Origin of the sequence: Rhodococcus sp. NJ-530, assembly GCF_003860625.1 — a bacterium.
Taxonomy (GTDB): Bacteria; Actinomycetota; Actinomycetes; order Mycobacteriales; family Mycobacteriaceae; genus Rhodococcus_F; species Rhodococcus_F qingshengii.
On the sequence record NZ_CP034152.1, the window covers coordinates 5,404,602 to 5,462,272 of the forward strand.

General features: G+C 62.1%; 53 protein-coding genes (2 of these 53 cut by a window edge). 21 read left to right on the plus strand and 32 right to left on the minus strand.

The window, feature by feature from the left end; all coding sequences use genetic code 11:
• From EHW12_RS25160 to EHW12_RS25185, 6 genes are all read right to left on the minus strand, one after another.
• Positions 1-313: the 5' portion of a PaaI family thioesterase gene (locus EHW12_RS25160; RefSeq protein WP_003940283.1), read on the minus strand. Its footprint begins 338 nt before the window's first position; 313 of the gene's 651 nt are visible here — the first part of the coding sequence; its start codon is at positions 311-313; its stop codon lies off the left edge, out of view.
• The gene (locus EHW12_RS25165; RefSeq protein ID WP_125052000.1) at positions 313-1,182 is read right to left on the minus strand and encodes a MaoC/PaaZ C-terminal domain-containing protein; all 870 of its coding nucleotides are present in this window, start codon (positions 1,180-1,182) and stop codon (positions 313-315) included. Before EHW12_RS25165 ends, EHW12_RS25160 begins: the two co-directional genes overlap by 1 nt.
• Entirely contained in the window at positions 1,182-2,384 is a 1,203-nt protein-coding gene (locus EHW12_RS25170; RefSeq protein WP_125052002.1) for a lipid-transfer protein, read from the minus strand. Before EHW12_RS25170 ends, EHW12_RS25165 begins: the two co-directional genes overlap by 1 nt.
• Positions 2,385-2,391: 7 nt before the next feature.
• Complete coding sequence (locus EHW12_RS25175) at positions 2,392-4,572, minus strand: acyl-CoA dehydrogenase (RefSeq protein ID WP_125052004.1); 2,181 nt, start codon at positions 4,570-4,572, stop codon at positions 2,392-2,394.
• A gap of 34 nt (positions 4,573-4,606) precedes the next feature.
• Positions 4,607-5,770, minus strand: a complete 1,164-nt coding sequence (locus EHW12_RS25180) for a steroid 3-ketoacyl-CoA thiolase (protein WP_007732681.1) — start codon at positions 5,768-5,770, stop codon at positions 4,607-4,609.
• A 192-nt stretch (positions 5,771-5,962) separates the two neighbouring features.
• Positions 5,963-6,589, minus strand: a complete 627-nt coding sequence (locus EHW12_RS25185) for a TetR family transcriptional regulator (protein WP_030536987.1) — start codon at positions 6,587-6,589, stop codon at positions 5,963-5,965.
• A gap of 153 nt (positions 6,590-6,742) precedes the next feature.
• Between EHW12_RS25185 and EHW12_RS25190 the strand changes: the two genes are divergently transcribed.
• Positions 6,743-8,275 (plus strand): FAD-dependent oxidoreductase, encoded by a 1,533-nt coding sequence (locus EHW12_RS25190; RefSeq protein WP_037128865.1) that lies wholly within the window; start codon positions 6,743-6,745, stop codon positions 8,273-8,275.
• A gap of 79 nt (positions 8,276-8,354) precedes the next feature.
• On the opposite strand, the gene EHW12_RS25195 is transcribed toward EHW12_RS25190, so the two are convergent.
• From EHW12_RS25195 to hsaA, 7 genes are all read right to left on the minus strand, one after another.
• Positions 8,355-8,906: a pyridoxamine 5'-phosphate oxidase family protein gene (locus tag EHW12_RS25195; protein ID WP_125052006.1), complete on the minus strand. Its 552-nt coding sequence runs from the start codon at positions 8,904-8,906 to the stop codon at positions 8,355-8,357.
• 30 nt (positions 8,907-8,936) lie between these two features.
• Positions 8,937-9,953, minus strand: a complete 1,017-nt coding sequence (locus EHW12_RS25200) for a TIGR03617 family F420-dependent LLM class oxidoreductase (protein ID WP_050656598.1) — start codon at positions 9,951-9,953, stop codon at positions 8,937-8,939.
• 1 nt (position 9,954) lies between these two features.
• Positions 9,955-10,836, minus strand: a complete 882-nt coding sequence (locus EHW12_RS25205; RefSeq protein ID WP_030536983.1) for an SMP-30/gluconolactonase/LRE family protein — start codon at positions 10,834-10,836, stop codon at positions 9,955-9,957.
• An 81-nt stretch (positions 10,837-10,917) separates the two neighbouring features.
• Complete coding sequence (locus EHW12_RS25210) at positions 10,918-11,379, minus strand: SRPBCC domain-containing protein (protein WP_125052008.1); 462 nt, start codon at positions 11,377-11,379, stop codon at positions 10,918-10,920.
• Positions 11,372-11,731, minus strand: coding sequence for a metalloregulator ArsR/SmtB family transcription factor (locus EHW12_RS25215; RefSeq protein ID WP_003940373.1), 360 nt, complete (start codon positions 11,729-11,731; stop codon positions 11,372-11,374). Before EHW12_RS25215 ends, EHW12_RS25210 begins: the two co-directional genes overlap by 8 nt.
• A 140-nt stretch (positions 11,732-11,871) precedes the next feature.
• Complete coding sequence (locus EHW12_RS25220; protein WP_241199041.1) at positions 11,872-13,089, minus strand: glutamine synthetase family protein; 1,218 nt, start codon at positions 13,087-13,089, stop codon at positions 11,872-11,874.
• A 38-nt stretch (positions 13,090-13,127) separates the two neighbouring features.
• Positions 13,128-14,294: a 3-hydroxy-9,10-secoandrosta-1,3,5(10)-triene-9,17-dione monooxygenase oxygenase subunit gene (hsaA, locus tag EHW12_RS25225; RefSeq protein WP_042448427.1), complete on the minus strand. Its 1,167-nt coding sequence runs from the start codon at positions 14,292-14,294 to the stop codon at positions 13,128-13,130.
• Between the two features lie 237 nt (positions 14,295-14,531).
• On the opposite strand from hsaA, the gene EHW12_RS25230 reads away from it, so the two are divergent.
• Genes EHW12_RS25230 through EHW12_RS25245 form a run of 4 tightly spaced genes read left to right on the plus strand, consistent with a single transcriptional unit; the run spans position 14,532 to position 17,298 of the window.
• Positions 14,532-15,695: a Rieske 2Fe-2S domain-containing protein gene (locus tag EHW12_RS25230; protein ID WP_003940257.1), complete on the plus strand. Its 1,164-nt coding sequence runs from the start codon at positions 14,532-14,534 to the stop codon at positions 15,693-15,695.
• The gene (locus EHW12_RS25235; protein WP_047270703.1) at positions 15,673-15,969 is read left to right on the plus strand and encodes a hypothetical protein; all 297 of its coding nucleotides are present in this window, start codon (positions 15,673-15,675) and stop codon (positions 15,967-15,969) included. Before EHW12_RS25230 ends, EHW12_RS25235 begins: the two co-directional genes overlap by 23 nt.
• Before the next feature lie 30 nt (positions 15,970-15,999).
• Entirely contained in the window at positions 16,000-16,788 is a 789-nt protein-coding gene (locus EHW12_RS25240) for an SDR family NAD(P)-dependent oxidoreductase (RefSeq protein WP_047270702.1), read from the plus strand.
• A 51-nt stretch (positions 16,789-16,839) separates the two neighbouring features.
• Complete coding sequence (locus EHW12_RS25245; protein ID WP_125052010.1) at positions 16,840-17,298, plus strand: nuclear transport factor 2 family protein; 459 nt, start codon at positions 16,840-16,842, stop codon at positions 17,296-17,298.
• Between the two features lies 1 nt (position 17,299).
• Here EHW12_RS25245 and EHW12_RS25250 read toward each other — a convergent pair whose 3' ends face one another.
• Positions 17,300-18,094 (minus strand): SDR family NAD(P)-dependent oxidoreductase, encoded by a 795-nt coding sequence (locus tag EHW12_RS25250; RefSeq protein ID WP_125052012.1) that lies wholly within the window; start codon positions 18,092-18,094, stop codon positions 17,300-17,302.
• A 214-nt stretch (positions 18,095-18,308) separates the two neighbouring features.
• Between EHW12_RS25250 and EHW12_RS25255 the strand changes: the two genes are divergently transcribed.
• Positions 18,309-18,887 (plus strand): GNAT family N-acetyltransferase, encoded by a 579-nt coding sequence (locus EHW12_RS25255; RefSeq protein WP_125052014.1) that lies wholly within the window; start codon positions 18,309-18,311, stop codon positions 18,885-18,887.
• Here EHW12_RS25255 and EHW12_RS25260 read toward each other — a convergent pair.
• The 6 genes from EHW12_RS25260 to EHW12_RS25285 form a co-directional block, all read right to left on the minus strand.
• Positions 18,878-19,384: a ClbS/DfsB family four-helix bundle protein gene (locus EHW12_RS25260; RefSeq protein WP_064443723.1), complete on the minus strand. Its 507-nt coding sequence runs from the start codon at positions 19,382-19,384 to the stop codon at positions 18,878-18,880. The two genes, EHW12_RS25255 and EHW12_RS25260, sit on opposite strands and share 10 nt — an antisense overlap.
• Before the next feature lie 175 nt (positions 19,385-19,559).
• On the minus strand, positions 19,560-20,405 hold the full coding sequence (locus EHW12_RS25265; RefSeq protein ID WP_241199042.1) for an alpha/beta hydrolase: 846 nt from the start codon (positions 20,403-20,405) through the stop codon (positions 19,560-19,562).
• Between the two features lie 32 nt (positions 20,406-20,437).
• Positions 20,438-21,517, minus strand: coding sequence for a dipeptidase (locus EHW12_RS25270; RefSeq protein WP_080961193.1), 1,080 nt, complete (start codon positions 21,515-21,517; stop codon positions 20,438-20,440).
• A 92-nt stretch (positions 21,518-21,609) separates the two neighbouring features.
• Positions 21,610-23,004, minus strand: coding sequence for a serine hydrolase domain-containing protein (locus EHW12_RS25275; RefSeq protein WP_007732720.1), 1,395 nt, complete (start codon positions 23,002-23,004; stop codon positions 21,610-21,612).
• A 217-nt stretch (positions 23,005-23,221) separates the two neighbouring features.
• Positions 23,222-23,977 carry a histidine utilization repressor gene (gene hutC / locus EHW12_RS25280; RefSeq protein ID WP_024487384.1) on the minus strand — a complete coding sequence of 252 codons (756 nt, stop codon included), beginning with the start codon at positions 23,975-23,977 and terminating at the stop codon, positions 23,222-23,224.
• 109 nt (positions 23,978-24,086) lie between these two features.
• A complete protein-coding gene (locus EHW12_RS25285) occupies positions 24,087-28,733 on the minus strand; it encodes an NAD-glutamate dehydrogenase domain-containing protein (RefSeq protein WP_241199043.1) in 4,647 nt (1,548 codons plus the stop codon).
• Positions 28,734-28,967: 234 nt separating this feature from the next.
• On the opposite strand from EHW12_RS25285, the gene EHW12_RS25290 reads away from it, so the two are divergent.
• The 12 genes from EHW12_RS25290 (at position 28,968) to EHW12_RS34740 (ending at position 42,886) form a co-directional block, all read left to right on the plus strand.
• Entirely contained in the window at positions 28,968-30,137 is a 1,170-nt protein-coding gene (locus EHW12_RS25290) for an acyl-CoA dehydrogenase family protein (RefSeq protein WP_007732726.1), read from the plus strand.
• An 11-nt stretch (positions 30,138-30,148) separates the two neighbouring features.
• The gene (locus tag EHW12_RS25295; protein WP_003940060.1) at positions 30,149-31,291 is read left to right on the plus strand and encodes a CoA transferase; all 1,143 of its coding nucleotides are present in this window, start codon (positions 30,149-30,151) and stop codon (positions 31,289-31,291) included.
• 51 nt (positions 31,292-31,342) lie between these two features.
• Positions 31,343-31,990: an IclR family transcriptional regulator gene (locus tag EHW12_RS25300; protein ID WP_241199044.1), complete on the plus strand. Its 648-nt coding sequence runs from the start codon at positions 31,343-31,345 to the stop codon at positions 31,988-31,990.
• A 119-nt stretch (positions 31,991-32,109) separates the two neighbouring features.
• On the plus strand, positions 32,110-32,901 hold the full coding sequence (locus EHW12_RS25305) for an IclR family transcriptional regulator (protein ID WP_042448445.1): 792 nt from the start codon (positions 32,110-32,112) through the stop codon (positions 32,899-32,901).
• A 109-nt stretch (positions 32,902-33,010) separates the two neighbouring features.
• Positions 33,011-34,579 carry a histidine ammonia-lyase gene (gene hutH / locus EHW12_RS25310; RefSeq protein WP_042448448.1) on the plus strand — a complete coding sequence of 523 codons (1,569 nt, stop codon included), beginning with the start codon at positions 33,011-33,013 and terminating at the stop codon, positions 34,577-34,579.
• A complete protein-coding gene (locus tag EHW12_RS25315; protein WP_042448451.1) occupies positions 34,576-35,649 on the plus strand; it encodes a histidinol-phosphate transaminase in 1,074 nt (357 codons plus the stop codon). The genes hutH and EHW12_RS25315 overlap by 4 nt, the downstream gene beginning before the upstream one ends.
• A gap of 16 nt (positions 35,650-35,665) precedes the next feature.
• Positions 35,666-37,030 (plus strand): FAD-linked oxidase C-terminal domain-containing protein, encoded by a 1,365-nt coding sequence (locus EHW12_RS25320; protein ID WP_042448454.1) that lies wholly within the window; start codon positions 35,666-35,668, stop codon positions 37,028-37,030.
• Between the two features lie 203 nt (positions 37,031-37,233).
• Positions 37,234-38,670 (plus strand): cytosine permease, encoded by a 1,437-nt coding sequence (locus EHW12_RS25325; protein WP_003940251.1) that lies wholly within the window; start codon positions 37,234-37,236, stop codon positions 38,668-38,670.
• 42 nt (positions 38,671-38,712) lie between these two features.
• On the plus strand, positions 38,713-40,386 hold the full coding sequence (gene hutU, locus EHW12_RS25330; RefSeq protein WP_007732742.1) for a urocanate hydratase: 1,674 nt from the start codon (positions 38,713-38,715) through the stop codon (positions 40,384-40,386).
• A 37-nt stretch (positions 40,387-40,423) separates the two neighbouring features.
• Positions 40,424-41,614, plus strand: coding sequence for an imidazolonepropionase (hutI, locus tag EHW12_RS25335; protein ID WP_029256288.1), 1,191 nt, complete (start codon positions 40,424-40,426; stop codon positions 41,612-41,614).
• 23 nt (positions 41,615-41,637) lie between these two features.
• A complete protein-coding gene (gene hutG / locus EHW12_RS25340; protein ID WP_042448457.1) occupies positions 41,638-42,606 on the plus strand; it encodes a formimidoylglutamase in 969 nt (322 codons plus the stop codon).
• Positions 42,607-42,727: 121 nt separating this feature from the next.
• Positions 42,728-42,886, plus strand: a complete 159-nt coding sequence (locus EHW12_RS34740; protein WP_164490598.1) for a hypothetical protein — start codon at positions 42,728-42,730, stop codon at positions 42,884-42,886.
• A 521-nt stretch (positions 42,887-43,407) separates the two neighbouring features.
• Here the strand turns inward: EHW12_RS34740 and EHW12_RS25345 are convergent.
• The 6 genes from EHW12_RS25345 to EHW12_RS25370 form a co-directional block, all read right to left on the minus strand.
• Positions 43,408-44,316: an ABC transporter substrate-binding protein gene (locus EHW12_RS25345; protein WP_030536963.1), complete on the minus strand. Its 909-nt coding sequence runs from the start codon at positions 44,314-44,316 to the stop codon at positions 43,408-43,410.
• An 11-nt stretch (positions 44,317-44,327) separates the two neighbouring features.
• A complete protein-coding gene (locus EHW12_RS25350; RefSeq protein WP_030536962.1) occupies positions 44,328-45,068 on the minus strand; it encodes an ABC transporter permease subunit in 741 nt (246 codons plus the stop codon).
• Positions 45,065-45,715: an ABC transporter permease subunit gene (locus tag EHW12_RS25355; RefSeq protein ID WP_125052020.1), complete on the minus strand. Its 651-nt coding sequence runs from the start codon at positions 45,713-45,715 to the stop codon at positions 45,065-45,067. The genes EHW12_RS25350 and EHW12_RS25355 overlap by 4 nt, the downstream gene beginning before the upstream one ends.
• Positions 45,712-46,827 (minus strand): ATP-binding cassette domain-containing protein, encoded by a 1,116-nt coding sequence (locus EHW12_RS25360; RefSeq protein ID WP_003940114.1) that lies wholly within the window; start codon positions 46,825-46,827, stop codon positions 45,712-45,714. The genes EHW12_RS25355 and EHW12_RS25360 overlap by 4 nt, the downstream gene beginning before the upstream one ends.
• Positions 46,828-46,926: 99 nt before the next feature.
• Positions 46,927-48,399: an aromatic amino acid ammonia-lyase gene (locus tag EHW12_RS25365; protein WP_003940419.1), complete on the minus strand. Its 1,473-nt coding sequence runs from the start codon at positions 48,397-48,399 to the stop codon at positions 46,927-46,929.
• A 196-nt stretch (positions 48,400-48,595) separates the two neighbouring features.
• A complete protein-coding gene (locus EHW12_RS25370) occupies positions 48,596-49,270 on the minus strand; it encodes a TetR/AcrR family transcriptional regulator (protein WP_058037649.1) in 675 nt (224 codons plus the stop codon).
• 110 nt (positions 49,271-49,380) lie between these two features.
• Here EHW12_RS25370 and EHW12_RS25375 point away from each other — a divergent pair, with 110 nt between their 5' ends.
• Entirely contained in the window at positions 49,381-49,755 is a 375-nt protein-coding gene (locus EHW12_RS25375; protein WP_058037648.1) for a nitroreductase family deazaflavin-dependent oxidoreductase, read from the plus strand.
• Positions 49,756-49,764: 9 nt separating this feature from the next.
• Here EHW12_RS25375 and EHW12_RS25380 read toward each other — a convergent pair whose 3' ends face one another.
• The 4 genes from EHW12_RS25380 to EHW12_RS25395 all read right to left on the minus strand — a co-directional run bounded on the left by EHW12_RS25380 (position 49,765) and on the right by EHW12_RS25395 (position 53,250).
• A complete protein-coding gene (locus EHW12_RS25380) occupies positions 49,765-50,316 on the minus strand; it encodes a TetR/AcrR family transcriptional regulator (protein WP_125052022.1) in 552 nt (183 codons plus the stop codon).
• A gap of 27 nt (positions 50,317-50,343) precedes the next feature.
• On the minus strand, positions 50,344-51,030 hold the full coding sequence (locus EHW12_RS25385) for an ABC transporter ATP-binding protein (protein ID WP_003939803.1): 687 nt from the start codon (positions 51,028-51,030) through the stop codon (positions 50,344-50,346).
• Positions 51,027-52,157, minus strand: a complete 1,131-nt coding sequence (locus EHW12_RS25390; RefSeq protein WP_050656859.1) for an ABC transporter permease — start codon at positions 52,155-52,157, stop codon at positions 51,027-51,029. The genes EHW12_RS25385 and EHW12_RS25390 overlap by 4 nt, the downstream gene beginning before the upstream one ends.
• A 142-nt stretch (positions 52,158-52,299) precedes the next feature.
• A complete protein-coding gene (locus tag EHW12_RS25395) occupies positions 52,300-53,250 on the minus strand; it encodes a TauD/TfdA family dioxygenase (protein WP_125052024.1) in 951 nt (316 codons plus the stop codon).
• A 175-nt stretch (positions 53,251-53,425) separates the two neighbouring features.
• On the opposite strand from EHW12_RS25395, the gene EHW12_RS25400 reads away from it, so the two are divergent.
• Positions 53,426-54,193: a MerR family transcriptional regulator gene (locus EHW12_RS25400; protein ID WP_125052026.1), complete on the plus strand. Its 768-nt coding sequence runs from the start codon at positions 53,426-53,428 to the stop codon at positions 54,191-54,193.
• A 78-nt stretch (positions 54,194-54,271) separates the two neighbouring features.
• Positions 54,272-55,828, plus strand: a complete 1,557-nt coding sequence (locus EHW12_RS25405) for an alpha/beta fold hydrolase (RefSeq protein WP_065455879.1) — start codon at positions 54,272-54,274, stop codon at positions 55,826-55,828.
• Between the two features lie 2 nt (positions 55,829-55,830).
• Here EHW12_RS25405 and EHW12_RS25410 read toward each other — a convergent pair whose 3' ends face one another.
• Both EHW12_RS25410 and EHW12_RS25415 read right to left on the minus strand, forming a co-directional pair.
• Positions 55,831-57,351, minus strand: coding sequence for an AMP-binding protein (locus tag EHW12_RS25410; protein ID WP_125052028.1), 1,521 nt, complete (start codon positions 57,349-57,351; stop codon positions 55,831-55,833).
• A 73-nt stretch (positions 57,352-57,424) separates the two neighbouring features.
• Positions 57,425-57,671, minus strand: partial view of a DUF5938 domain-containing protein gene (locus EHW12_RS25415; RefSeq protein WP_003940189.1) — the final stretch only. It continues 875 nt past the right edge of the window; only the last 247 of its 1,122 coding nucleotides appear in the window; the start codon falls outside the window, past its right edge; the stop codon is at positions 57,425-57,427.

The window sequence follows — 57,671 nt, forward strand, 5'->3', positions numbered from 1 at the left end:
CCAGAACGAGCGGCGGCGCAATGGCGTTCTCGGGGCCGGTCACGGGGTCGTGACGAGTCACGCCCTCACCGTTCCACATGTCGATCAACCGCTCGGCCACCTCGGGTGAGTGCTGTTCGAGATGCTCTGCAATGCTGTTGAGCTCCTCCGCAACCCGGTCCAAATTGGCGTTTCCGCGGTCGGTGCGCAGCATCGCGTCGACAACGCGACGCGCTGCTGCCGTGGCCCGGTCGACCGGGGCGTCCTGCGGCGGCGACGTCAGAATCGTGCCGCCCGGATGTGTCGCTGCTGTGGGGTGCGAACCGAGGTCCATCAGTTGATCTCCATTGTTGCGTGCGTGAGAACCGGGGAGTTCTCGCGTTCGGGGCACGTCGCCGCCAACGTCAGTGTGTTGCCGTCCTGCCATACCGAGGTGGTGATGGATTCGCCGGGGAAGAGCGAACCTGCAAACCGCACCGAGTAGTTCTTCACCCGCGTCGGATCTCCGTCGAGAATCCCGTCTACCACGGCCTTGCAGACGATGCCGTACGACGCGAGGCCGTGCAGAATCGGTGCATCGAAGCCCGCCATCTTCGCGAAGGAGGGATCAGCGTGCAGCGGGTTCATGTCTCCACTGAGTCGGTACACCAGCGCCTGTGAGGGACTCGTGCTCGACGTCAGTACCTTGTCGGGCGCTCGATCAGGCACCCCGGCAACAACTTCGGGTCCGGCGTTGCCGCCGAATGCACCTTCGCCGCGCGCCCAGATCTGCATTCCGGTGGTCCATAACGGATTCCCGTCCAGGTCCTCGGCCGCCGTCTCGAGAACGATCACAGCTGCCTTACCCTTGTCCCAGACATCGGCGACCCGAGAGGAAATACGGGCAGCACCCGTCGACGGGATGGGCGCGTGAAGTGCCAGCGACTGCCCACCGTGCAGGATCTTTCGCAGATCGATGTCGATTCCCGGCATACTCATCGACGGTGCGGGCAGTACACCCGCCGAAACTCCCTGGCCTGCAACCATTGCAAACGTCGGGAGTACCTTCAGCCCCTTTTCGTACACCCAGGTCAGTTCGGCGGGATCGAGAGCATTCACCCCTGCCCCGAGTCCCAATTGGTAGAGCATGACGTCGCGATCGGTCCACGACGCCTCGCGCACAGTCGGTTCGGCGGCCAACGCCACCTCGAGATCGATAGCCATCAGTTCTCCAAAGTTCCGGCTCGGTAGACCGTCACGACGCACGCGCCGCCCAGTCCGAGGTTGTGTTGCAAGCCAATACGAGCGCCGTCGACCTGCCGCGCATCCGCGGTCCCGCGGAGCTGCCACGTGAGTTCGGCGCACTGCGCCAAGCCCGTCGCGCCCAGCGGGTGTCCCTTCGAGATCAAACCACCCGACGGGTTGACGACCCACTGGCCGCCGTACGTGGTCGCGCCGGATTCGACGAGCTTTCCGCCTTCTCCGACCGCGCACATCCCCAGGCCCTCGTAGGTGATGATCTCGTTAATCGCGAAGCAGTCGTGCAGTTCGATGACGTCGACGTCATCGATGGTGATCCCGGCCTGCGCAAAGACCTGCTCTGCCGCAGCTGCCGTCATCGGCGCGCCGACCACGTCGATCATCGACTTCTCGGCGAACGCTGCCTCGGTGTCAGTGGTCAACGCCTGTGCGACGATTTCGATCGCCCGGTCTTCGAGGCCGTGCTCACGCACGAACTTCTCGCTCACGACGATCGCGGCTCCGGCGCCGTCCGAGGTCGGCGAGCACTGCGAGCGTGTCAGCGGCTCGTGAATCATCTTGTCGCCGAGTACCTGTTCGAGGGTGTACTCGTCACGGAACTGTGCGTACGGATTGTTCACCGAATGCTTGTGATTCTTGACCGCCACCGCTGCGATCTGCTCGACCGTGGTGCCGTACTTCTTCATGTGCTCGACGGCAGCGTTACCGAACAGCTGAGCTGTCATCGGCGATCGCGCGAACCCGTAATCCTCGACCATGATCTTCAGCTGAGAGTCCAAGGTCGTGACCTTGGGCATCTCACCGTTACCGGTCAACGCCGTTTTGGTCATCTTCTCGAAGCCGACGGCCAAGGCGCACTCGGCTTGTCCGGCCTGGACCCACTCGCGCGCCATCATCAGCGCCGTCGAGCCGGTCGCGCAGTTGTTGTTGACGTTGAAGATCGGAATGCCGGTCAGACCGGTCTCGTAGAGAGCTCGCTGTCCTGCTGTCGACGCGTTGAACACGTAACCGACCGCAGCACGCTGAATCTGGCCGTAGCCGATCCCGGCATCGGTAAGGGCATTCGAGACGGCTTCGGTCACCATGTCCGGGTATTCCCAGTCGCGGGTCTCGATCTTCTCGAACTTGGTCATGCCGACGCCGATGACGAAGGTGCGATTGCTCATGTGCAGGTCACTTTCCCGGTTCAGGGTCGCGAGGCAGACCCAGGATTCGCTCACCGATGATGTTGAGCTGAACATTGGTTGTACCACCCGCGATGGACATGCACTGCGAGTTCAAGAACATCTGGGTTGCAGAAATCCGATGCTGTTCGCCCAGAAGTGAACTCGGTCCGGCCCACTCCATTGCCACGTCCCAGACCTGCTGGATGTGCTCGACACCGATCAGCTTCGCCACCGAGGATTCGGCACCCGGCTGCGCGCCGGTGAGCGAGCGCAGCGTGGTGCGCAGACCGAGCAGACCACCGGATTGCGCGTCGCACAGCACCTTTCCGAGCACGGTCAGCTGCTCGTCGTCGATGCCACCTGGCAGTCCGTCGACCAGGCTCAGAAGAGCCTCGCCACCCGATCCGAGCGACGAGTCGTTGGACAGCGAGACACGCTCGTTGGCCAGCGTGGTGCGAGCGAGCTTCCAGCCGTCGCCTGGCTCGCCGACCAGGCACTCGTCGGGAACGAAGACGTCGTCGAAGAAGACTTCGTTGAACAGTGCTTCACCGGTGATCTCGCGCAGCGGACGAATGTCGAGGCCACTGTTCTTGATGTCGATGAGGAAGTAGGACAGACCCTTGTGCTTGGGGGCGTCGGCGTCGGTGCGCGCGAGGCAGATTCCCCAGTGCGCGTCGCGTGCCATCGACGTCCACACCTTCTGGCCCTGCAACTTCCAGCCACCGTCGACCTTGGTGGCCTTTGTACTCAGCGCGGCGAGGTCGGAACCTGCGCCGGGCTCGGAGAAGAGCTGACACCAGACGATGTCGCCGCGCAGTGACGGCGGGACGAACTTGGCGAGCTGCTCTTCGTTGCCGTGCGCGATGAGCGTCGGGATGACCCAGTTGCCGATGATCATGTCGTGCGGCTTGATCTTCGCAGCGCGCAGTTCTTCGGCGATGACCAGCTGGCTGACGGCATCGGCGGATTTGCCCCACGGAGCCGTGAAGTGCGGTGCGGTGTAGCCCTTTTCCGCGAGATACGTTTTCTGGGCGGCGCCTTCGAGTTCGAGTGCAGGAGCGAGCTCGGCTCGGACGTCGGCTCGGATCGCCTCGGCCTCGGGCGGCAGCTCGACGCTGAGCACGCGACGGGTTCCGGCAATGGTCAGCTCGGCAACGCGACGACGCCAGGATGCCGTGGAACCCAGCAGAATTCGCAGGGACTGCGCGCGGCGCAGGTACAGGTGCGCGTCGTGCTCCCACGTGTAGCCGATTCCGCCGAGCACCTGGATGCAGTCACGCGTGACGGAGAAGCCAGCCTCGAGGGCCGTGGCTCCGGCGACGGCTGCTGCGAGAGAAGCCTCCTCGGCACCGACGCCGTTGGCGGGAGTCAGCGCACGCGCAGCGTCCCAAGCGCAGACGCGTGCCTGTTCGGCAAGCGCGAGCATACGTGCAGCCTTGTGCTTGACACCCTGGAACTGGCCGATCGGGCGACCGAACTGCTGACGCACCTTCGCGTAGTCGGCCGACGTCGTGACTGCCCAGTCGGCCAAGCCTGATGCCTCGGCCGCGAACAGTGTTGCGGCAATGTCGAGTACACGCTGGGTATCGATGGTGAGGATCTCGGAATCGGTGAGCACCAAACCGTCGACGGTGACCTCGGAGTTACGACGCACGACGTCGTAGCTGGCCAAGTCCGTGACCTCGAGGCGGTCACGTCCGAGCAGAACGAATCCGCTGTCCGTCGCGAGGAGGAACAGGTCAGCGACATGGCCGCCGAGAATAAGGCTGGACGTTCCGCTGAGGGTGGTGTTGTCGCCGTCGCGGGTGATCTTCAGCGAACCCGGCTGTAGTGCAACAGCTCCGAGCGTGCTGCCATCCACGAGCGTCGGCAGTCTGTCCGTTTCTCCGGCATCACTGAGAACAGCGCTGACCACTACCGTCGGCAGGAACGGTCCGGGAACCATCGAGCGTCCAAGTTCCTCGACGACGATGGCGAGTTCGACCAATCCGTATCCTGCGCCGCCGAATTCCTCGGCTACGTGTAGTCCGAGAAGCCCCTGCTCGGCAAGCCCGTTCCAGAGTTGGGGGCGAGTTTCGACCTTCGCCTCGACGGCTTCACGGACGACGGTGGGTGTTGCGTGACGCGCCGCCCAGCCCCGTACGGAGTCGCGGAGGTCACGATCTTCTTCACTCAATCCAATAGTCATGTCTACCTCGTCAATTCGACAGTGTCAGTACGGGTCAGATGCGTTCGATAATGGTGGCGGTCGAGAGAGCGCCACCGGCGCACATCGTGACCAGAGCCGTCGACTTGTTCGAGCGCTCGAGTTCGTGCAGCGCAGTGGTGATCAGACGAGCGCCCGTGGAACCGACGGGATGTCCGAGCGCGATCGCACCACCGTTGACGTTGACCTTGGACAGGTCTGCGCCGTGAACCTGCGCCCAGGAGAGCACGACCGAGGCAAAGGCTTCGTTGATTTCGACGAGATCGATGTCGTCCAAGGTCATTTTGGCCTTGTCGAGCACCATCTGGGTGGACTCGATCGGTCCGTCCAGGTGATAGAAGGGATCGGATCCGACCATGCCGGACGCGACGATCCGCGCGCGGGGCTTCAATCCCAGTTCCTGTGCGCGCTCTTCGCTCATCAGCAGTACCGCAGCCGCGCCATCACTGATCTGCGACGAGTTGCCGGCGGTGTGGATATGGCCTTCGATGACCGGCTTGAGCCCAGCCAGCGCTTCTGCCGTCGTCTCACGCAGTCCCCCGTCGCGAGTGACAGTGGCGATCTCACCGGTAGGCACGCCTTCCTTGTCCACCACGGGAGCCTTGACGGGCACGATCTCGCGGTCGAAGCGTCCTTCAGCCCAAGCCTGAGCTGCGCGGCGCTGCGATTCCAGACCGAACGCGTCGACGTCGGCGCGCGTGATCCCACGCTTCTCGGCAATTCGCTGCGCGGAGGTGAACTGGTCACCCATGTCGATGGTCCAGTCGTCCGGGTACGGGTTTCCCGTTCCGGGTGCGTTTGCCTGACCCAGGAACACACGGCTCATAGCCTCGACGCCGCAGCCGATACCGGCCGAGATCTGACCAGACGAAATCAGGCCTGAAATCAAATGCACTGCCTGCTGGGCGGATCCACAGGCGCAGTCGATAGTGGTTGCCGCGGTGCTGTACGGCAATCCGGCGTGCAGCCACGCCTGCCGCGTGACGTTGTTGGACTGCTCACCTGCCTGGGTGACACAGCCGCCGATGATCTGTCCGATGTCTTCCGGTGCGACGCCTGCCCGTTCGAGAACGCCGAGCTGCGCTGCTCCCAGAATCTCGGCGGGGTGCAGTCCCGCCAGGGCGCCGCGACGACGGCCGATCGGTGTCCGAGCGGCCTCGACGATGACTGCATGACCCATGATGTTCGCTCCTTCGTGGAGTTTTCGGTCGGTGAGCTGGCTCACCGTCTAATTTTCTGTAATTTATTCTATTAATGATGTCAGGGCAATGTCCGGATTGACATCAACTCTCAACTGATGCGGATTCAAAAATAGAATTGATTTCAATTTTGCGAACATGACGAACCCTCCCCAGAGAGGGGCGAAGTCACGTCAGTGCCGTGAGAGATTCACCAGAAGCAGGTCGCATCCCTTGCGGATGTCGTACTCCGCATCGGGGATGGAGATTCGACCGTTGAGGCACGATTGGATGACCCCGAACCACAGCTGCATCAGCAGACGCAACCCGGTGTTGTCTTCCTCGGTGGGGTTCTCGATCCCGGCCGCATCGAGAATGATCTGCCGGAAGCCGCGATCGATCTTTCCCACGTCCGGCACCGTCGCGACGTTGGCGGTACTGGACGACTGCAGCATCGCAGTCGAGAGAGCCGGCCGACGCAGTAACCCGCGAGTCGCGCGAACCAATACCTCGTACACCGCATCCTGCGGATTGTCCGACTGAACCTGATGCCTGACAAAGCTGGCACCGATCTGGTCGATCTGCTCGACCATCACAGCGACGAAGAGGTGCGTCTTCGAGGGGAAATAGCGATAAAGAGTGCCGATGGCCACGCCCGCCCGCTTGGCGACCTCGTGCATCTGTACCCGTGAGAGTTCCTTCTCGGTCCCCAATTCGGCCGCCGCTTCCAGCATCCGCACATGGCGCGCCCGCTGCTCGTCCGAACTGGGCTCTGCAGCGTCCCTGACCTCGGCAATTCTCGGCAACGTCGCCCCCATCATCGATTCTGTGTCCCGGTCGCGAACGACCTCGCCAATTCTCTCATCTCGACCACCCATCTCGGCATATTGCCCGCTCAGTGGGACCTGGCATGGCCTTCTCTCCCCGTGCGGTATTCCGTGGACACCCCACCCTCTTGGAGTTAGGACGCAATGATGCAGGACTGGACCACCGAGTGCGACGTGTTGGTAGTCGGCTCCGGCGGCGGCGCGCTGACCGGCGCATACACCGCGGCAGCTCGAGGATTGACGACGATCGTCCTCGAGAAAACCGATCGCTTCGGCGGAACTTCCGCGTACTCGGGCGCATCCATCTGGCTGCCGGGAACCCAAGTACAGGAACGTGCGGGACTCCCCGACTCAACGGAGAACGCACGCACCTATCTGCGCGCATTGCTCGGCGACGCCGAGTCCGAGCGCCAGGATGCCTATGTCGAGACCGCTCCCGATGTCGTCGCACTACTCGAGCAGAACCCGCACATCGAATTCGAGTTCCGTGCGTTCCCCGACTACTACAAGGCCGAAGGCCGGATGGACACGGGACGCTCCATCAACCCTCTCGATCTCGATCCCGCCGACATCGGTGACCTCGCCGGCAAGGTGCGTCCGGAACTCGACCAAGACCGCACCGGTCAGGATCATGCTCCCGGCCCGATGATCGGTGGGCGCGCACTGATCGGCCGACTGCTGGCCGCAGTCCAGAGCACCGGTAACGCAGAACTTCGTACCGAATCCATCCTCACCTCCCTGATCGTGGAAGACGGTCGGGTTGTCGGCGCCGAAGTCGAATCCGGCGGCGAAACCCAGCGAATCAAGGCGAACCGCGGTGTGCTGATGGCAGCGGGCGGCATCGAAGGCAACGCCGAGATGCGTGAGCAGGCCGGCACCCCCGGCAAAGCGATCTGGAGTATGGGTCCCTTCGGCGCCAACACCGGTGACGCGATCTCCGCCGGAATTGCTGTCGGTGGCGCAACCGCTTTGCTCGATCAGGCGTGGTTCTGCCCCGGCGTCGAGCAGCCGGACGGCAGCGCCGCATTCATGGTCGGCGTTCGCGGCGGACTCGTCGTCGACAACGCGGGCGAGCGTTACCTCAACGAGTCTCTCCCGTACGACCAGTTCGGCCGGGCCATGGATGCGCACGACGACAACGGTTCTGCAGTGCCGTCGTTCATGATCTTCGACTCGCGCGAGGGTGGCGGACTACCTGCCATCTGCATCCCGAACACGGCGCCCGCCAAGCACCTCGAGGCCGGAACCTGGGTCGCCGCCGACACTCTCGAAGAACTCGCCGCCAAGACCGGACTGCCGGCCGACGCATTGCGCAGCACTGTCGAAAAGTTCAACGATGCCGCAAAGCTGGGAGTCGACGAAGAGTTCCATCGCGGCGAAGACCCGTACGACGCATTCTTCTGCCCACCCAACGGCGGCGCGAATGCGGCACTGACGGCGATCGAGAACGGTCCGTTCTACGCGGCCCGCATCGTCCTCAGTGACCTCGGCACCAAGGGCGGATTGGTCACCGACGTCAACGGTCGAGTCCTGCGTGCCGACGGCAGCGCCATCGACGGCCTGTACGCCGCCGGCAACACGAGCGCGTCACTGAGCGGCCGCTTCTACCCCGGTCCTGGCGTTCCGCTCGGCACGGCCATGGTCTTCTCGTACCGAGCAGCCCAGGACATGGCGAAGTAACCAGCACAACGAGGACGTGGGGCAGGCAATGTCAGAATCACCTGCCCCACACTCTTTCGCACGGCGACGCGATTTTGTATCACTCCAGGTCGATACCGGGCAACCCGTCCACACTCTTCGCGTTCTTCTCGGCGCGATAGGCGATGAGCCGCTCCGGCCCCCTCTTCTCCGCTACGCGGTCGAGCACGTCACGATCGGATTGGTAGTCCATCAGCGGTACTGCGTATCCGCACGAATCCGAAATGCGCGTCAGATCGACCACGACGATCGACCGCAGCCCCGGGTGCTCAGGGAACCTACCGACAAGCTCGTTGAACGGTTCCGACCCTGCAAGCAGAACGTGTCCGTGACCGTGCAGTCGTACGATCTTCGGCGGGCCTTCAAACGCCATGAACATCAGTGTTATTCGGGAGTTCTCGCGCACGTGCGCGATGGTTTCCACACCGCTGCCGGTGAGGTCGAGGTACGCCACCCGGTTGGATGTCAGCACCACAAACGATCCGACTCCCCCTTTGGGTGAGCAATTGACCAACCCGTCAGCAGACAACGGTGCGGTGGCAACGACGAAAAGCGGTTGAGCCTGCAGCCACGTGGTGAGCTTTTCATCGATGCCTTCGTAGACGCGCCCCATGTCGAGAGTGTAGTTCGCGCCGACTGGACGTCACGGGGCAGACGCTGCGGCGGCTCGAATCTCCTCACACATCGCTGCGAAGACGCGGTCGTCGGCGGGATTCGCCGGCACCGCCAGTGCAATGCCGTCGCAGAGACTCGCGTATTTCGAACTCAGCACTTCGGGGAGTTCGGCGTAGGTGCATTGCGTGACCAGCCTGTCGAGAACATCGTCGGTGAGGACGGCAGGTAGTCGAGCCCAATCACCTGCCCGCGCCATCACTGTCAGTTCTTCCCCGACCTCGGATAATCCGAGGACCTCCAGCGCGACTCGGTACGCCGGAGTGGAGTAGAGAAAGGCAAGTTCACTGCGCACCGCTTCTCGTTGAGCAAGTATCGCGGCAGGATCTTTGCCGGTGATCATCTTCGGAACGGCAATCAGTCGCGGCTTCCTTCCGCCCGCCGTCAACGATGGAATGATCCTCTCCGCGAGCACCTTCGGATGGGAGCTGGTGGGGTGAGAAACAAAACCGTCGGCGACGGCTCCCGCCAGTGAGCACATGCGCGAGTTCACTCCCCCGGTCCAGATCTCCGGAGCCGGAACATCGAGCGGCCCCGGATTGAAGTAGGGCTGCAGCCGGTCGAAGGTGTAGTGCGTTCCGGCATGGTCGAGTTCACCGCCCTCCTGAAAAACTCGGAAGATCTCGCGTACAGCGCTGACGTAATCACGCAGTTGCGCAACAGGATCCGTCCACGGCATCGAGTACCGCCCGACGATGTTCCCACGCACCTGCGTCGCAAGCCCCAGTTGAAATCGTCCACCCGAGAAACCCGCAAGATCCCAGGCAGCCAAAGCCGTCACCATGGGACTGCGCGCAAACGCGACAACCATCGACGTCCGGACAGTGAGAGTACTGCTGTGCTCGACGGCCAGGGCCGCCACCGCAAACGGATCACGAATGGTTTCGGAGATGTGCACCGTGTCGAAACCAAGGTTCTCGATGCGTCGGACGTGCTGAGCTACCTGCCGCAGCGGAGTGTCGGCAGGTAGCGAGGTCACCAATTCCATATCAGCTCAAAGGCTCCAGGCGAATCGACAGCAGCTTTCCTTCGGTAGCCACCTTGCGAGCGTGTTCGTTGAAATCCGGGGCGGCACAAACGAACAGGGTACGACCGTCGGAACCGCCGAGTCCGCAAGCGAAGACACCGCTGTCGAAGGCAATTTCGTCGACTATCTCCCCGCTGGCGCCCACATGAAGAACACGGCTTCCGAGGGCATCGGCCACCCACATCGAATCGTCTCCGTCGATACAACACCCGTCCGCCGCAACGACGATCTGAGCGAGGGTGGTCTCCATCTCGGGTCCACCAGGCACCGGCCCGAACGACGCCCAGTCGCGGCGTTCACCCAGAGAGCCGTCGGCCTGGACGGCAAACGCACTGATTCGATTTCCCAGCGTTTCGTCCACGAGCAGATCTCCGGTCGACGTCAGAGCCATTCCGTTGGGGAAGTGGAGATCTCGCGCGACGACGTGCACCGATCCGTCCGGGTCGACGCGGAGGAGATCTGCCGTCTCGACGGGGGCCAGGTTCATCAGATCGAACCCGAAGTTGCCCACGTACGCTCGTCCCTGTGCGTCGACCAGCATGTCGTTGACGTTGGCACTGACGTACCCGGACAAGTCTGCGTGCACCACCAACTCGCCATCGGATTCTCGCCGCAGAATCTTCTGGTCCCGCATGGAGACGACCAGTAATCTGCCGTCCGGAAGCCACCCCAGCCCGGACGGCTGCCCTGGAACCTCCGCCTCGACGCGTATGTCTGTCCCGTCCTCGCAGGCCGAAATCACCTGGTAGGTGTAGAAGTCCGATACCCAGATCCGGTTCTCGTGCCAGCGCGGGCATTCGAAGTAGGTGTATCCCTCGAGAACTACCGCAACTTCTGGTGCCATCAGGCTCTCCTGCGTCGGTGACGAATGGTCTATCAGCCCCATTCAATCACCGGCACCGCTGTCGCGGTGTCCGATTCCCGACTAGTCGCCGGCGCGAACTTCGTCCAACACGTCGAAAGCGGATTCCCATCCGTCGTACACATTCCCGTCACCCTTGAATCCCGGAATTCCTACCAGGTGGAAGGTCATCTCGGTTTTGTCACCCCGTTCTGCGAGCGTGACCGTTATCCGAGGTGCGGCATCCACCGGATCACTCGGATTTCCCCAGGTGAAGACCAGCCTCTTCGGCTCGTCGACCTCGAGATAGGTTCCGCCGGTGGGGTACTCGGCTCCGTTCTCGTCGTTGATCATCAGGTAGCGGTACGTTCCGCCAACCCGGGGGTCGATCGTGACGTACTCCCGAGGACTGCTGACACCCTTCGGATGCCACCAGCGCGCCGCCTCGTCGGGGTCGGTCCACGCCTGCCAGACAAGGTCGCGCGGCGCATCGAAGATCCGAGTGATGGTGAATTCTGCAGTGGCATCGACGTTCCGGTCACTCATTGTCCTTCTCCTTCTTCGGTCGACGTTGCTTCAGCTCACGTAGACGCTCGTCGAGGAGGTCGAAGCGTTCGTTCCAGCCTCGCCGGTGTTCGTCGACCCAGGCGCTGGCGTCGTCGAGACCCTCTGCGCGAAGGGTGCACGTGCGCCATTGCGCGGTGGCGGTTCGTTCGATGAGACCGGCTCGCTCGAGCACCTTCAGATGCTGAGAGATGGCGGGTCGACTCATTTCGAACGGCTCGGCCAACTCACCGACGGTCATCGAACCATCAGTGAGGCGAGAGAGCATTTCACGCCTCGTCGGGTCGGCCAATGCGCTGAACACTGCATCGAGTCGGCCACTTCGCTCGTCCATGTAAGCAACTCCTTAATTAAGGAATAGCTTAAACATAGGACTCGACATCTTGCGCGTCAACCCTTTCAACTCCAGGTATATCGAAGCCGCTCGACGGTTGTCGCCTCGTCCATCTGGGAGAAAGTCTCGCGCTCAACTCCCTACACCGACACCATCGCTTCGATGATCGGCTCCCCGAAGATTTCCTTCGCCACCGAGGAGGAGTTGAACTTCTGCACTGTCTCGCGCAGATCGGTGGGGACTCGGGTCACCCCGCGCTCATCACGTTCCGCCTCCGTGAGAGTCGACGGGTTCACCACAATTTCCGGCGGCAATGGCGAGGCATTGCCGATACCGATATGCGAGAGGCCAAGTATCGCAGCGGTCGCCAGATACGGGTTGGCCGATGGATCGACGATTTTCACTTCGGCGTTGGCGCCGTGTGGATTCGACGGTGACTCGGCGCAGAACCTCAGTGCCGCTTCCCGGTTCTCGAGCCCCCAACAGACGTAGGCCCCCGACCAATTGTCCGGACGCAGCCTGAGGCCGGAGAGCGGCGAGGAAGCAAAGACGGCCGTGAATTCCGTGAGGTGAGAAAGGATTCCACCCAAAGCTGATGATCCTTTGTCGGTCATCCCGTAGTCCTGACCACCACCGGAGAAGACGGGCCGCCCACCTGAGATCAACGAAAAGTGCTGGTGTGCACCGTTCCCGGCACCTCCGATCGTAGGTATCGGTGAAAACGATGCCGCCAATCCATGGGCTCTGGCAGTGCGGCTGATCAAGATCCGGGCCAGCACCACAAGATCGGCGGCCTGAACGGGAGTTGCCGGAGCGATGGAGATCTCGAATTGTTCCGGTCCGTACTCCGCATGAACTTGCTCGATATGAAGTTGTGCGCGTTCGGCATTGCGCAGAAGGTCCTTGAGGAAGTCCTCGCGGCGCAGGACTGCACCTAACCCGTACGCCGACCACGCTCCGTCACACGCATCACCGAAAAGAGTGAACTCGATCTCGTGACCCACCCGAGCTTCCAGTCCGTCGGCGGCAAGCCGCGCCACGACGGCAGTGAGTGCGGACCGAGTACACACGGCAGCCGTCGCACCGTCTTGCTCGTGCAACGTCGCCGGCGCCCACGACACGCCCCCTCCGAGATCACGGAGGTCGGAGCGGTCGATACGCAACCGGAGATCACCCACGACGGAAAAGGAATCGGTGAAGGCAATCCGATCGTCGCTACAGAAGACGTTCCAGCTCGGTGAGACTCCCGCACCGGCTTTCTCGAAGACACCGGTTCGGCCGGCCGGCATCACCTTCGCGCGCGCGACACCCGCCATGTCGACGATCGAGCCGATGGTCAGAGCCGGTACTTCCCTCATCCAAAGGCAAATACCCCACCCGGTGACGCGCCAACCCGTCAGATCAGGTTGTCCTCCACCGGCAGTCCGAACGCCGCCCGGCCGTAGAGCGCCAACGCGCGCTCGGGTTCGTTGGCAACGTGAACGCTGCCCGCATGAACGTCACGCCACGCACGCTCGATCGGGTTTCCGCGAGAGAGGGAGTTCCCGCCTGCCGTCTTGAAAAGCATGTCGATCGCTTCCACCGAGCGTTCCGTCGCACGAACCTGATCACGACGCGCACGCAGCCTCATCGAGAGTGGGAGCTCCTGACCGGCCACAGCAAGTTCGTACATCTCCCGGATATTGCGATCCATCTGCAGAATCGCAGCATCGATCTCCGACGACGCACGTGCGACGGCGACCTGAGCGAACTGATCCTCACTGAACCGTCCGCCACCCAAACTCAGACGGACGCGCTCACGCATCACGTCCAGGTACCCCTCGTAACAACCGGCGACGATGCCCACACACGGCGCGGCAACCGTCGAGGTGAAGATGCTCCCGAACGGAAGTTTGTACAGCGGGCCAGGATTGACCGCTTGGCCAGGCCCACGCAGTTGTGCGGTCTCGTAGTTGCGCTTCAATCGGTGCTCGGGAACGAAGGCCTTGTCGACCACGATCTCGTTGCTCGCGGTGCCGCGCATCCCCACGACATCCCACACGTCACGGATTTCGTAATCGGTGCGCGGCACCAACACCGTCATGAAATCGACGGGACGACCATCCATGCCGACCACCATCGCTCCCAGCAACGCCCAACTCGCGTGGTCGCAACCGGAGGAGAAACCCCACTGGCCCGACAGTTCGTAGCCTCCGTCCACCGCCGTCAGTCGACCGACCGGCGCATAGGCGGACGAAATGAGCGTCGTCTGATCCTCTCCCCACACGTCGGCCTGCGCTCGGTCGTCGAAAAGTGCAAGATGCCACGGGTGCACCCCCACCACCGACGCGACCCAACCGGTCGAGCCGCAGGCAGCCGAGATGGCCCTGACCACTTCGTAGAACTGAACCGGGTCGCTCTCGGCACCTCCGTATCTTTTCGGCGCCAGCATGGAGAAGACGCCGGCTTCGGACAGCTCCCGGATGGTCCGTTCGGAGATCTTGCGCGAATCGTCGACCTTCTGAGCGCGGGCCGCGATCTTCGGGAGCAGATCACGGACTGAACTCAGAACCTTGTTGACCATGGGAGACACTCCTCGCACCGAACCGTGAGGGAGCGGATCGGCAGATAGACATAACGGCTGCCCCGTCACGATATGTCGGTCACGCGTTCCGGTGATCGGAAGTCCCGGAGGCCGGGATCAGCCGCCGGATCCTCGCGCTCGCCGCTGGTCCCGGCCAGTGAGACGAGACCCCAGAGGCAATTCACGCTCCCCTAGCGTCGGGCGTCGACACTGCCCCTGGAAAGGACGGGACTCATCGTGACGATCACTCAGTCCGACAACGACGAGGTTCGCGAGATCCAAGCTGGAACCGCGCCTACACGCTTTGCGCGTGGATGGCACTGCATTGGACTCACGGAGTCCTTCAAGGACGGCCAGCCGCACTCCATCGAGGCGTTCGGCACCAAACTGGTCGTCTTCGCCGACAGTGAAGGCAACGTCAAGATCCTCGACGCGTACTGCCGTCACATGGGTGGCGACTTGAGCCAGGGCACCATCAAGGGCGACGCCATTGCCTGTCCGTTCCACGATTGGCGCTGGGGCGGCAACGGCAAGTGCCAGAAGATTCCGTACGCACGCCGCGTCCCCCCGCTGGCCAAGACGCGCGCCTGGCAAACCCTCGACCAGGACGGCATGCTCTTCGTCTGGCACGACCCCGAGGGCAACCCGCCGACCGACGACGTGGCTATCCCCCGCATCGAAGGCGCGCTCAGCGACGAGTGGAGCGACTGGGTCTGGTACACCACGACCGTCGACACCAACTGTCGTGAAATCGTCGACAACATCGTCGACATGGCGCACTTCTTCTACGTGCACTACTCCTTCCCGACGTACTTCAAGAACGTCTTCGAAGGCCACGCCGCAACGCAGTACATGCGCGGCGTCGCTCGCTCCGATATGCGTCCCCACGCAGCAGGCACCCCGAAGATGGTCGGCAGCAACTCGGTTGCGACATACTTCGGCCCCTCCTTCATGGTCGACGACCTGACCTACGAGTACGAGGACTACAACGTCGACTCTGTACTCATCAACTGCCACTACCCGGTCAGCGCTGACAAGTTCGTGCTCCAGTACGGCATCATCGTCAAGAAGTCCGATCGCTTCCAGGGTGAAGCCGCCGACGCGATGGCCGCGAACTTCGGTACGTTCATCGCCAAGGGCTTCGAGCAGGACGTCGAGATCTGGAAGAACAAGACTCGCATCGAGAACCCGCTCCTGTGCGAAGAAGACGGCCCGGTCTACCAGCTCCGTCGCTGGTACGAACAGTTCTACGTCGATGTCGCGGACATCGCTCCCGAGATGACCGAGCGCTTCGAATTCGAACTCGACACCGCGCGACCCGTCGCAGCCTGGCAGAAGGAAGTCGAAGACAACCTCGCTGCAAAGAAGGCAGACGAAGATGCAGCCTCTTCAGTGCGCTGAGTGCAAGGCTCAGGTCCTGGTCCAGAAGAACAGTTGGGAACACACCACCGTTCAGTGGAGTGACCAGGCCCGCGCCCAGTGCCTCGAAATCGCCGACGACCGTGAATTCGGGCAGCGAGAGGGACGACCCGGTGCCCCTCGCAAGCAGTGCGGCGCCTTGATCGCGTCCATCGTGAACGCTGCAACAGCGGGCCAACTCGAGATCCTCAACGACGAGCCGGTGCCTCAGCCGATCGTCGACGACAGCGAACCCGTACCGACTCCGTTTCACTAGTCAAGCCAACATCTTTCGAAGAAGGTAGTAATGATCGATCCTCAGTACTACGGCCCGTGGGCAGTCATCGCCGGCGGTTCAGAAGGTGTCGGCGCAGGGTTCGCCGACGAGCTCAGCAAGATCGGCATCAACCTCGTTCTCATCGCCCGCAAGCCGGGCCCGCTCGAGGAGACCGCGGCCAAGGCACGCGCCAACGGCGTCGAAGTACGCACTCTCGCATTGGATCTGCTCGTTCCGGACGCGCTCGATCAGATCAAGGCTGTCACCGACAACGTCGAGGTTGGTCTCCTCATTTTCAACGCCGGCGCCAACAGCTACGGCCACGAGTTCGTCACCGGAGATCTGACGGGATTTGCCGGAGTCATCGAGCTGAACATCAACAAGCAGCTCGAACTCTCGCACCACTTCGGCGGATTGATGAAGGATCGCGGACGCGGCGGCATCATGCTGCTCGGTTCGCTGGCCGGATTCATGGGCTCCGAGCACCAGAGCATCTACGCGGCGTCCAAGGCATTCGGGCGCATCTTCGCCGAAAGCCTGTGGCTCGAACTCCAGCCGTACGGCGTTCACGTCGTCGAGTTCATTCTCGGTGTCACTCGCACACCCGCTATGATTCGCGCGGGACTGAACTTCGACATCCCGGGCATGAACGTCGCAGAGCCCGAAGATGTTGCACGTGAAGGTCTCGAACACCTTGCCGACGGCCCGATCTGGGTGGCTGCAGGAAACTACGAAGGCGCCAAGAAGCGCAGTGGCTTCCCCCGAGACAAGATGGTCAAGGGCGCTGCCGAAGCGATGCGCAAGCTGCTCAACCGCTGACATCTGCTGTGCGCCTTTATTAACCCCCCGACGTTAAGAAAGGCGCACAGCATGAGCATCGACATCACCACTCTTCTCGACGAACGCGAGATCACCCGCTCCATCTTCGAGTTCGCCCGAGCCATGGATGCGCGAGACTGGGATGAACTCCACCGGATCATGACGCCGGACGCTACGGCAGAATTGGGCACCGGAACTCTGCGCGGACCCGCCGAGGTAGTGGCGTCCATCCGCTCGTTCCTCGACGAGTGCGGTCCCACCCAACATCTGATCGGTAACGTGCTGGTCGAGGTGGTCGGCGATCTCGCCACCAGCCGCTCCTATGTCAGCGACATGCATGTGGGCACCGGGAGCAAGGCTCACCTGAACTTCTTCACCCTCGGCGACTACCACGACTCATGGGCGCGGATCGACGGAAAGTGGCGAATGACGCACCGCACCAAGCATTCACACGCCAGTCAGGGATCCATCGAGGTTCTGGGCGCCGGCCCCAGCGGTTGGCGGAGCTGATTCAGCTCAACATCGACGAACGGCCGGTCGCGAGCGGACTCTTGCTGGTGAGTCCGCCGTCGACCACCAGGGTCTGCCCCGTCATGTAGCGAGATTCGTCCGAAGCCAGGTAGACCATGGCATGCGCGATGTCTTCGGGTTCGCCGAGGTAAGACAGGGCGTTTGCCTGCTTCATGCCGTCGATGACATCAGCGGGGATGTTGTCCACGAGAGCGGGTGTCATGATCGCGCCCGGCGCTACGGCATTGCACCGAACACCGTTTGCTCCGTACTGGACTGCGATGTACTGCGTCAGACGAATGACTGCCGCTTTGGCGGATCCGTAGGCAGACTGCAGGGAATCCCCGATCAATCCACCTACCGAGGCCGTGTTGACGATCGATCCTCCACCGGCACTGTTCATGTGCGGAATGGCAAGTCGTGAAGCGACGACAGTGCTGCGGACGTTGAGCGACATCACGCGATCCCACTCGTCCAAGTCCATCCGGAGCAGGTCGAGATCCTTGCGCGGGTTACTACCGCCCACGTGATTACACAGGACGTTGATGCCGCCGAATTCGGTGACCGCCTTTTCGATCATCGCTGCCAGAGAGTCCTCGTTCATGACATCGACGCCGAAACCCACTGCATTGCCACCCGTCTCGCGAATCGCCACCGCCGATTCCTCTGCACGCGCAGGATCGAGGTCGGCGACCAACACCTTGGCGCCCTCTGCCGCCATGAGTTGTGCTGCTGCACGCCCGATTCCACTGGCGGCGCCTGTGATCACTACATTCTTGCCTTCGAGCCTGTTCATATCTGTTCCTTTCGCGGAGAATCGCCGTACCCGGATCTCACGTGCCCGGAGTTGACAGCTCGGCGATTGCCCGATCACTACCAGTCAACGCAGGATCGACAGCCTCGTCCAACTTTCTTGAATGAACTCACAAGTACGTGACCACGACCCGCGCACCTGCTACACCGCCGAAATCGAGTGGCGACGGAAGACCTCACTGTGCTGAAGTGGCACTATGCAGAATTCTGTTCGACCGCTGTCCATCGACGACCTCGACCGTGCCGCCGAGGTTCTCGGCGAGGCGTTTGCCGACTACCCCTGGACGAACTGGTGCGTCGCCGAAGACTCCCACGTGGAACGCGTCGCGACTCTGCAACGGATCTACCTCGAACACCTGGCACTACCGTTCGGGCGTTCCTACATCGACGATTCCGGCAACGGCGTCATCGCAGTCCTGCCGCCGGACACTCCAGAGCCTGATGAAACGACCGTCGAGAAGATCGTCGAACTGCACGGAGATCGGTTCGAGCGCGTTTTTCAGGCTGACGAACAACTGTCTGCGCTTCCCGTCCCCGACAACGCGTGGTCGTTGGCAACGATCGGTACGACGCCGCGCTCACGCGGAACCGGATTGGGTTCTGCGCTACTGAAACATGCTTTGGCGGAACTGGATCGAACCGAACAGAATTGCTGGCTCGATACGTCGACCGAACGAAATCTACCGCTGTACCAACGGTTCGGTTTCACGATCGTCGGCCAGACCTCGCTCCCCGACGGACCGGACGTATGGCGGATGCATCGACTTCAGGGCTGATTGTTCGACTTCAGCACTCGCCGAATCATTTTCGACAACGACGCGTATTGGGTGATCGTGTTGACGGCGATCCACCTCGAGACCGGCCACGTCCGGGTCCACGAGAAAACCCCGACCGACAGCAGTTGATCGTCGTCAAGGGTCTCGATGTAGTTGCGCAACATCGCAACAGCAGCTCCCAAGCGGTCACGAAGCTCCTGAGCCGGAATGTCGATGCTCGCGTCGACAACCGACTGGTTCAGTGCGGGTGTTTGCGTCCACTTGTAACCCGCCGCCGGCGTCTGCGGAGCCTCGTCTCGCAGCCCGGCACCTATCCACTCTGCGACGGCCTCTGCCCACCAGACACGCACAGCGAGTACGTCGTGCACCGTCCACGCGTCGACGGCAACGGCGTCGAACGCATCGGCCTCGGCGACGCCGTCGAGTAACGCTTCGAGTTTCGAATACGCCGAGTCCAGCTCGCTCACCAGTTCTTCGCGTGACCAGGTCTGCGCCACAATGCCTCCGAACGATCAGTGGAGAAGAAAGAAGCGGGACCATCTCGACTCGATGGCCCGCCTCCAACTTTAACGTCCTCCCGGATTCAGTTCAGCTCACCCAAGAACCTTCCGAGGTTCTCGGCGATCTCCTTCGACCTGGTGTGGTGCAGGTAGTGGTCTCCGTCCAGCAAGATCACCTCTCCGTGATCGACGGAGGCTGCCTGCCCTCGTGCAGCTCTGTCCAGCCCTGAACTTCTGAATTGTTCACGGCGAACAACAGAATCGGAAGATCGGCTGGGAACGTCTTGCCGATTGCTTCAGCGAAGTTACTGGAAAGATGATCCATCTCGTTGAGATAGGTATCGCTGAAGTTGTTCTTCGCAGTCAACTGTCGCATCTCGTCCTTTGCGGCGGGATCGAGGTACTCGTCCGAGGCTTCACCACCGACGACCTTGGACAGCAATTCCGCCAAGCCCAATTGCCTTCCAACTCGGAGTGCGTCGATCGGGAATTTGGTATCCATGTTCGGCTGCCCTGGAACACTGCTGTCGATACCCACGAATGCGGTGACCTCGTCACGGTACTTCGCGGTGTAGTCCAGCGCATAGAGACCAGTGATCGAGTGCCCCATGAGGATGTATTCGTCAATTCCCAGCGACTGTACTGCCGTATGAATCTCTTCGACGATGTTCGCAGTCGTGCGGTCCTTGTCCGTTCCGTCACTGTAGCCGTAACCGAAGGGCTCGATCGTGACGACGCGGTAGTCGGGTGCGAGCTCGTTGACAAGCGGTGTGAAGTCGAGAATCGGTGCGGACGTTCCGAACCCGGGTAACAGCACTATGGTCTGATCGCCGTTGCCGCGGATCGAGTAGCTCATGTTCTTTCCGTCGACGGACACGAACTGGTTGCCCGTCTCCCCGGCCGGAACGCTCGCTTTGCTGGAGCCGACATTGAATACGAGCGCTATCGATACCAGCACAACCAGAACTACGGACACCGAAGCAACCAGCTTCAGTGCAACGGTACGAATCTTCTTCATTCTCATCCTCATCTTCTCGGGCGTCGATACGGCTAGGAAAGGCTCGACATCGAGGCCGCACTGGTCTCGTCGAGCACACGCAACATGTTGTTGCCCATCAGCTTTGCCAAGTCCTCCGCGGACCAACCGCGTTCCGCCAGACGGTCTATCAACACCGCGAAACCGGATACGTCCTGCATACCGTCCGGAAAGTCGTCGAACCCATCGTAGTCACTGCCCAAACCGATGTGGTCGATGCCCGCGACGTCTCGGGCATGCTCGACGTGGTCGGCGAGATGGTCCACTGTCATCGCCGGTCGTGGGCCGACTCGCCCGCCTTTGAACCACTCGTTGTACTCGGCAGAAAGGAACATGGGTACAAAGGCGATCATGATGACCCCGCCGTTGTCCGCGAGCAGTCGCATGACGTCGTCGGGAACATTACGGGGGTGACCGCATAGCTGAGAGCACGACGAATGGCTGAAAATCACCGGCGCCGACGACGTCTCGATGGCATCTCTCATCGTTTCCACCGAGACGTGCGACAGGTCGACGAGTACGCCGAGCCGATTCATTTCGCGCACGATCTCGCGACCGAAGTCGGTCAGCCCGCCGTGTACTCGAGTGTCCGTCGCGGAGTCCGCCCACCCGGTGTTGTCGTTGTGCGTCAGCGTCATGTACCGAAGACCAAGGCGCGCCATCATTCTCAGGACACCGAGCGAGCTGCCGATGCTGTGACCGCCCTCCGCGCCCAACAAGGACGCGACCTTGCCCTCGCTCCAGATGCGACGCACGTCGTCACCTGTACGCGCGAATTCGAAAGTATCCGGGTATCGCTCGATCATCCGGTACACGTAGTCGATCTGTTCGAGTGTGTACTGAACCGCCTCTGGCTCCGTCCGGTCACACGGGGTGTAAACCGACCAGAACTGCGCACCGACGCCGCCGCGACCGAGTTTGTCGATGTCGGTTTGGAAGATGGAATCCTTCTCGAGATTCTCCACCGAGTATGCGGCAGTTTCGCGAGCCGTCCAGGCCAGATCGTTGTGACCGTCGATGACCGGCGCAAGGCCGTAAGCATCGAGTGCCGCGGGGTGATTCACGTCCGGAAAAGGAGCGAGAGGTTTCATCATGAGTTTTCCTCGAAAAGTAGTGCGGGCAGGTCGAGGGCCCTCATCGCCTTCGACCTGCCCGAGATTTCATTCAGCGGAGAGAATCGCCGCGACTAGTCGGAAATCTTCTTGAAAAGCCTTGTCATGTACAGATATTGCTCGCCATCGATCGTGAGATGAGCCATCTCACCCGAAGCGCTCTCGTTACTGATCAAGAACCGGGAGGCGGACAGAGGTACGACCTTGGTGGGCGGAGCCGGCGGCTCGCCGTCGATCTCGACCTTGGCGAAGTTCTGCACCTGGAATCCGCCGTCCTCGCCGCGCGTGAGTTCGATTCGCACGGTTGTCGATTCATAGGTTCCGAGAATGTGCGACAGGTCGATGTCTTCCGCATTCGGCTCGGACTTCGGTTCCGGCAGAACGAGATCGAGCTCCTGGGCGATCTCCTTCTCGATGTCGTGGGCCAGGGCGCCGCCGCCACGCGAGTTGGTCACCACGGCCATGGCGAGACCGAGCTCGGGGAAGGTGTGAAAACGAGTGATCTGGCCGATTGTCGCACCACCGTGCTGCGCGGACGTCACGCCGCCCCAGTCGGACAGGATCCAGCCGAGACCCCAGGCCTGATCGACGCTCGAGACCGCGGTCAGGTCGAATTGCGGAGTGCGCATCAGGCGCGCGGATTCTTCGGACAGAATGCGTTCACCCGTCAATGCGAGTCCGTCACGCATGTGTGCAGCACCGAAGGTCAGGAGCGAGCTGACCGATCCGGTGATGATCCCGGCCGGACCGATACCGCGCGGAAGCAGCCACTGCTTGGTCGGAATCACCTTGTCCGGCGACGTCCGATCCGGGTTGGCCACGTGGCCGACGGCCGTGCGGAACAGCGGCGCGTCCTTGGCCTTGGTGATGATGTGCGTCAATCCGAGTGGCTTCCAGAGATATTCGACCAACGCCTCGTCCCACGTCATCTCACGAAGGACCTCGACGATGCGGCCGGCAACGGCAAAACCCGCGTTGCTGTAACTCAGATGCCCGCCGGGTTCGGTGACGCTGATCGCGGTCGCGAGTTCGTCGACGTACTTCTCGACGCAGTCGTCACCGTCACCGGTGTCGTTGAACAGGTCTCCGTCGATACCGCTTGTGTGCGTGAGCAACTGGCGGATCGTGATTTCCTTCGTGTTGGAAGGATCCGCGATCGTGAACTCCGGAAGCACCTCCACCACCAGGGTGTCCAGCGTCAGCTTGCCCTCGTCGACGAGCTGCATGATCAGCGTCGTCGTCCAGATCTTGCTCGCGGATCCGTACTGGAACAGGGTGTCTGCGTCGACGTCGACGCGCGTGTTCAGGCTCGTCACTCCGGTGGTGATGACACGGATGTCCGCCGCGCAGTCTTCGCCCAGCGCGATCACACCGACCTGCGCGCCCGGTACCGAATGCTTGGCTGCCAGTTCGTCGAGGCGTTCCTGCCACTTCGGGGCGACAAGTAGGTCCTTGGGCAAGTCGGTCACAGGTCGAACTCCTTCGATCATGGAAGCGAGCGGCGTAGACGGCGTTGCTGGGATCCGCTCAGGTCTCACTCGTCGGGAAGTGAGGTTGCGGAAGCAATAACCGTCCACCCATGATCTCAGTGTGCTCGCAGTCACGTCCTGGTCGATTGCACCGAAGTCGGCCCCGAAAATGGTGCGATCGGACGAGCGAGTGTTCAGGATTCGCCATTCGAAACGATCAGCGCTCGAAGGTTCCTTCCAAGCGATTGCGTGAACCCGGATGGATCAAGCGCGCCGCGCTGACCAATCCGTTAGCCGACCAGGTGCGGCGGCGAATCAGCAGGCACGGTTCCCCGCGATCGATGCGTAACAGCTCGCATTCGTCCGGGCTACCCAACACCGCTTCCACGACATGCTCGCCGCGAACCAGAGGCGCAACGTCACTCAAGTAGTTGTTGGGGGTGATCGCGGTGAAGTCCTGGCGCAGATAGTCGGGCGCCTCGTTCGGATTCACGAATCGGTCTTCCACCTGAATCGGAGTTTCGTCCTCGAAGTGCACCATCAGCGAATGGAACACCCGTTTGCCCACCGATTCACGAAGGAACGTCTGCCCGTGGTCGGTTTCTTCCTCACGAACGAAGACGACCTCGGTTCGATGACGGTGGCCGCGGCGCTGAATCTCGTCGGCGATGTTCTTGACTTCGAACAGCGGGGACGCGGTCTTCGTGGCGGCGACAAAAGTACCGACCCCCATCATCCGCACGATCAGACCGTCGCTGGTGAGTTCGCGAAGCGCTCGATTGATCGTCATTCGTGACAACCCCAGCGCACTGACCAGTTGATTCTCCGAAGGCAGCTGATCGCCTTCGGTCCACCGACCCGAGTTGATCTGCGAGACCACGAGGTTCTTGACCCGTTCGTAGGCAGGGGCGGACTCGCCGCCTGCCTCGTTGAACAGCACGGCGAGTTCTGCGTCCACTTCGGCAATCGCCATCGCCACCACCCGTTCGTCGAAAACCACCGAGTCGGTTCTCCCGTTCGGCCTCCGAAGTCTATCCGCCTCGTGCACCTTTCCGATCCATCCGCGAGCGTCCGCGCCGGACCTAACCCACCATGCGCCGCAATTGGCTCGTCGCAACCGAAAGCGCAGCAAGATCGTGTTGCCCGGACGCCTCGATCTCTGCGAGCGCGAGAGTGGACCTCTCGATTCTCGACGCATTCCTTTCTTCCCACCTCGAGAGTTTTTCCGCTGTCGTGTCACCCGCTTCCGCGTCGGCCAAGACGTCGAGGGTCAGGGCCCGCACCGTCGAGTACAACTCGTCCCGCAACGACAACCTCGCCAACGCGTTCCATTTTCCGTCCTTGCTCAATGCCGACACTCGATTGAGCATCGGGACGAGCCCAACATGCTCACCGAGCCGGAAATAGAGTTCGCCGGTCTCCGAGATCGTCCGATCGGCGAGGTCCGCGATCTCCACCACGTCGAGCAGTCCGAACTGATCGAGCAATATCTCCACTCGCCTGACCAGGTTCTCCGGCGCGCCTTTGTCCGTGATGAGGACCGTTCGCGCAGCCAGGTTCCGCTGATCTGCGCCTACCAGCCAGCCATCGAGCTCTGCCGACGCCTCCGCGATGCGATCACCGAATCTGCTGATCTCGGCCCCGACGGCCAGCGGTTGCGGACGACGTGTCAGCATCCACCGTGACGCCCGGTCGAGCAGTCGCCTGGTGAGCAGGATCAACTCGTCGGACACTGCGGTCGAGACCGAGGCTTCGCTGATGTCGTGCCACAACCCCCACAGTCCGAACACCTCGGAGACCACAGTGAAGGCACGTACTGCGTCTTCCGGATCAGCGCCGACTTCTTCACCGAGCCGATAGGCATAGGTGATGCCGCCTCGATCGATGACGTTGTTCGTCAGCACTGTCGCGACGATCTCGCGACGAAGTGGGTGCCGGTCGAGGGCGTCACCCCCTGCAACTCGAACGCCCTCCGGAAAATAGTTCGCCAGCACCTGGCGGTAGATCTGGTTGTCGATCGAGCTTCCCGCCAACAGCGTGGATTTCAGATCGAGCTTGACGTGGGCCATCAGTGTGGCGAGTTCCGGCGACGTCAGCCCCGTTCCCGACTTCTCGGCCGCGGCGAACTGCTTCTTGGTCGGAAACCCTTCGATGACACGGTCGACGATCCCGCGCGATTCGAGGTTGGAAATCACTCTGCCGTGCACACCGATCATCGCCCCCGCATCCGCCCGCGTGGTACCCATCAGTTCGTTCTGCGAACGGTTGTCTGCGAGAACGAGTTCTGCGACCTGGTCGGTCAGCGATTCGAGTAGTGCGTCACGACGTGAGTCCGTGACGACGTCTGAGCTGATCAGGGAGTCGAGAAGGATTTTGATGTTCACCTCGTGGTCGGAACAATCGACTCCGGCCGAATTGTCGAGGGCGTCTGTGTTGATCCGTCCACCGCCGCGTGCGTATTCGATCCGTCCGGCCTGGGTGAGGCCGAGATTGCCTCCTTCACCGATCACTCGGGCACGCACTTCGTTGCCGTTCACCCGAACGGCGTCGTTGCTCTTGTCGCCTACTTCGAGGTCGGACTCACCGGAGGCCTTGACGTACGTTCCGATGCCGCCGTTCCACAACAGATCTGCCGGGGACCGCAAAATCGCCCGAACCAGTTGCGGTGGAGTCAGTTCGGTGACGTCGTCCTCGAGGCCCAGCGCCTCTCGTATCTCGTCACTGATCGGAACGCGCTTCGCCGAGCGTTCCCACACTCCGCCGCCGGCACTGATCAAGGTCGGGTCGTAGTCGGCCCACGAGGATCGGGGGAGCGCAAAGAGACGTGATCGCTCGTCGTACGAGCGCTCAGGCGACGGGTTCGGATCGACGAACACGTGCCGATGATCGAACGCCGCGATCAGGCGAATGTGCTTGCTGCACAACATACCGTTGCCGAAGACGTCGCCACTCATGTCTCCGATCCCCACCGCGGTGAAGTCATCGTGCTGGGTATCGACGCCGAGCTCACGGAAGTGCCGCTTGACACTTTCCCAGGCGCCCTTCGCCGTGATACCCATGGCTTTGTGGTCGTAGCCGACCGACCCGCCGGACGCGAAGGCGTCGCCGAGCCAGAATCCGTACTCCGCGGCAACCTCGTTCGCGATGTCGGAGAACTTCGCAGTTCCCTTGTCCGCGGCGACAACAAGATACGTGTCGTCTCCGTCGTGGCGAACGACCCGCCGCGCCGCGACAACGGCCCCGCTCTGCTTGTCGACGTTGTCGGTCAGATCGAGTAGTCCGCGAATGAAGGATCGGTAGCAATCGATCCCGGCCGCCAACGCAGCTTCTCGGTCTGCGTCTGCGCCCCGCCCTGGAACCGGTGGGCGTTTGACGACAAATCCGCCCTTCGCTCCGACAGGCACGATGACTGCGTTCTTGACTGCCTGCGCCTTCACCAATCCCAGTACCTCGGTGCGAAAGTCCTCTTTCCGATCCGACCAGCGCAAGCCGCCGCGAGCCACCGTACCGAAACGAAGGTGCACACCTGCTACATCGGGTGAGTACACGAATATCTCGAACTTCGGTCGAGGGAAAGGCAATACGGACAGCTTCTCCGAATCGAACTTCAACGAGAGCGCGCCGAGCGATTCAGTGGGATACACGAAATAGTTGGTACGCAACGTGTTACGGACCAGTTCGGACAACGCGCGCAGGATCCGATCGGCGTCGAGTCCTTGCACCTGCGCCACGGCCGCTTCCACGTCCGCTGCTGCACGTGCACCTCGATCTCCGTCGACGACGCCAGGATCGAAACGGCTCTCGAACAATTCGCACAATCTGCCGGCGATCTCGGGATGATCGGCAAGTACCTCGGCGACGCGACCGGTGCTGTAAGGAAATCCCGCTTGCTGCAAGAACTCCGCGTACGCCCGCAGCACCACTACCTGTTTCCAGCCGAGTCCCGCGATCGCGACCAATTCGTTGAACGAGTCCGGCTCGGCGTCACCGTTTCGAACCGCGGCAAACGTCGCCGCGAATCGCGCGGCAAAGTTGTCGAAGCCTTCGACCGGAGCACTCGGGTAGTAGAGCGTGAACTCGTAGATCCTGGACTGTTCGGTTCCCACCGGTGCGATCTCGTACGGACGTTCGTCGACCACTTCGACGCCCAGGCTCTGCAATACGGGCAGCACCTCGCCCAGAGAGAGCGGATCACCCGATACGTACAGTCCGAGACGGTGAGTACCCGGTCCGTCGACAGATCGGGCCAACCGTGGACTTACTTCTCCGGGCGCGAGGCCCTCGAACACCGCCATGTCCTCGGCGGCTCGGACAGCGTCGAAATCCTGCTTGTATGCCACCGGAACTCGCTCGGCGAACCGAGCACGCCTGCGCCGCTCGTCGTAGTGCGAAGCATCCAGAACGAATCGTTCGTCCCACGTCAGGCAAGCGTCGACGACGAGGTCCCGAATCTCCCGTGCTTGTCGCGCCGACGCGAAGTTCGCGCCGCCGCCGACTGTGGCCGTGAAATGTACGACGGCCAAGGGGGATTCCGAGACTCGACTGGAGAACTCGATATTGTGGGCACCGAGTGCGTCGGCGAGTACCGACTCGGCCGTTGTTCTGATCGTCGTACTGAATTTCTCTCGCGGAACGAAGAGCAAAGCCGACAACTCTTGATCTCGCCCTGTCGCCGGGGAACTTCCCACCGGTTGCAAGAACAGATGGATCGATGTGCGGCCGTCCACGGAAGTGAGTTCGTCCAGCGCGTCCGCGATTCGGGCCGGCTCGGCCGCCAGGAGCACTGTGACCGGAATCGACTGAATCACTGCCAGCATCGATTGTCCGACAAACGAATCGACGGTGGATCCTGAGGCCTCGAAGATGTCTGCGACGCGTCCTCGCACGAGCGGGGTTCGCCTGACGTCGGCGACGATACCGGTCGCGGTGAAGAACCCGACGAATCGGTACGCACGGTCGCCGACGGACACGTCGATCTCGGTGGCGTATTCGGATCCACCGAACCCTTGCCGGAGGTACACCACTGCAATCGCGAGGGGCGCCGCTTTCGAATCCGAAGAGCCGGTTGGATCGGGGAGCACGCCGATGGCGTACGGCTCGTCACTGTCGACAGTTCGCGCACCACCGATGACACTGAAGTTTCCGGCGCTGCACCACCGGAGAAAGTCAGCTTCTTCGGCGTAGCCGTTCGAGTCCAGTTGCTCGCGCGCCTCGCCGACGAGGTCCCGCAGGGGCACGGAATCGCGGAAGGCACGCGCGATACGGTCGAGGATTCCGGCGACGTCGTCCGCGATCACCTGCGCCTGCGCGTCCGAACAGTGTGCGGGTAGTCCTATGTGGATCCATGATTCGGTGCGCTCCCCGGCCCGGGCGTCTTCGGTGCTGTGCGCCGGTTGTACGGCTGTGCGAAGCACGGGGTGCACCACGAATTCAGGTTCCACGCGGGCACGGGCAAGTGTCGCCAAGACCGCTTCGACGAGCTGCGGCATGTCGTCGCCGACGTATTGAATCGCGGGGCCATCCCCTAACTCCCCGGCCGGCGCGAGTCGCGAGATCGACGAGTTGTGTCCTCGTCGACGCGAAAGGTCCATGTGCGCGGCGACAATCGCCAGCTTGCGGTCTTCGGCGAGCGCAGCGTATCGGTCCGCCGACAAGCCCTCGAAATACGTACTGGACACCCTCCTCACATTCTCGGAGTCCGGTGTCGTGTCGACTGAAACGAGGCTCATGTCAGCACCTTCCGCCGAAAGCCACGCTGCTTCCGACTTGTAGTGGGTTCGATCCGCAATCAACTTGTCTATACAGGCTTAGACAAGTTGATCATTGCAGAACGTGAGCCGCGACACAACAACTTCACCCCTGGACAAATTCGCCACCCTCGGCCATAGTCAGTCCATGCCAACTAGTGGCAATTAGATTTCATTAGATGAAATTCATAACTATTCCGCCTCGAAGGAGCCCCCGTGACTACCCAGACCGCGCCCGACACCGACAGCGTCGATCTCGCAGAGTTCCGCAGCACTGTCCGAGCCTTCGCCAACGCCGAGATCCACCCAGGAGCAGCCGCACGCGACGAGTCCAAGGAGTTCCCGGCGCAGCTGGTCAAGCGCCTCGGGCAGCAGGACCTCATGGGCATTTCCGTGCCCGAGGAATTCGGCGGGCTGGGTCTGTCGACACGAACCCAACTGGTCGCCATCGAAGAAGTTGCACGCACCGACGCCGCGCTGGCATCGATCTACACCGCCCACTACCTGGGCCTCGAGCCGATTCTCGTCGGCGGCTCCGAAGAGCAGAAGCATCGCTGGTTGCCCCAGCTCGCGTCGGGCGAACTACTGGCCGGCTTTGCACTCACAGAACCCGATGCCGGCTCCGACATCGCCTCGATGCGTACCGTCGCCCGACGCGAGGACGACGGCTGGCATCTCTCCGGATCGAAGACGTACATCTCCAACGCCAAGGAAGCCGACCTGGTCGTGCTCTTCGCCAAGACGGACCCGAGCGCAGGATTCCGAGGCATCACCGCCTTCGTCGTCCCCAAGGGAACTCCGGGAATCAGCTACTCGGAGCCGCAGGACAAGATGGGAATTCGTTCGGCCCCGACGTACACCGTCTACCTCGACGACGTCGTTCTGCCGCTCGACTCCGTGATCGGCACCGAAGGTCGCGGCGGCAACATTGCCTTGACCGCCCTGAACCGAGCACGCATCGACGTAGCGGCAATGGCAAACGGCATCGCTCTGCGCGCTTGGGAACTGGGACGCGAGTACGCAACGGAGCGAAAGCAGTTCGGCACGCCGATCTTCGACTTCCAGGCAATCCAGCTACTCCTCGGTGGCTGCGACGCGCAACTTGTCGCATCACGCGTCACCGCAGACTGGGCCGCCGACGTCAAGGACGCCGGTCAGGACATCCGCCGCGCCGCATCGATTTCGAAGTACGTCGCCACCGAAGCCTGCTTCTCGATCGTCGATCAAACCGTACAGATCCACGGTGGCGCAGGTTTCATGCGCGAATCGGAAATCGAACGCCTGTACCGCGATTGCCGCATTCTCCGCATCTTCGAGGGCACCTCGCAGATCCAGTTGCTCACCATTGCCGGCAATGCTCCGTCGCCGCGTTCCACCGAGTTCTGAAAGGCGCGGACATGACTGCACTTCCCCCACTCGACGGCATCCGGGTCATCGACCTCTCGCGCGTCCTTGCCGGACCCTACTGCACCGCACTGCTTTCCGACGCCGGTGCGGACGTCGTCAAGATCGAATCCGAACACGGTGAAGACTCTCGGCACCTCGGCCCGTTCCGCGACGGCGAGAGCATCTACTTCAACGTGCTCAATCGTGGCAAGCGTTCGGTGGCACTCAACCTCAAGAACGACGAGGACCGTGAGGCGCTGCTGACGCTCATCGAGACCGCCGACGTCGTCGTCGAAAACTTTCGCCCCGGCGTCACCAAGCGCCTGGGAATCGACTACGAGGCTGCGCGGGCTCGCAATCCGCGCATCGTGTACGCGTCCATCTCCGGTTTCGGACAGGACGGGCCCATGTCCGGAGCCGCCGCCTACGACCTTGTAGTCCAGGCTCTTTCGGGAATCATGAGCATCACCGGTTCGGAGGAATCCGGGCCGACACGGTTGGGTGAGTCGTTCGGAGACCTGGTCGCCGGGCTGTTCGCCGCCTGGGGAATCAGTACCGCCCTGCTGAGTGCACGGGCGAGCGGACTCGGGCAGCACCTTGACGTCGCGATGTTCGACAGCATGCTCGCCATGCTGCCGACAGCACACAGCCAACTGCAATCCACCGGGCTCACTCCCCCACGCGTCGGCAACCGTCATCCGGTGTCAACACCGTTCGACACCTACAAGGCCGACGACGGACTCTTCGTCCTCGCAGTTGCGAGCCAGTCGGGTTTCGAGAAGCTGGCGCAGACGATGAATCGCGTCGACCTGATCGCAGATCCCCGATTTGCCGACGACACCGCCCGGACCGAGAACGAACCGGCACTGCGCAAGGAGATCGAAAACTGGGCTGCCGGAAAGACCGTCGCCGACGTGGTCGGTATTCTCGGCGACGCGGGCCTCGCCGGCTCGGAAATCTGGGACGTCCAGCAGGCACTCACCTCCGCGCAGGCCGAGTATCGCGGAGTCGTCGAATCGTTCGAGCACCCGGTAGCAGGAAAAATCTCCTACGTACGACAACCCGTCGTGTTCGGTGATAGCCGACGCCCCGATGTCCGCCGCAGTCCCCTGCTGGACGAGCACCACGGTGAGGTACTGCCGGGCTCGCGATAGATTCAGCGCAGACATCCCTCGGCACTTGGAGTAGGACATGGCCCCGGCGACGTGACCCGCAGCGCGAATCGCACGTTCGAACTTCTCGGTGCGATCGTCGAGCACGGCGGGTTGACGCTCGGCGACGCCGCCAAGGCAACCGATCTGGCAACCAGTACCGCGCTTCGCCTGATCAGAAGCCTCGAACAAACCGAGTTCGTCGTCCGCGGCGAGGACAACGTCTATCGCGTCGGCCCGCGGCTACTACAGATCGGGGCTCGCGCACTCGGTGACAATCAACTGTTGCCGAGAGCGCGGCCCGCGATGAAGGCCATCGCCGAAACCACGAGAGAGTCGACCTACCTGTCGACGAAGGGACCGAAAGACACTGCGCTGTATCTCGATCAGATCGAGGGCACGCACGCGATCCGCCACATGGGGTGGGTGGGCCAGAGCGTTCCCCTGGACGGCACCGCCGTCGGCGCAGCGTTGAGCGGCAAGGTAGGCGAGAGCGGGTACGCCATTGCGCACGACACCATCGAGGATCACTCGACCGGAGTTGCCGCGCCGATCTACAACGCGGTCGGTCAGATAGCCGGAGCGCTCAGCGTCGTGGGCCCGACATTCCGTCTGACGGACGAGGTCTGCGCCAGCCACGGCCGCGTCTTGGTGGAGCACTGCGCCCGGTTGTCCGCGGAACTCGGCAGCCAGACACCCTGACCACCCCGAGCACTTGGCGATTCAGTCTCGTATCCGAGCACTTGGCGATTCAGTCTCGTATCCGAGACAATGTGGTTCCCCGCTCCCACCTCAGCCCTACCCGTAAGGACACACCCCATATGACGACGAGCCGCGTGAAATCTGCTGAGCGCGTGCTCGACGTGCTCGATCTCCTGGCCCGCCGGGGTGTGCCGCTGGCGACGGCAGAAATCTCCAGCGCCCTCGAGCTGCCGAAGAGTACGACGCATCACCTCCTCAATGTCATGCGGGATCGACGGTTCGTCTCGTACTGGGCTGATCAACGCGCCTGGACCCTGGGTGTCTCGGCGTTCGAAGTCGGTGCGTCGTACATGCGGTCCGGCCCACTTCACCGTGAGGGCCAACGATTCATGCTGGCACTCACTCAGTCGACCGACGAGACCTCCCATCTGGCGGTACTTCAGGGTTCTGACGTCATCTACCTCGACAAACGTGAACCTCTGAAGCCCGGCGTTCGGTTGGTGACCGAGATCGGGACCCGCCTTCCGGCGCATCTCACCGCAGTCGGGCGGGCAATTCTGAGCCGTCTGGACGTGGAACAGATCAGCGCGCTCTACGAGGGGTACACCTGGCCGACGCGGACCGGAACGGGACCGTCGACGCTCGCCGAACTGCGAGAACTGCTCGCCGCAGCACGTGAGAGCGGATATGCGGTCGAAGAGAATGCGACGACATCCGGGATCAACTGCATCGCCAGCCCCGTGATCACACGGGACGGTCGTCCGGTCGCAGCTCTCGGCGTCACCTTCCTCTCCGGCTCCAAATCGGCCGAGGAGAGTGCCCTGATCGCCGACCGAGTGCGCACCGTCAGCGCCGAGTTCTCCGCCGATCTCGGAGATCGAATGGTGGAGACCCCGACCGCAGACATGTAACAAAATTCTCCGTTTCGCACTCTGCGGGCCTTGTTTTCGTCTCATATTCAAGACTAGAGTCTCGTATACAAGACTTTGTTAGATAGCCACGCATCATCATTGGAGTCCCATGAACGCCACCCCTGCCACCCAGACAGCCACCCGAACCATCGAGGTCGGAATCGGCGCTGTCACCATCGCCGACGTCGTCGACGTCGCGCGCAACGGATACGGCGTTGCATTGACCGCGGAATCACTGGCCGCGATCGCCGAAAGTCGTGCACGCATCGAAGCGCTGGCCGCAGACCCCACACCGGTCTACGGAGTTTCCACCGGATTCGGCGCACTTGCCACCCGGCACATTCCGGCGCATCTGCGGACACAGTTGCAGCGCAGCCTGATCCGCTCACATGCGGCAGGTTCGGGACCGGAAGTCGAACGCGAAGTGATCCGGGCCTTGATGCTTCTGCGTCTTTCGACGCTCGCCACCGGGCGAACCGGAGTGCGCCCTGTAGTCGCACAGGCGTACGCCGACCTACTCACCGCAGGCATCACCCCGGTGGTGCACGAATACGGCAGCCTCGGATGCTCGGGAGATCTGGCACCACTGGCGCATGTGGCGATGGCAATCATCGGTGAAGGTTCCGTCCGCACCGCCGACGGTGAACTCACCGATGCGGCAACGGCATTGGCTGCCCATGGTCTCGAACCGGTGGTTCTGGCCGAGAAGGAAGGCCTCGCACTGATCAACGGTACCGACGGGATGCTCGGTCAACTGGCCCTTGCGATCACCGATCTCGATCATCTGCTCAAGTTGGCCGACATCGCTGCCGCCATGAGCGTCGAGGGCTTGCTCGGCACCGATCAGGTGTTCGCCGCGGACCTCCAAGCGCTTCGCCCCCACCCCGGCCAGGGCGCGGCCGCATCGAACATGGTGCGTCTGCTTGCCGGTTCCCCGATCGTCGCCAGCCATGCGGGCCCTGACTGCACCAGGGTTCAAGACGCGTACTCACTGCGGTGCGCACCGCAGGTCGCCGGCGGCGCACGCGACACCGTCGATCACGCCCGCCTCGTCGCCGGGCGCGAATTGGCCAGTGCTGTCGACAATCCCGTTGTCACCCTCGACGGACGGGTTCGATCCAACGGTAACTTCCACGGAGCTCCCGTGGCCTACGTCTTGGACTTCCTCGCCATCGTGACCGCGGATGTCGCGGGTATCAGCGAACGCCGAACCGACCGCTTCCTCGACGTAGCACGCAATCACGGTCTGACCCCCTTCCTCGCCGACGACCCCGGTGTCGACAGCGGACTGATGATCGCGCAGTACACACAAGCTGCCATCGTGTCCGAACTCAAGCGACTCGCGAGCCCGGCCAGTGTCGATTCGATTCCCTCCTCGGCCATGCAGGAAGATCACGTCTCCATGGGATGGTCGGGTGCACGCAAGCTCCGCCGGTCCATCGACGGTCTCACCCGAGTTCTCGCGATCGAGATACTGACTGCAGCAAGAGGAATCGATTTGCGCTCCCCACTCGAGCCCTCCCCCGCCACCGGAGCCGTCCTTCGGACCCTGCGCGAGAAGGTGCAGGGGCCGGGTACCGATCGCTTCCTGTCCCCCGAGATCGAGGCCGCGGTGGACTTGGCGGCATCGGGTGCACTTGTTGCGGCTGCGGAGAACGCGATCGGCGCCCTGGCATGAGCGCGCCCGGTGCGCTGAGGCCTCGCCCCCGACCCGAAATCGAAGCGCTTCCTCGATACTCCAAAGCCGCCGGCCTCGAGCAGGTTCGGTGGCGGGCGTCGAGCAACGAGTCGACGGTTGCACCCTCGGCGGCCATTCTCGAGGCCGTCAATCTCGCGGCCTCACACTCGCACTTGTATCCGTCGCTGTTCGGCGACACACTGATAGCCCGGTTGAGCGACCGTCTGGGCGTGGGCGACGACCAGGTACTGGTCGGCGCCGGGTCGTTGGCACTGCTCCAGCAGGTATTGACTGCATACACGGGCCCTGGCACCGAAGTCGTCTACCCGTGGCGCAGCTACGAGGCGTACCCGATACTGATCGGAATCGCCGGGGCGAGCGGTGTACCCGTCGCACTCGATTCCGAACATCGGCATGATCTGAGTGCAATGGCGGCAGCCGTGACGCCGCAGACCCGCGCAGTACTCGTCTGCAACCCCAACAATCCGACCGGAAGCGAGTTCTCGACCGCGGAGTTCGTCTCGTTCGCCCGCTCGATCCCGAGCGACGTCCTCATCCTTCTGGACGAGGCTTACCGGGAGTTCGCGACCAGCGACGTCGACGGCGTCGACCTGCTTCGAACCTTTCCCAACATCGTCGTCTTCCGAACCTTCTCCAAGGCTTACGGATTGGCCGGACTTCGGGCCGGCTATGCCGTCACCAACTCGGCGATCGCAGCCGATCTTCGCAGCGCTGCACCGCCCTTCGGCCTCAGCGCCGTTGCCGAGGCCGCGGCCTGCGCGGCCCTGACCGATCCGGCGCACACCGATTCGATAGTCGAAACGGTGACTGCGGGTCGCGCTCACCTACGTGAGCAATTGACTCTGCGCGGCGTCGAGACGGTCCCGAGCGGCGCCAACTTCGTGTGGATCCCTCTCGGCAAGAGAGCTTCTGCGCTCGAAGCGGCCTGCGTCGCGCGAGGTGTCTCGGTCCGGATGTTCCCCGGCGAGGGAGTGCGGGTCACCGTCGGCGAGCGGGCAGCAGAAGACGCCGTGATCGCCGCTGTGGACGCACTCGCACACAACCTTTGACCGACTGGAGATAAGAATGTCCGTCCACGAACTCGCTCGGTCGATCGGTTCGAGTCGCCTGATCACCGACCCGTCGGTAATGGACTCGTACCGCCGTGACGAGGCCCATCTCGCCGAACCCGGCCATCCGGCGGCCGTCATGCTCGCCGAAACTGCGGCCGACATTTCCGAGGCGCTGAAATGGGCTACTGCTCACCGTGTCCCGGTGGTAACCCGCGGTGCGGGAACCGGTTTGGCGGGCGGCGGGGCAGCCGTCGAGGGCTGCCTGGTCATCTCGACCACTCGCATGCGCTCGATTCTCGAGGTCAATCCGGACGATCAGCTCGCTGTCGTGGAAGCCGGGGTGATCAACGCCGACATCAGTCGAGCAGCAGACGAGTACGGGCTGATGTACGCCCCTGATCCGAGCAGTTTCGAGATCTCCACGATCGGCGGAAACATCGCCACCAACGCCGGTGGACTGCGTTGCGTGAAGTACGGCGTCACCCGCGATTCAGTCCTGGGTCTCGAGGTTGTGCTCGCCGACGGTCGGATCGTGCGGACAGGCCGAAGGACCGTCAAAGGTGTTGCGGGATACGACTTGACCAGTCTTCTCGTCGGTTCGGAGGGAACACTCGGAGTCGTCACGAGTGCCACGCTGAAGTTGCAGCCCAAGCCCAAGAGAGCACCGGTCACCGTCGTCGGCAGTTTCGATTCTCTCCGCTCCGCAGCGGACGCAGTTGCCGCGGTCGTTCGCGACGGGATCGGACCGAGCCTGCTGGAGCTGATCGATCGAGCAACGCTGCGCGCAGTCGACGACTGGAAACGAATCGGGTTGGAAGACAACACCGCCGCGATGCTGATCGCACAGGCCGACGGGGTCGATGCCGACGCAGCAGCCGCGGCGATGCAGAAACACTTCGAGAGGGCGGGCGCAGATTTTGTCGCCGTCTCGCAGGACGCGGCAGAAGCCGCACAGCTACTCGAGATTCGCCGACTCGCCTATCCGGCTTCCGAACGACTCGGGCAATGTCTCGTGGAAGACGTCGGGGTCCCGCGGTCGAAACTGCCCGACATGCTCGAGAGTATCGACCGAGCCGCCGCCGAGCACATGGTCAAGATCATGACCGTCGCGCATGCTGGTGACGGCAACGTCCATCCGACCTTCGTCTTCGACCGCACTGCCGACGGCTCGGTCCCCGAAGCCGTGTGGACCGCCGCGGACGAGGTCTTCCGGCGTGCTCTCGAACTCGGAGGAACTCTGACCGGAGAGCACGGCGTCGGCGTTCTGAAGCGTCGCTGGCTCTCTCTCGAGCTCGGCGAGGACAGCATGCAACTGCACCGATCGATCAAGGCTGCCTTCGACCCGCTCGGAATCCTCAACCCGGGTAAGGGTTTCTGATTTCTCGCGTGGTGTTACACAGCATTTACGCGAAAACGGGTCCCGGGTATTGACGCCTGTATATACAGGCATATACATTTATCCGCAGTGACAGTGACCCAGCGCACAAAGCACAAGGCGCAAAGCACCAAGCACGAAGAAGGTGGGCAATACCCCGACGTCGATTCCGTCGCTCGACGGGCTCGCAGCAGAAAGACAGGCCTATGACTCACGATGGACCGGCCGAGGTCATCCTCACTCCGGAACGACGCACTATCGACGTCGTCCCGGATGCAGAACGACACGGCACCCCGCGCAGCCAGTTCACTCTCTGGTTCGGCGCCAACATGCAGATCACTGCAATCGTCGACGGCGCTCTCGCCGTCGTATTCGGCGCGGACGCCATCTGGGCGATCGTCGGACTTCTGATCGGCAACATCTTCGGTGGCGCTGTCATGGCGCTTCACTCCGCACAGGGCCCGCGTATGGGTCTCCCCCAGATGATCTCGAGTCGCGCCCAGTTCGGCGTCAAGGGAGCAGTCGTACCGCTTGTTCTCGTCATCCTGATGTACCTCGGCTTCGCTGCCACCGGCACCGTGTTGGCCGGACAGGCCGTCAACAAGATCCTGCACATCGACAGCCCCACCGTCGGCATCGTCGTCTTCGGTCTCCTCACCGCATTCGTCGCGGTCACCGGCTACAAGCTGATCCACATCGTCGGCAGGATCGCCACCGTCGTGGGCATCGTCGGATTCTCCTACCTGGCCGTTCGACTGTTCCTCGAGTACGACGTCGCCTCGTACGTCGGCATCAAGGGCTTCGACATAGTCACCTTCCTGCTCGCGATCTCGCTCGGTGCCGGTTGGCAGCTCACCTTCGGCCCGTACGTCGCCGACTACTCGCGTTACCTGCCGCGCAGCACTTCCGAGAGCACCACGTTCTGGTCGACGTTCCTCGGTAGTGTCATCGGATCGCAGTGGTCCATGACCTTCGGCGCTCTCGTCGCGGCCTGCGCCGGCGACGCGTTCCTGGGTAACCAGGTCGGCTTCATGGGAGATCTGGCCGGACCCGCTGCCATCGCCTTCCTGATCTACTTCGTCATCCTGGTCGGCAAGCTGACGGTGAACGTGCTCAACGCCTACGGCGGATTCATGTCGATCCTGACCACCGTCACCGCCTTCAACGGACAGTCGCGAATCTCGAGCACAGCGCGCACCCTCTACATCCTCGGTTTCACTGCGGTCTCGGTCTTGATCGCCATCGCCGCCAGCGCCGACTTCCTGGACAACTTCAAGAACTTCGTCCTGGTGTTGCTGATGGTGTTCACGCCGTGGAGTGCGATCAATCTGATCGACTACTACCTGATCTCCAAGGAACGCATCGACATTCCGGCGCTGTACGACGTCAACGGTCGATACGGAGCATGGAACTTCACCGCATTGGCTTGCTACGCCGCCGGCGTTCTCGCCCAGATCCCGTTCCTCGCCCAGAAGATGTACACCGGCCCCGTCACGGACATGCTCGGCGGCGCCGACATCTCGTGGCTGGTCGGCATCGTGTTCACCGGGCTGATCTATTACCCACTCGCCAAGCGCACGAGCAATCCCCCTTCGTCGATGATCTACCCCGATCACACCGCGATGACCGACTCTCGCGTCTGATCCCCCAACGTCTTTCGAACTTCAGCAAGCTAGGAGAACACAATGGAAATCAGCACCCCCGGCCACGAGCCGCGCCCCGTCCGTGCTCCCCGCGGCCCCGAGCTCACGACGCTCGGTTGGCAGCAGGAGGGTGCCCTGCGCATGCTCATGAACAACCTCGACCCCGATGTTGCCGAGCACCCGGACAGCCTCGTCGTCTACGGCGGAACCGGTCGCGCAGCGCGTAGTTGGGCTGCCTTCGACGCCATGGTCGCCACGCTGAAGACGCTGAAGAACGACGAGACCATGCTGGTGCAGTCCGGCAAGCCGGTCGGTGTCTTCCGCACCAACGAGTGGGCACCGCGAGTGCTGATCGCCAACTCCAACCTGGTCGGTGACTGGGCGAACTGGGAAGAGTTCCGCCGTCTCGAAGACCTCGGCCTGACCATGTACGGCCAGATGACCGCAGGCTCCTGGATTTACATCGGCACCCAGGGAATCCTGCAGGGTACGTACGAGACCTTCGGCGCCATCGCGAAGAAGCGCTACAACGGCTCACTCGCCGGAACGATCACCCTCACTGCGGGTCTCGGCGGCATGGGCGGCGCTCAGCCTCTCGCCGTCACTATGAACGACGGCGTCGCGATCTGCGTCGACTGCGACATCACCCGCATCGACCGTCGTATCGCCCACAAGTACCTCGACACCAAGGCAGACAGCATCGAGCACGCGCTCGAACTGGCGACCGCGGCACGCGATGCCAAGAAGCCGCTCTCCATCGGCCTCGAAGGCAATGCGGCAGAGATCTTCCCGGCGCTGCTGGAGATGAAGGCCCCCATCGACATCGTGACCGACCAGACCTCGGCGCACGATCCCCTCGCCTACCTGCCGATCGGCATCGACTTCGGCGACATGAAGACCATGTCGGAGAAGGATCCGCAGAAGTTCACCGAAGATTCCCGCAACGCGATGGCCGCACACGTCAAGGCCATGGTCGGATTCATGGACGCCGGCGCCGAGGTATTCGACTACGGCAACTCCATCCGCGACGAGGCCCGCAAGGCCGGCTACGACCGTGCATTCGACTTCCCCGGATTCGTTCCCGCCTACATCCGTCCGCTCTTCGAAGAAGGCCTCGGCCCCTTCCGCTGGGCGGCGCTCTCGGGTGATCCCAAGGACATCGAGGCCACCGACAAGGCCATCCTCGAACTCTTCCCCGAGAACGAGCACCTGCGCCGCTGGATCACCATGGCCGGCGAAAAGGTTGCCTTCGAAGGCCTTCCGGCTCGCATCTGCTGGCTCGGATACGGTGAGCGCCACCTCGCCGGCCTCAAGTTCAACGAGATGGTGGCCTCGGGCGAGCTCTCCGCACCGATCGCCATCGGCCGCGATCACCTCGACTCCGGATCGGTCGCCTCGCCGTACCGCGAAACCGAATCGATGATCGACGGGTCCGACGCGATCGCCGACTGGCCGCTGCTCAACGCCCTGGTCAACACCGCGTCCGGCGCTTCGTGGGTTTCACTCCACCAAGGCGGCGGCGTCGGTATGGGACGCTCCATCCACGCGGGACAGGTGTGCATCGCCGACGGCACCGAACTCGCAGCCAAGAAGCTCGAAGCAGTTCTCACCAACGATCCCGGGATGGGCGTCATCCGGCATGCGGATGCAGGATACGACCACGCCATCGACACGGCAGCCACCCGCGGCGTCCGAATCCCGATGACCGAGAACTGAAACAGCTTCACCACCTCACCCTGAGTTAGGAATTACATTGACCACGAATGGTTCTCGAACCACTGTTCTGACCAACATCGGAACCCTCGTCACCAATGACCCGACTCTGGGTGAGGGCAAGCTCGGCGTACGACACGACGCGGCAATCGTTTTCGACGACGGCGTTGTTGCTTGGGTCGGTGATTCCGCCGACGCCCCGGCTGCCGATATCGGTCAGGATATCGGCGGTCGGGCCCTGCTCCCCGGTTTCGTGGAGAGTCACTCGCACCTGGTGTTCGGTGGCGAGCGGGCCGAGGAATTCGCAGCTCGCATGGCGGGCGAGAAGTACGCGGCGGGCGGTATTCGCAACACCATCGAAGCGACGCGCTCGGCCACCGACGAACAATTGCAGGCCAATGTTCGACGCCTACTCGACGAATCCCTGCGCTCGGGCAGCACAACCGTCGAATGCAAGACCGGATACGGGCAGAACACCGAGAGCGAACTACGCAGCGCACTGATCGCCGGACAGTTCACCGACGAGGTCACACTGCTGGCCGCCCACGTTCCACCACCCGAATATGCCGGCCGCGCCGATGACTACGTCGCCATGGCGTGCGACGAGATGATCCCTGCCTGTGCGCCACACGCGAAGTGGATCGACGTCTTCTGCGAACGAGGGGCGTTCAACCGCGAACAGGCACATGCAGTCCTGAGCGCAGGCGTCGCCGCTGGACTGATCCCCCGCGTCCACGGCAATCAACTCGGCGAAGGGCCAGGAGTTCAGCTCGCCGTCGAGATGGGAGCCGCGTCCGTCGATCACGTCACCTACGTCACCGCCGAGGACATCGACGCCCTGGCTCAGAGTTCCACCGTCGCAACACTGTTGCCAGGTGCCGACTTCTCCACCCGCAACAAGTACCCCGACGCCCGCGCACTGCTGGACGCCGGCGTCACAGTAGCTCTCGGCGCCGACTGCAATCCCGGCACCTGCTACACCACCAGCCTCCCGTTCTGCATAGCAATTGCGGTGCGAGACATGCACATGACACCCGCCGAGGCAGTCTGGGCAGCCACTGCAGGAGGCGCCCGGGCGCTGCAGCGCACCGACGTCGGAACCCTTTCTCTCGGAACACGTGCCGACGCCATCGCGCTCGATGCACCGTCGTACCTCCACCTCGCCTACCGCCCGGGCGTCCCTCTGGTGCGCGAGGTCTGGAAAAACGGCGCACTCGCCACAAGCTACTGAAATACACTCACCGGGAGGCCGTCGTGGCACATCAGATCGCAGTCGACATCGAACCCAAGCCGTGGACCGGGCGCTCCGACGGCACCACTGCCGAGCATCTGCGGTGGCATCATGCCGTGCAACCGTATTCAGCCGAAACAGCTCCCGGCGACTGTGTTCTGATCGGATTCTCCAGCGACGAAGGAGTCCGCCGCAACAAGGGCCGCCGCGGTGCCGCGGATGGCCCCGACGCTTTGCGAGCCGGGTTGGCTTCCATGGCGCTGGCCGAACCACTGCAGATTCAGGACGCGGGAACCGTTGCCGTGTCGGGTGAAGAACTCGAGGCCGGTCAGGCCGCACTCGGGAACGCCGTCAGCGCTGCGCTTGATTCGGGACACTTCCCCGTGGTTCTCGGGGGAGGACACGAAATCGCCTACGGTACATACCTCGGCGTCGCGGGCTCCGAGTTGCGAACCGCCGGAGCCAAACTCGGAATCCTCAACTTGGATGCGCACTTCGACCTGCGGGGCGATCCGATACCCAGCTCCGGCACACCCTTTCGTCAGATCGCCGAGGACGAAGCCGCGGCAGGCACCTCGCATCAGTACAGCGTGATCGGAATCAGCCAACCGAGCAACACCACGGCACTGTTCGACACGGCTCACCGCCTCGGTGTTCGCTATCTGCTCGACGAAGAATGCGGAGCGATCGGCCGAGGCGTCGTGGATCAGTTCCTCGCAGACTTCCTCGACGACGTCGATCTGGTCTACCTGACCATCGACCTCGACGTCCTGCCTGCAGCTGTGGCGCCGGGCGTCAGCGCACCTGCGGCCTACGGAGTCAGCCTCGAAACCATCCAATACGTATGTGACCGAGTCACGTCCAGCGGAAAACTCGCGGTTCTCGATGTCGCCGAACTGAACCCGAGCCTCGACGTCGAGAATCGCACTGCCCGAACGGCTGCTCGTCTGATCCACCGGATAGTCACGAAGCACGTGCCGGTTCAGCGCTAGCCTCGGCGCGCCTCCAGCAGATCTACGGGACTGCCTGAAAACTGATTCCACGAGTTCTGTCCGAGCACTCCAAACTATGTCCTTTGCCACCTCACAAGTGATGCCGCCTTGCAGATTGCCGATGGCGGCGACAACGCCTGTCTCGGGGTACGTGATCGTTCCGCACCGCTCGGATGTGGATGCCGTCGGCAATCGTGAAGTCGAAGTCGACGAATTGCCCGAGCAGTACTCGAAGCCGGGGACACCACCGATCACAGGAGGCCCGACCGTACCGTCGTGAATCGAAAAGCCGATCAACCCTCCGGGGTCGCCATTACCGACTTGCCCCGGATCACCGGTGGTGACGAAGATCGATTGGCCTGACTCAGTCTGAATCGTCCGTGTCGAATGATCGTTGCCGTAGGCCGATTCGATTTGAGCCACGGTGAGCCGTCACCGACGCCGCGGTCAGTCAGCGTTCCCGGCGGTGATTAGATGACGGTGACGCCCTCGCTGGTGAGAATTGCCCGTCCGGTGCCACCAGGCGTCGTGAACGGAACTACAGCGCAACTCGGAAACTGCATGGGCGTTCCAGCCTGATGCCAGACACACGCCGGCCACTACAACCGTGGTTGTAGTGGCTGCGCCGTTCCGAACTCGTCCAATGGGTGTGCGCGGTCGGCTTCTCGGCATGTCGGCATCCTTGGTCGGAACGGCTCGCCGCGAGGTCGAGGCGTGCCTGACTTCGCGACGCTACCCCGAGCGGGGTCGAATCGATATCGTCTGTTCGGCCGACGACAAGGACGCCACCCCGGCCTTCGATCATGGCACCAGGGAGTTCTCCTGCAACCAGTCCTGAGCGATGTCACTCATGTCGTCGAGATCGGCAACGCGCTGGTTCATCTCGATGAGATCTTCGGTGGTCAGCGCTGCCGAAACCCCCGCGAGCACGGATCGGACGTCATCGCGAGCCTTCAACTCGTTGATGATCGGCGTGATGTTCTCCGCGAGGAAGAGGTGCTTCGTATCCTCGAGTGCAACCAAGTTCTCCGAGCGCATCGCAGGATCGGTACTGAAGACATCGGCAACCTGTATCTGCCCGCTCAGAAGCGCATTGAGCGTGAGCGGTCCACCTGCATCGAGAGCCAGGAACTCCCGGAATGTCAGGCCGTATTTGGTCTTCAAGCCGGCGACGCCGTTTTCACGCGTCTTCCATTCCGGCGGTCCGCCGAGAGTCAACTCGTCGGCATGCTGCACCAGATCCTCGACGGTCTCCAGCGAATACTTTTCCGCCGTCTCCTGTTTGACGGCAAGCACATCCTTGTCCTCTGCGGGCGAGGGCTCGAGAGCCACCAGGCCCTTGGGCAATTTCGCATCGATTTCAGCGGATACTTCATCTGAAGCCGTCGCCGTTGTCTTGCTGTCCAGATATTGCAACAAGGCGCCGGAATACTCGGGGATCAGATCGATGGAACCGTCGCGCAATGCCGGTACATAGAGTTCTCGGCTACCGATGTTCAACTTCTCGGTAACGTCGATACCGTTGGCGCGAAGCGCTTCGGCGTAAATAGTCGCAATCAGTTGGCTCTCGGGAAAATCGGCGGAACCGATCACGATGGCGCCCTCAGCACTACCGCCGCCGTCCGTAGCCAAGGGGTCCTTGCCGATTCCGCAGCTGGACAACGCAACCGCTGTCACGCCGACCAACGCGGCGATCAATACCTTCTTCATGTCGAACGTCCTCAGATCGGTGCGGGCTCAGGCACAGCGGTGCGCTGTGAGGGGGCGGCGGTCTTCTCGGTCTTCTTCTTCCGATCGCGCCTGGTCAGGCCAGGCGAAACGACCCGCGCAGTCAGTGCGCCGATTCCGAGATCGAAAACCAGGGCAATCAGCGATACCAGTACGGCTCCGGCCGCCATCTGGCCGTAATCGCTCTGAGCTTTTCCGTCGATCAACAACCGGCCGAGTCCGCCCAAAGAAATGTAAGCGGCGACAGTCGCAGTGGAGACGATCTGAAGCACGGCACTTCTGATGCCGGACAACATGAGTGGTAGGGCACATGGAATCTCGACCTCGGTCAAGATCCGCATCGACCGAAATCCCATCCCCCGCGCGGCGTCGACTGCAGCCTGATCGACCGCTCGAACTCCGGCGTACGTGTTGGTGAGAATGGGAGGGATCGCGAGAAGCACCAGGACGATGAGGCTGGGGATCAGATACGCGAGTTTGTTCGGGAATGACGGCGCGATGATGAGAACCAGTAGGATCAGCAGACCGATGGTCGGCAGCGCTCGTAGCGAGTTGGCCAGTCCAGCAACAACAACGGAGCCTCGGCCCGTATGTCCGATGTAGAGACCGAGCGGGATCGCGATAACCGCAGCCACCGCCAGCGCGGCGAATGTGTACATCAAATGCTGAACGAGAAGGGTGGGGATGCCGTCCGGCCCGGTCCAGTGGGATCCGTCGAGAAGGAAGCTGATCATGATGTAGTCACTTTCGGGGTCCACGGCGTCAACAGCCGATTCGCCAACATGATGAGGAGATCAAGGATCAACGCCAGCACCAGACACAGAGCGATACCCGCGATGATGGGCGTGTAGAAACGCAACTGAAATCCCTGGGTGAACAAGGAACCTATCTGCGGAATACCCAGGAGTGCGCCGAGTGAGACAAGACTGACGTTCGAGACGACTGCGACGCGCAAACCTGCACAGATCACCGGAACTCCTACTGGCAACTGTACTTTCAACAGCGTCTGACACGGCCGGTAACCCATCGCCGTCGCTGCCAGAACCGTCTCCGGCGGAACCGAATCGAGCGCGTCGGCCACTACCCGCACGAGCAGAGCAACGGTGTACACGGTGAGCGCCACGATGATGTTCATCGGATCCAGAATCTTGGTACCCAGAATTGGAGGCAGGAGCACGAAGAGCGCGAGCGAAGGGATCGTGTAGAGCAATCCGGCCGTCCCCACCACGTAGGGATGCAACCGACGACTGCGATAGGCGACCCAGCCGATCGGCAACGCGACCACCAAGCCGATCACCAAGGGAATCAACGACAGCAGAACATGCCATCCCACCAAGTCCATGATCCGGTCGGACTGACGTCCGAGCCATTCGAAGTTCATCGGAGCGCCCTCCCCGCGTCAGCCAGATCGGCAGCCTCGATGGCTTCCACTGCAGCATGCGCAGTGACGGTTCCCACCAGGCGTCCGGCGTCGTCCACGACAACGCCCCGCTTGCTCGGCGCTGACAGCGCCGCATCCAGCAGAGCGCGCATCGTCCCGGTGGAATCAGCAAGTGTTCCACTGAGATTCAAGTCATCCGGGCGGATACAATCCGTGAGCGCGTCCGGCCTCACCCATCCGAGCGGCTTGTTCGCGGGATCCACTACCAACAGCCACGTATCGCCGGTGAGTGCGCGGGCCGCCGCAGCGGAATCGCCCAGATGCGCAACGGGTTCTGACACCGTCGGTAGGTCGCCGTCCAATGTCGTGAACCCCAACGATCGGTACCCACGGTCACGTCCGACGAAGTCGGCAACAAATTCGTCGGCAGGTTGAGTCAGCAATTCGAGGGGCGTCGCCGCCTGCGCAAGAATGCCGCCGGTACGCAGAACCACCACTTGATCCCCGAGTTTCAGCGCTTCGTCGATGTCGTGGGTGACGATGATGATCGTTTTTCCGATTTCCTTCTGCAGACGGAGAAACTCGTCTTGCAGCTGGCCGCGAACAACCGGATCAACGGCGCTGAACGGTTCGTCCATCAGCATGAATGACGGATCCGCAGCCAATGCTCGCGCAACACCGACTCGTTGCTGCTGCCCTCCGGAGAGCTGCCACGGATAGCGGTCGGCGAAGTTGGTCGTCAGACCAACCGTTTCGAGCAATTCCATAGCGCGAGTGCGAGATTCCTTTTTACTCGCACCGAGCAATCGAGGCATGGTCGCTATGTTGTCGACGATGGTGCGATGGGGAAAGAGACCCGCGTGCTGGATCACGTACCCGATGCGTCGACGCAGAAGGGCCGGATCCATTCCCGCCGTGGACTCGCCGTCGAGCGAAATCGTGCCTGACGTCGGTTCGATCAGCCTGTTGATCATGCGGAGTGAGGTCGTCTTGCCGCAGCCGGAAGGACCCACCAACGCGGTGATCTTTCCCGTCGGGCACTCCAGATCGAGAGCATCGACGGCAATGGTTCCGTCTGGATACGCCTTGGTGACCTTGTCGAATTTGATCATCTACGAACTACTTTCGTGTCGACCTGAGTCCGGACGCACCCAGGAGAAATGGTCGAGTTCCGTTCGAGCACACACCTACTTGTGATTCGGTCCACCTGCTTACTGGTCGAGCGGTTGAGAAAGAAAGTTCACGGCGGCACTCAGATCTGCACTGAGTGGCCGGTCTTCGGTCCTCGTGTCCAGCACCAAACGCGCACGCGCGAGGTACGCGCCGAGCTCGGTCGCCGGATCCAGCTCACGCTGTTGTTGCGAGAGTGCGCGAACTGCCGAGATCAGTTCACACGCCAGCACCAATCGAGATTGGGCAAGAATGTCCGCCAATTGAGTTGCAGCTTGGGATGCGAAACTTGCGTGATCCTCGGTGCCGCGCGAAATTACCGTGTGGCCCAACGACCCCGGTGCCGCCGACGAGCGGATCTCGGCAATGGCAGCAGAAGTCGTGTATTCGAGAAGCATGGTTCCGCTGCTGCCGTCGGGACCGTCTGCAAGGAACGCACGAAGGCCGGTGACTGCGGGGTCGGAGAGGTTGGCGAGCCGACATTGCGAGAGCAGGGCAGCACTGGCGACCGCCAACTTCGCCTCGTCGACTGCAAGGGCTATTGGCATTGCGTGGAAATTTCCGTTGTGGAACACCATGTCGTCTTCGACCGACACCAGCGGATTCTCCGAAGACGAATTCATCTCGATACTCAGCGTGTTCTGCAGTCGATGCACCGCTTGCCAGGTGGCACCCAAGATTTGCGGTAGGGCGCGAAACCCGAACGAGTCCTGAACTCTCACGGGTGTGATGTCGTGTGGTGCCAGCAGATCGCGAACCCGCTCTGCGACTTCCGCTTGACCGAAGTGCATTCTTGCCGACTGTACTTGTGCAGCAAACGGTTCGACAGAACTACGCGACGCAAGCACGGAAAGAACACTGACAACCAAGCAGTGCTGAAGCCACCCCGCGACTTCGATACTGGTGTCGCCGGCGATCGCCACCGTCATCGCATTGGTGGAAATGAACGGAAGTGCATCACCGTGGTGCGGAGTCCAACCGATTCCGGTGCGTCCGTCGCGAAGCGGGCTCTCGCCGATCAGCCCCATGGCGATTTCGGAGAACGCACTCAGGTCGCCCGTTCCGATCGCACCGCGTGCGTGCACTGTCGGCAGGTTCTGTGAAGCAACAGCAGCAACCAGACCGTCGATGATGTCGGGATGCATACCTGAGCCGCCGTTGAGGATCTGGTTGGTGCGGATGACGATCGCGGCGCGCACCAACCGGTCAGGGAGCCTGGGGCCCGATCCCGTTGCGTGACTTCTCAGAAGCCTCAGATCCTGCTGCACACCGTCGGAGACGGATGTTTCGCGATTCCCGCCTACCCCGGTAGTGCGCCCGTACACCGCTTGACGGGAGGAAACCCTAACCGCGGTCTCCCATGACCGCCGTGTGAGCTCGAGAGCCGCGTCGGCAGGTCGAATCACGGCCGGCTCTCGCGCGATTTCGTTCACCCGGTGAACCGACAACCCTTTCCCGTCGAGCAGGACATTGTCGTCTTCCGTCCGGTCTTCTCCAGGAAGACGTTCAGTCATCAGAACTCCATCGATCGAAGGACTCGGCCACCGCGGGCGTGCATCACATCATCTACGCAATGTGCCTTGGGTCACTTTTGATGAATGTATAGTCCTGTATATACAGCCACCTGTCAATAGGGACACTGCAGCTCACCCGCGTGCACACAACCTTGCGTCACCTCAGTAAGGGTGGGCAACTGGACACGAATCGTCGCTATTCGAGGACCGGTGCCGCCGATGCGCGACGCGCCTCGAGCGCATCGAGGATGAGATCGAGACCGTAGGCGAACTCACTCGTGTGGTCGTAAGCCGGACTCAGACCGTGATCGACGATCATCTCGTGAAGGAAGGGCAACTCTTCAGCCGGAAGGCGCTCGAGGATGTCACTCGCAACTTCTTCGACGTCGACGGGCCCGCTGATCGGCAGATTCGCCTCCTGGAGAACATATCCGCCGATGTAGCTGTCGATCAGCGAGGCTCCGTGGGCGGCCATCGGGAGTGTGAACCCGGCCTTCCGGAGCACTCCGAGCACAGCGTCGAGATGACGCAGGGTCGCCGAGCCAGGGCTGCGTCGCGAATCCAGCAGACCGAGAGCCCAACGGTGCTGCGACAGGACTGTGCGAGCGGAAAAGGCGCGTCCACGGATTGCATCTCGCCAATCCGCACACTCACTGTCGGGCAGGTCGATCGCCTCGAAGACCGCATCGACGAGGCCGTCGAGAATCGCATCTTTGTTGGGCACGTGGTGGTAGAGCGACATCGCCTCGATGCCCAGCTCCTGGGCCACCCGTCGCATCGTGACGGCTTCGACACCACCCGCGTCGGCAACGCGGATCGCACCCTCGATTACGCGAGTCCTGTTCAGCGACTGTCGCGGTTGCCGTGACACACAGACTCCCCTCGGCGGAACGAATACGTTGACAACCTTACATACGTAAGTCACCCTTACAGGTGTAAGCCCGCCTTACGCTCGTAAGGCGATCGAGAGAGGAGATCACAATGCCGATGCCGAGATGGTGGGGACATGTCAACAAACGAGTGTTCAACCCGCGTGCAATTTCGAGCGGTAAATGGCCGGTACTGACTCACGTCGGACGCACATCCGGCACGACCTACCGGACGCCCCTCGACGCCTATCCGGTCGAGGGTGGCTACGTCTTCATTCTGGTGTACGGATCGGGCTCGGACTGGGTGCAGAACGTCTTGAGAGCGGGAAGCGCTCGACTGTCGGTCGACGAGACGGAGGTGAGCCTCGGCACCCCACGCCTCGTCGCGAAAGACGAAGCATTTCAAGCACTTTCCTCAGACGTGTCCCAACCCCCGAGGCTGCTCCGCATCACCGAGTACCTTCGGATGGATCTGATTACGGCCTGAGGGTGCCCGTCACGCGAGGACCTCACGCACGGCGGACCTGACTTCCTCCATGCTGCAACCGGATTCGATCAATTCGGTACCCGTATGCACCAGCGAGTTGATCAACTTGGCGGTGAGCTTCGGGTCCGACACGCCACGGAGGCGGAGGGCCTCGACCAGCGGAAGCACAAGACTGTCGTGCATTTCCATGATCCGCGAATCTCGAAACGTTTGCGGGGTCAGTGTCGCCAACGCTCCGACTATCGCATGCTCCCCGTCGGCAACCAATTGGAGGTTTGCTTCGACGTACGCCCATACCGGATCGTCGGCGCCTGCCATCGACTCGACGATCTTGTCGTTCCAGCGCGGGAACATGTCTTCGACGACGGCGCTGAGGAGATCTTCCCGGGACCGGAAGTAGTGGTAGGCACTCGACCTGGCGAGCCCGGCCTTCGCTGCCACCTCACCGAGCCCCGGTGGCCGATCCGGGGCCTCGGACAGAAGAGCGTGTGCAGCGTCGAGGAGGGCACGGCGCTGAGCAGCACGATGCTCGACCACAGTGGGCGCATCGATCCTCGGCACCGAATCTCCTCCAGTCCCCTCGCGGGCTTACTCGCTCTGACGCAACCGACCGTCAACCATTTCGAGGATGCGGTCGCAGTGCCCGAGCACGTCGTGATCGTGGGTCACCATGATCGTAGCGACGCCTGCCTCGTGAGTTTCGCGCGAGAGCAGTTCGACCACCTCATGGCTGCGTTTGCGGTCGAGAGCAGCCGTCGGCTCGTCGACGAGCAGTAGCGAGGGATTGCTCATCAATGCCCGAGCGATACCGACGCGCTGGCGTTCACCGCCGGAGAGTTGACCGGGTCGACGATCTGCACGGTGACTCATACCGACCGAGTCGAGCAACTCCTCGGGATCGCGACCCGGCCGCCCCGTGAGCTTGGGAATCAGCCGAAGCTGATCGCGCGCCGTCAGCGCTGGAATCAGGTTGCCGGACTGAAAGACGAAGCCGACCTTGTCTCGTCGAAGTTTGGCGAGAGCACGGGCCGGCATCGCCGACACGTCCACGCCGTCGATGACAATCGTTCCACTCGACGGCCGACCGAGTCCGCCGGCCACAGCGAGCAAGCTCGACTTTCCAGCGCCTGACGGTCCGACGATCGCGACAAGTTCGCCGCACGAGACCTCGAGGTTCACGTTGTCGAGGGCGAGCACGGTGGAGTCACCGTCACCGAATCGAAGACTGACAGCGGTCAATACCAATCCGGTTGTGGTCTTTTCGACTGTGGTCATCGGTTTTCTCCCAATGCGGTGAGCGGGTTGACACGGGTAACACGGACGATGGCAACGGCTGCGCCGACCAGCCCGAGTACCGCCAAGAGCACTGCGCCGTTGACGACTGGGCCGGACTCGAGGGCGAACGGCATCCCCCCGCCTTCGAGCCCCGAACCGAGCCCCAAGCCCAGCAACACACCGAGGCCGATGGAACCAAGCAGCACTACCAGTGCCTGCGCCATGCCGTCACGAAGCAGGAAGCCGGTAGAGGCTCCCATCGCGCGCAACACTGCGAGTTCACGACCGCGCTGAACCGTCCAGATACTGAAGAATGCACCGACCACCAGGGCCGAAATCGCGTACAGAAACGCCTTGATCATCGACATAGTCATCATTTCCGCGGAGAACCCTGGTGAGGAGTCGAAAGATTCCTCGAGCGTCTTTGCGGACGTTCCCGCCGCCGCATCGCCCGACACGAGATCCGGTAACGCGCCACCAATGCCCCGAATCGCAACGACACTTGCTTCGGAATAGGCACTGGCATTGGCGGTTTCGCCGATCTTGGCACCGGCGTGAACCTCCTGCCAAGTACGCAGGGGCAGGTAGGCGACGTCGACGTGACCGAAAGTGCGCTTGTCTTCGGTGAATCCGACAACTGTCAGCTCCGTACCGAGTCGATCGAGTATCACGGTGTCACCGATCGCAACACCGTCGTCACGGAAGGTAGAGCTGACGATGATGTCCGTGTCGGCATGCAGCCCCCTCCCGTCGGCGGAGACGGGCTCGAGGAAGGAGCCAGGTTCGATGCCGAAGAGCGTGAGATCGACAGGCGTGCCACTGCGAGTTTTTGCATTGACGATCATGTTGCCGAAGAGCTCGGCGTCTTGGACATCGGGTTGCATACGCCATGCCTGCGCCTGCTCCTCGGTGACGACCGAGCGCGAAAACGCTGAGTCGGCTTTGGTGTCCGGTGCGAAGGCAAACGCCTGAATCGGCGTCCGCTGCAAAGCGGAGACACCGTCATTTACCAGTCCGGACGAGAGGCCGGACAGAATCACCATCAGGATCGAGATGAGGGCAACCACGGCACCCATCAAGAGGAATCGATTTCGCGCAAACCACAGTTCACGCAGGGCGAGGAACATTCGGGAAGCTCCAAAGTCGTCGATACGAGTCACGCCGACTTTTATCGACGCCTTGTCGAAATCATATCGACAAGGCGTCGAAAAACTATGTGAGGTGCGTTACTACTTCCCGTAGTAGACACTCGAGGCGCTGAGCGTCGTATCAGCCCCCGACGCCCACCGGTCGATCCCCGACAATCGAGATTCGATCCATCACACGACGAGCCGGGAAGTAGTCACTGGCCGCGTAGTGCTGGCAGGTCCGATTGTCCCAGAAGGCAACAGTATTCGGCTCCCACTTCAAACGGACCTGAAATTCCGGACGATTGACGTGGCGATACAGCATCGTGAGAAGTTCGTTCGATTCTTCTTCTGACACACCCAAGATCCGTTGCGTGAAGGTCATGTTGACGAACAACACCCGCCTGCCACTTTCCGGAATGATCCGAACCACCGGATGCTGCACAGCGGGGAACTTCGGACGCAACATCTCGACCACATCCACCGGCATCGACCTGCCGAACGAGTTGATCCAATCGTGTTCTGCAACAAGCGGGTCGATACGCTTCTTGATGTCTTCAGGAAGCAGATCGTAGGCAGCTGCAGTATCGGCCCACAAAGTGTCACCACCCACCTCCGGCACCTCGACCGCACGAAGAACTGCTGCGAACGAAGGAAACTCGTGCCACGTAACGTCGTTGTGCCAGTTGTTCTCGACTCCGCCGACCATCGCATCCTTCGCCAGTGTCGTGACATCGACGTCCGTCTGCCCGGGCTGCGTGTACTTGAAGAACGGATGCTGTTCGAGATCGCCCCAACGCTTGGCAAAAGCTCGATGTTCCGCTCGGTCGAGGTCCTGATCGCGGAAGAAGAGGACTTTCCATTCGAGGAGAGCTCGGCGGAGTTCCGCAATCACGGCATCAGACAGGCCCCCGCCGAGTCGAATACCGGAGATTTCCGCTCCGATCGTCGGCGCGACCGCCTTGACCGCAAAGTGTTCGTACGGTGCCGGAACTACCGACTCGGGATTCCGGCGAGCAACGAGTGGACCGTACGCAGCAAGCGGGTCGGTGGGGATCGGAAAGATTGTTGCCGCAGGAAAAAGGGTAGCCATCAGGGCACTTCCTCGAAATCGACGATGTCGTAAAGGACAAAAGTCAGATTAAGTCCGCCTCCTTAAAGTGTCAACGGTCACGTTCTCCGGCGCGAATCTTGACCCTGACGCCGCGTCAAGGTTGGAGAATGGTTTTCACAGACGGAATCCGATTCGATCACGGGAGGGCAGGGCGATGATGACCATCGGCGAGCTGGCCAAATTGGCCGGCACCACCGTCAGGTCCGTGCGCTACTACCACTCGAACGGCCTTCTCGAAGAACCACAACGCCAACCCAACGGCTACCGCACGTACCGGGCGGTGGACCTGGCACGACTGAGTCGCATCCGCCGCCTGCGAGATCTGGGGATTCCTGTTGCCAAGATCGCCGAACTACTCGACGGCGACGCTCACGACACTCGGACCGCACTCGATGCCCTCGACAAGGAATTGGCGACGAAGGCCGAACAGATCGCTGTTCAGCGTGCGCACATCGAGTCGCTACGCCGCAATGCCGATCCTGAACTACCCGACGCGTTTTCGGAAGTGCTCGCACAGTACGTCGTTGCCGGTGCGCCGACAGCGTGGATCGACAACGAGCGTGAACTTCTGATCCTCGCACTCACGGTCTCCGGGGGCGATCCCGAGGTCTGCGATTCACTCCTGTCCGCCCATCGCCGGGTATTGGCCGAGCCGAACCGCGAGCAGGCCATCGAATTGATAACTCGCATGTATGCCCTCGCCGACGCACCGGCTGACGCGGACACGATTGCGGCCCTTGCCATTCAGTTCTGCGACTTCACCGAGAGCGTGCTACCCGAACAGGCTGCACCGGAGGACGCTTCCCCCACCCGGCTGGTAGCGGTACTGCGCGAACACCAAGCGGATCGACGAACCGTCACCCAGGAAAGATTCGCGAAGGCTGTGGCCGCGGAGTTCGCCGCCCGTCAATCCCGCCTCTGAAAAACCCTGATCAACCCCCACATTCGAAGTGGGGTGACCAACACTGCCCGAAAATGGGCTCAACGCAAGGACACGACAATGACTGGATTCACCATGCCCAGATCACGCATGCCTCGATCACGAAGGTGGCTGGCTACCACAATCGCCGCTGCTGCGCTCGCCGTACCTGCATTGGCGGCGTGCTCGGATCCTGCTACTCCGCAGGAAGATCCACAATCGAATCTCAGCGCGTTCTACGAACAGGATCTCGAGTGGGGGCCATGCGCCACAGACACCGGAACGTCGACCGCAAGTGAATGCGCCATGGTCACAGTACCTTTGGACTATTCCGTCCCTGACGGCAAAACGATCGAAGTGGCGATCTCGCGGGTCGCATCCACCGACCCCGCACAGCGACGAGGGATCCTGCTCACCAACCCTGGTGGCCCGGGTGGCCGAGGACTGGGATTGCCCGAGATTCTGAATGCGGGCATGACACCGGAAGTCGCAGCGGCATACGACGTCATCGGCATGGACACCCGAGGACTCGGCAAGAGCACACCGATCGACTGCGGCGTCGAACAGATGACATGGATGCGGTCGCCGGGCACCACGGACGAGGGATGGAACGAGAGTGTTGCGCTCGCACGCGAGGCCGCTGACACATGCTGGGACAAGTACCCGGACTATCTGCCGCACATCAATACTCAAAACATCGCCCGAGACCTCGACGTGATTCGTGGCGCCCTCGACCAGGAGAAGGCGTCGTACTTCGGGTGGTCGTACGGTACATACCTCGGTGCAACCTATGCTCAAATGTTCCCGGACAGGATCGACCGTGTGGTTCTCGACAGTGCACCGGATCCGAAGAAATACGGATACGAGATGTTCCAGGACATGGGCCCGGCCAACGAGAAAGCGATCGACGGATTCTCGCAGTGGGCAGCAGAACACAACTCCACCTATGCACTCGGATCGACGCCCGCCGAAGTTCGCGCCCTCATCGAGAAGCTGATCTCGGACGCGGCCACCACTCCGATACAGATCGGTGACCATGCCGTCGACGATCACGTCCTTCCATTCCTGATGTACGTCAACGGAACCGGCGACACCGAAAAGGAAAGCGAGGCATTCGCACAGGTATTGGTTCAGTTGCGCGATCTCGCCGCAGGCAAGACCGTCGAGAACATCCATCCCCAGCTGACGGGATTGATGCAGGCATGGTTCCAGACCGAACTGGGAACCGGTCCTGACTATGCCGGGACAATCGCCATCGTCTGCGGAGATGTGTCGATGCCGAGCGATCCCCAGTGGTACCGCAACAAGTTGGAGGAGCACCGTGATGATCAGCCGATCTTTGCCGGCACACACAACACGATCATGCCGTGCGCGTTCTGGCGCAGTGAGGCCCCTACGCGGATCGACATCGACAACAACGTTCCGGCATTGCAGATCCAGGCAACCGGTGACACCCGCACGACGTACGACGAAGGCCTCGGCATGCATGAAGCGATGAAAGGCTCACGGCTCGTGACAGTTCCAGGCCGCACTCATGCGGTGTTCCCGGGCTACGCGAATACTTGCGCGAACGCCGCCGTCAACTCGTACCTGCTCGACGGCTCACTGCCGGCCGAAGACGTGGTGTGCGAGTCGTGACCTCAGCCCGTCAGCTCGCTCTTGATCTCGTTCTTGAGAACTTTGCCGACCTTGGAGCGAGGTAGATCGTCCCAGACGATGACTTGCTTCGGAGTCTTCACACTTCCGATGCGAGCCTTCACGAAAGCCATCACCTCGGCGCCGTCGATGTCGGCGCCGAGGTGCGGTTGCACCACTGCCACAACGCGTTCGCCCCACTTGTCGTCCGGCAACCCGATCACTCCGCAGTCCTGAATCCCCGGATACGCCATGAGTGCCTGCTCCACCTCGACCGAATAGACGTTGAAACCGCCGGTGATGATCATGTCCTTCGCACGGTCGACGATGAACAGGAAATTGTCCTCGTCCAGGTACCCGATATCGCCGGTGTGATGCCAGCCGTGGGCTGACGCTTCCGCGGTTGCGTCGGGGTTCTTGTAATAACCCGCCATCACCAACGAACTGCGAATCACCACCTCACCACGCTCGCCACGTCCGAGCAGCGCGCCTTTGTCGTCCATGATCCCCACGGTCACCAGCGGCGACGGTCGACCCGCCGACGAAAGTCGTGACGTTGCGACAGTGCCGTCCGAGCCGAAGTGCTCCTTCGGTGACATCGTCGAGATCATCATGGGGGCTTCACTCTGCCCGAACAGCTGAGCCATGACCGGGCCGATCTTGTCGATCGCCTCCGCGAGTCTGGTCGGGGAGATCGGCGCCGCTCCGTACCAGAAGCATTGCAGCGAGCTGAGATCCGTGGCCGACAGGGCCTCGTGCTCGAGCAGCATGTAGATGAGCGTCGGCGGCAGGAAGGTGTGAGTCACCTTGTGCTTCTGAACGTTCGCGAGGAAGTACCCGAGGTCGGGCTTCGGCATGATCACTACTTCGCCGCCGAGGGCCATGATCGGGAAGCACAGAACACCGGCGGCGTGAGTCAGCGGTGCCAGCGCCAGATACACCGGGCGCCCCTCGAACGGATAACTCATCAAAGTGATTGCGGTCATCGTCTCGATGTTGTGCCCGGTCAACATCACTCCCTTTGGCCGTCCAGTTGTACCACCGGTGCCGACCAGCATGGTGACGTCGTCGGGCGCCGCGGCGTCGAGTTCTTTTTCCCCGAGCCAGCTTTCGAGGGACTGTGCCGAATCCCATTCGCCGTCGATACAGACGAGCGTCACCAACTGGGGAAGCGCATCCTTGATCTGGTCGACTAGCGGCGCATAGGACTTCTGAAAGAACAGAGCGCGACAATCGAACAAATCCAACAGGTCTCGGTTTTCCGCAGCTTCGTTGCGAGGGTTGATCGGGCACCAGACGCCGCCGGCCCGGCTTATTCCGAATACGCACGAGAACGAGATCGGGTCGTTGCCGGACAGAATCGCGACCTTTTCGCCCGGCGCGATGCCCGAAGCCGCGAGCGAAGCTGCGAAGCGTCGGCTGAACTGTTGCACCTCGCCGTAGGAGAGAGTGCGCTCCCCCATCGTCAAACACGGTGCGGTGGAACCAAGAGAGGCTCCCTTGTCGAGATAGTCGGTCAAACGCATGGGGAGCCTCCAGGGCGGGGCTCCCGGCGCGCTACACGCCGGGAGCCGTGAACATGATGACGAGGGCGACGAGTTAGGCGTTGATGGTTACTTCCGGCTCCAGAGCCAGCCCGAAACTACGTAGCGCGCCGAGCAGTTCGCGATGGCCGAACGCCTGGCAAGCCGAGGCAAGCCCGGTCCGCTTCGGCGCCTGCTGGAGCAGAGAATGCGCTGCATAGGCGTGCAGGAGGCCCGTCTGCTTGTAGTTACAGTTTCCGTGGATCACGACGTGCGAGCGACCCAGCGGGCCCGACGCGTAGACGGAGTCGAGTGAGGTGTTG

What these genes read in the sequence shown, in the direction of transcription:
- EHW12_RS25220 (WP_241199041.1), bottom strand. Translation starts at nt 13,089, where the DNA reads ATGAGGGAAGTACCGGCTCTGACCATCGGCTCGATCGTCGACATGGCG.
- EHW12_RS25320 (WP_042448454.1), top strand. Translation starts at nt 35,666, where the DNA reads ATGTCCGTCCACGAACTCGCTCGGTCGATCGGTTCGAGTCGCCTGATC.
- EHW12_RS25385 (WP_003939803.1), bottom strand. Translation starts at nt 51,030, where the DNA reads ATGACCACAGTCGAAAAGACCACAACCGGATTGGTATTGACCGCTGTC.
- EHW12_RS25285 (WP_241199043.1), bottom strand. Translation starts at nt 28,733, where the DNA reads ATGAGCCTCGTTTCAGTCGACACGACACCGGACTCCGAGAATGTGAGG.
- EHW12_RS34740 (WP_164490598.1), top strand. Translation starts at nt 42,728, where the DNA reads ATGGCGGCGACAACGCCTGTCTCGGGGTACGTGATCGTTCCGCACCGC.
- EHW12_RS25195 (WP_125052006.1), bottom strand. Translation starts at nt 8,906, where the DNA reads ATGGGGCGCGTCTACGAAGGCATCGATGAAAAGCTCACCACGTGGCTG.
- EHW12_RS25250 (WP_125052012.1), bottom strand. Translation starts at nt 18,094, where the DNA reads ATGAACAGGCTCGAAGGCAAGAATGTAGTGATCACAGGCGCCGCCAGT.
- EHW12_RS25390 (WP_050656859.1), bottom strand. Translation starts at nt 52,157, where the DNA reads ATGTTCCTCGCCCTGCGTGAACTGTGGTTTGCGCGAAATCGATTCCTC.
- EHW12_RS25265 (WP_241199042.1), bottom strand. Translation starts at nt 20,405, where the DNA reads ATGAAGAAGATTCGTACCGTTGCACTGAAGCTGGTTGCTTCGGTGTCC.
- EHW12_RS25345 (WP_030536963.1), bottom strand. Translation starts at nt 44,316, where the DNA reads ATGAAGAAGGTATTGATCGCCGCGTTGGTCGGCGTGACAGCGGTTGCG.
- EHW12_RS25270 (WP_080961193.1), bottom strand. Translation starts at nt 21,517, where the DNA reads ATGATGAAACCTCTCGCTCCTTTTCCGGACGTGAATCACCCCGCGGCA.
- EHW12_RS25215 (WP_003940373.1), bottom strand. Translation starts at nt 11,731, where the DNA reads ATGGACGAGCGAAGTGGCCGACTCGATGCAGTGTTCAGCGCATTGGCC.
- EHW12_RS25355 (WP_125052020.1), bottom strand. Translation starts at nt 45,715, where the DNA reads ATGAACTTCGAATGGCTCGGACGTCAGTCCGACCGGATCATGGACTTG.
- hutH (WP_042448448.1), top strand. Translation starts at nt 33,011, where the DNA reads ATGAACGCCACCCCTGCCACCCAGACAGCCACCCGAACCATCGAGGTC.
- EHW12_RS25305 (WP_042448445.1), top strand. Translation starts at nt 32,110, where the DNA reads ATGACGACGAGCCGCGTGAAATCTGCTGAGCGCGTGCTCGACGTGCTC.
- EHW12_RS25235 (WP_047270703.1), top strand. Translation starts at nt 15,673, where the DNA reads ATGCAGCCTCTTCAGTGCGCTGAGTGCAAGGCTCAGGTCCTGGTCCAG.
- EHW12_RS25325 (WP_003940251.1), top strand. Translation starts at nt 37,234, where the DNA reads ATGACTCACGATGGACCGGCCGAGGTCATCCTCACTCCGGAACGACGC.
- EHW12_RS25165 (WP_125052000.1), bottom strand. Translation starts at nt 1,182, where the DNA reads ATGGCTATCGATCTCGAGGTGGCGTTGGCCGCCGAACCGACTGTGCGC.
- EHW12_RS25365 (WP_003940419.1), bottom strand. Translation starts at nt 48,399, where the DNA reads ATGACTGAACGTCTTCCTGGAGAAGACCGGACGGAAGACGACAATGTC.
- EHW12_RS25375 (WP_058037648.1), top strand. Translation starts at nt 49,381, where the DNA reads ATGCCGATGCCGAGATGGTGGGGACATGTCAACAAACGAGTGTTCAAC.
- EHW12_RS25190 (WP_037128865.1), top strand. Translation starts at nt 6,743, where the DNA reads ATGCAGGACTGGACCACCGAGTGCGACGTGTTGGTAGTCGGCTCCGGC.
- EHW12_RS25170 (WP_125052002.1), bottom strand. Translation starts at nt 2,384, where the DNA reads ATGAGCAATCGCACCTTCGTCATCGGCGTCGGCATGACCAAGTTCGAG.
- EHW12_RS25180 (WP_007732681.1), bottom strand. Translation starts at nt 5,770, where the DNA reads ATGGGTCATGCAGTCATCGTCGAGGCCGCTCGGACACCGATCGGCCGT.
- EHW12_RS25410 (WP_125052028.1), bottom strand. Translation starts at nt 57,351, where the DNA reads ATGCGTTTGACCGACTATCTCGACAAGGGAGCCTCTCTTGGTTCCACC.
- EHW12_RS25175 (WP_125052004.1), bottom strand. Translation starts at nt 4,572, where the DNA reads ATGACTATTGGATTGAGTGAAGAAGATCGTGACCTCCGCGACTCCGTA.
- EHW12_RS25210 (WP_125052008.1), bottom strand. Translation starts at nt 11,379, where the DNA reads ATGAGTGACCGGAACGTCGATGCCACTGCAGAATTCACCATCACTCGG.
- hsaA (WP_042448427.1), bottom strand. Translation starts at nt 14,294, where the DNA reads ATGGTCAACAAGGTTCTGAGTTCAGTCCGTGATCTGCTCCCGAAGATC.
- EHW12_RS25395 (WP_125052024.1), bottom strand. Translation starts at nt 53,250, where the DNA reads ATGGCTACCCTTTTTCCTGCGGCAACAATCTTTCCGATCCCCACCGAC.
- EHW12_RS25200 (WP_050656598.1), bottom strand. Translation starts at nt 9,953, where the DNA reads ATGGAATTGGTGACCTCGCTACCTGCCGACACTCCGCTGCGGCAGGTA.
- hutC (WP_024487384.1), bottom strand. Translation starts at nt 23,977, where the DNA reads ATGGCGATTGCCGAAGTGGACGCAGAACTCGCCGTGCTGTTCAACGAG.
- EHW12_RS25185 (WP_030536987.1), bottom strand. Translation starts at nt 6,589, where the DNA reads ATGATGGGGGCGACGTTGCCGAGAATTGCCGAGGTCAGGGACGCTGCA.
- EHW12_RS25315 (WP_042448451.1), top strand. Translation starts at nt 34,576, where the DNA reads ATGAGCGCGCCCGGTGCGCTGAGGCCTCGCCCCCGACCCGAAATCGAA.
- EHW12_RS25295 (WP_003940060.1), top strand. Translation starts at nt 30,149, where the DNA reads ATGACTGCACTTCCCCCACTCGACGGCATCCGGGTCATCGACCTCTCG.
- hutU (WP_007732742.1), top strand. Translation starts at nt 38,713, where the DNA reads ATGGAAATCAGCACCCCCGGCCACGAGCCGCGCCCCGTCCGTGCTCCC.
- EHW12_RS25350 (WP_030536962.1), bottom strand. Translation starts at nt 45,068, where the DNA reads ATGATCAGCTTCCTTCTCGACGGATCCCACTGGACCGGGCCGGACGGC.
- EHW12_RS25245 (WP_125052010.1), top strand. Translation starts at nt 16,840, where the DNA reads ATGAGCATCGACATCACCACTCTTCTCGACGAACGCGAGATCACCCGC.
- EHW12_RS25240 (WP_047270702.1), top strand. Translation starts at nt 16,000, where the DNA reads ATGATCGATCCTCAGTACTACGGCCCGTGGGCAGTCATCGCCGGCGGT.
- EHW12_RS25205 (WP_030536983.1), bottom strand. Translation starts at nt 10,836, where the DNA reads ATGGCACCAGAAGTTGCGGTAGTTCTCGAGGGATACACCTACTTCGAA.
- EHW12_RS25400 (WP_125052026.1), top strand. Translation starts at nt 53,426, where the DNA reads ATGATGACCATCGGCGAGCTGGCCAAATTGGCCGGCACCACCGTCAGG.
- EHW12_RS25360 (WP_003940114.1), bottom strand. Translation starts at nt 46,827, where the DNA reads ATGATCAAATTCGACAAGGTCACCAAGGCGTATCCAGACGGAACCATT.
- EHW12_RS25255 (WP_125052014.1), top strand. Translation starts at nt 18,309, where the DNA reads ATGCAGAATTCTGTTCGACCGCTGTCCATCGACGACCTCGACCGTGCC.
- EHW12_RS25405 (WP_065455879.1), top strand. Translation starts at nt 54,272, where the DNA reads ATGACTGGATTCACCATGCCCAGATCACGCATGCCTCGATCACGAAGG.